A 57671-nucleotide genomic window follows, 5' to 3' on the forward strand; every position below is an offset into this window, starting at 1 on the left:
TCGTCAGGGGAACAACAGCCGCTAAAATCAGCTTGATCAGCGTAGTTAAAACTACCGCTAGCCAAAACGCTTGTTGATAACTATTTTTGCTTAATCGCTCAGAGAGAGAGAGAGAGAGAGAGAGAGAGAGAGAGAGAGGACTCTTTTTTTGACCTTCGATAACGGATTAAGGATCGAGCCAAACCGAGCGAATTGCATTGCAACAATCTCCTTTCTTGATAAAATCAAAATTAGCGAATGTTAGATCGTCTCCGCTTAAATTAGTTTTTCTTGCCCAGCAAAACGCAACGTTTGCGCCGCTTGGTAAGCCTAGAAACGCCGATTGCGGCGCCGCTTCAAAATAGGAGACGGGCGGGAGATCGCCGTTTGTTCTATTAGCGCGACTTGCGTCGGCGCCCATATCCCCTACTCTCTTAAAATAGAGGGGGCGTTGAAAAAAACAGATAAACGCCTTGGCGCGCTTGCGGCGTTCGCTTAAAATTAGGGGCATGACCGCTTCCAGAATTGCGCAGCCCCCCTTCAAGTTTGGAGATACGACCTAGCTTTTGCGCTTAGCGCGATCGCGGCGCGCCCTAATCGCTCCGACGATCTTTGTTAGAGATGTTGCGAAGGCACAAATACGCGCCGAGCCATAGCGCCAAAACCGCGATCGCGGTAACTACGTTAAGCCAAATCGGAACCGGTTGGCTAAACAACGCCGCTCTCCTTCGCCAAAGCCGCGCTTAGCGCCTCGTTGCACCGATCGCACGGCTCGTTCTCTTTAGCGGATACATATTTCCAACAGCGCGGGCATTTATGCAGATCGCTTTTAACCGCGATCGCTCCGTCGATCGAAACGATCGCCTCGCGATCTTGCGCGTCAGTTTTCGCCCACGAAATTGTCAGCCAATCGCACAGGTCCTCAAGCGGCAGATCGAGTTTCAGCGCGGGATCGATAATAACTCCAAGCTCCAGCGTGTTTTTGACTACGCCGCTCTTTTTTAGCGCGTCGATCTGCGTAAAAAACCGCTCCCGTAAAGCTAAAAGCGCCGTAAAATCAAACGTTTCCGCGCCGCATTCGATCGGCTTATGCGTAAAATCAAAGATCGTTTCGCCCTCGTTTTTAATGATCTTCGGCGCGAACTCGACGGCTTCGTCGGCGGTGTAGGTCAGCGCGGGCGCGATCAGCGTCAGCAGATTTCTAACGATATAGTAGATCGCGCTTTGCGCCGATCGGCGGCGCGGCGAATCGAGCGGATCGCAGTAGATTCTATCCTTGATCATATCCAAATAAACGCCGCTAAGCTCGACTACCACGAAGCTATGAATTAGATGCAACGCTTTGGAAAAATCATACTCCTTAAACGCGCTTAACGCCTCGTCGCTTACCTTTTTGGCTATGAAAAGTATCCAGCGATCGACTACGCCTAGCTTCTCGTAGGCGATCGGCGTTTGTAAATCCTCGATATTTGCCAGCATAAAACGCAACGTGTTGCGCAGTTTTTTATACTGATCGACGGCTTGGTTGAGGATATTTTGACTGATCTTGACCTCGGCGCGGTAGTCGCTCGTCGCCGCCCACAGCCGCAAAATCTCGCTCCCCATTTTGCCTACGACGTCGCTGGGATCAACGCCGTTGCCTTTGGATTTGCTCATCTTTTCGCCCTTTTCATCCACCGTAAAGCCGTGCGTCAAGATGGTTTTATACGGCGCCTCGCCGCGCGCGGCGCACGAGACCAATAGAGAGCTTTGAAACCAGCCGCGATGCTGATCGCTTCCCTCCAGATACATATCCGCGGGAGCCGCTCCGGCGTCGTAATCGCCGCTTCGCAAAACCGCCGATTGCGTCGAGCCGCTATCAAACCACACGTCGAGAATATCCGTTACTTTTTCGTATCGGGCGGGGTCGTAATCTTCGGTTAGGAAATCAGCGATCGGGCGCGTTACCCAGCTATCGCACCCCTCCTTTGCGAAAATCGCGGCGGTTTTGTCCAACACGCGATCGTCAAGTAGGATCGCGCCGCTTTTTGTATCGCGCAAAAAGGCGATCGGCACGCCCCAGTCGCGCTGGCGCGAGATACACCAATCGGGTCGCGTCGCTATCATCGATCGCAGGCGGTTGCGCCCGCTTTGGGGATAGAACTTCACGCCCTCGATCGCCGCGATCGCCGTTTCGCGCAGGGTTTTGCCGCCCAGATAAGGCTCGTCCATAGCAATAAACCACTGCTTGGTGGCGCGGTATATGACGGGCTTGCGCGTGCGCCAGCAGTGCGGATAGCTGTGCGTAATTTTCTCGCGCCTTAGCAGCGCCGCGTCCAGCTTTTCGACGATAATCTCGTTTGCTTTGAATACGTGCGTTCCGACAAAACTTTGCGGATCGGGCAGTAGCTTCTCCTCGACAACGCTCCGATCAAAACAGCCGCGCTCGTCAACGGGCATAACTACGGGCAGATTGTATTTTAGCCCGACGCGGTAGTCCTCCTCGCCGTGTCCGGGCGCGGTATGCACCAGCCCCGTTCCGTCCTCCATGCTAACGTGATCGCCCAAAATCAACAGGCTTGCGCGGTTATTTAGCGGATTTACCGCCTCCAGCCGCTCGAAGGTTTTGCCCTCGAACTCCCTAACGATCGCGCCTTTGATTACGTCTTGCGCGATCAGGGCGTCGTAGCGGTCCTTGGCGACGATAAACTCGTCGTCCGTAAGCGCGTATATCGCGTCGCTTTTTAGCGCGATCGCCACGTTGGCGGGCAAAGTCCAAGGGGTGGTCGTCCAGATAACCGCTTTGGCGCTCTTGATCCCAAGTTTGGCGAGGCTTGCCTTGGTTAGATCGAAACCAACAAAGATCGAATCGCTCTCCTTGTCCTGATACTCCACCTCCGCTTCGGCTAGCGCCGATTGCGCCGCCCACGACCAATAGACCGGTTTTTTGCGCTCGATCAGCAAGCCCGCCTTTGCGACGCGCGCAAGCTCTTTGTATATTTCCGATTCAAATCTGTAGTCCATCGTGATGTAGGGTTTGTCCCAATCGGCGATCGCGCCAAGCGATATAAAACTCTCTTTTTGTATTTGCGCGTATTTCGCGGCGTGTTCCCTGCAAAGGCGGCGGATCTCCGCTTTGCTCGTTTGCGCCTTGTCTTTGCCGAGCGCGGTCTCCACCTGCTGTTCGATCGGCAGTCCGTGGCAGTCCCAGCCGGGGGTGAAGCGCGTATCAAAACCCTGAAAGTAGTAAAACTTGACGGTAATATCCTTTAGGATTTTATTAAGCGCGTGTCCGATATGGATCGCGCCGTTGGCGTATGGCGGTCCGTCGTGAAAGGTCCATAGCGGCGCGCCTTTGCGGTTTGCCTTCATCTTTTCGTATATCTTGTTTTCAGACCATTTTTTATAGCGCTTAGGCTCGTTTTGCGTTAGATCCGCGCGCATAGGAAACCGCGTCTGCGGCAGAAACAGCGTGCTTTTGTAGTCCATGAATCGCTCGCCTTTAGGGTTTGTAAGGAAATTGCGGCGCCACCAGCGTGCGCGCGTAAACGTGGCTGTCGTCGGCGTTTACCCAATCGAGCAAATGACGCAGATAATTTGACGGAAAAGGCGTGTCTTTAAGGGCGGAACGCCTCGCGAAAGCCGAAGGCGCGCTTATAAGTTTCGGCTTTTTTATCGCCCTTCTGCGAAAGAGCATCTCTTCAAAGCTCATCGTTTCCGGTCCGCAAAGCGCGTAGGTTTCGTTCCAGCAGTCGTTATGTTCGATCGCGTAGCCGACGTTGGCTATCACGTCGAGAAGGTGAACGGGCGCGATGTGCGTATCCTCTTTCCAAAACTTCAGCAACACGGATCTGGAGAGCAAGGAATTGATCAAATACTCAAGCGGGCTATTTTCGCCGAAAATGACCGTCGGTTTAAAAACGATATAGCTGATCCCGCTGTTTTTTACCAGCCCTTCGGCGACAAACCTCGCCTGTTGATAGTCGTTCTCCACCGTGTTGATATGATTTACCGAAAAATGAATAAACTTGTTAATATCCCGATCCTGCGCGTATTCCAGCAGATGGCGCGTCGCGGACATGCAAGCTCGCTTATTTTTTCCGTTGTCAACGTTATCTTCGTCGCGGCACTCCACGCAATTGATAATCATATCGATCGGCTCGTCGAAATTCAAAAAATCAATCGATCGCGTTAGATCGACAAGCACGTTATTTACGGCTAACCCCGCTTGGCGAGTCAACGATATATTTATAAAATCGTGCGTCAAGCAGTAGCGCTCGATAATGCCTCTTCCGACATATCCGCTCCCGCCCGCAATTAAAATTCTCATCAGTATTTCACCTTAGGGGCGTAATTTCTCGCGACCCCGCTTTCAAGTTCGCCGATCGCTTTACGATCCTTGCCTTTATAGTCGATTTCGCCTAAAAGATGCGCTAACGCCCCCAATTCGGCTAAACGCTTATCGTCGCAATTAATCTCAAACCACGGCGCGTAAGGCGTATGCGTCCTTGATAGCGTTTCGGCTTCCGCCTTGGCGTATTCGTCGTAAAGTTTCGCCGATTTTAACTCTAGCTCGGTTAGCCTAAGCCTGCCTAACGGATCGTTTTTCTGTTTTTCTAGTCTAGCGCTCAACTCCTCCTTGCCAATTGTCAGCATATATTTATAAATTACAAAACCGTCTTCGTAGAGCGCCTGCTCGAAAAGAGGAATCTGGTGGATGTATCTTTCGTATTCGTCCGCGCTACAACGCCCGATCGCTCTTTCAAGCGTGGCTTTGCGATACCAGCCGCGATCAAACGCCGCTATTTCGCCGCTTCTTGGCAAACGCGAAACAAAATTCGCGAAATACCATTTTCCGTTTTGCGCGGTTTTTTGCCGCGCCACGCGGATTAAGCTCGCGTCTAATTTCTCGCTCAGCGCTCTGATCGCGCCGCCTTTGCCCGTTAGTTCGCCGCCTTCAAATAAAACGATCAGGCGGCTTTTGCTCTCGAATATCCATTTTTGCAACTTCAACAGCTCTATCTGCAACGTTCTTAGCCGCTCTTGGTAATAATCGGCTTTAAGTTTGCCCTTTTTGTTTAACCTTGCCGTATCTAATTCGGCTACGTTGACGGCGGTTTTATAGCTTTGGGGCATAGCTGACCTTGAAATCTCTTAGTAATGGTTTGTTTATGTTAGAGCAAAACCGCTTAGTTTGTGTGAATCTCTTGGGATTTGACCCCGCCGCCGCCGTAATTTTAACAAAATCTTGCGCCGATCGCTTCGGCGCGCGCGTAACGGCGCGGGAGCATATCGGCGGCTGGAGCGTCCTAGAGTGCGAGGCGAGCGCCGCGTCTTCGGCTTTCGCCGACGAAGTGTGCGCGCTATTTGCGCCAAAGGCGTTTATAGGCGATCCGTTCGCGCGCGCTATCGCTTTGCTCAAAAAACGCGGCGAAACAATCTCCTTCGCCGAAAGTTGCACCGGCGGACTGCTAGCGGCGCATTTCACCGCGATCGCGGGCGCTTCGGAGGTTTTTGACGGATCGTTCGTTACCTATTCCAATCGCTTAAAAACTAGCTGGCTGGGCGTTCAACAAGAGACGCTGTTAAGTTTCGGCGCGGTTAGCGCGGAGTGCGTCGAGCAGATGGCTTTAGGAGCGCTAAAGCGAAGCGGCGCTAATTACGCGCTTTCGATTAGCGGCGTGGCGGGACCCGGCGGCGGCGGCGAGAAAAAACCGGTCGGAACGGTATTTGTCGGATACGCTTGCGATCGCGACGAAACCTTCGCCGAAAAGCTATTTCTGAAAGGCTCTCGATCGCGGGTGCGAAAACAGGCGGTTTTTCACGCTTTGCGCCTGTTTCTTTCGCGATCCTGACGGCGGCGCGATACCATTGTTTCGCCCTCCCCTTATGAAGCGCCGCGAAACGCTATTGCGTCTCCTCTTTTTTTACCCAGCCGATCTTCTGATCGGGCAAAAGCACCTTAATATACTCTTTAGTCTCCTTAAGCGCCACGGCTCGCGTGGGGCGATCGGTGACATAAAAGAGCGTGCTTGCGGCGATCGGCAACAGCCTAATTTGCGCGCCGGTATTGATTGTTATCTCTTCGTCGCGCAACGCAAGCCAGAAAATTATCGCGACCGCGAGCGCGGCGGCGCCTAAAAAGGCTATTTTGCGCGTTTTGATCGAAACGCCGATAAACGCGACGCAAACAAGCGAAAGTAGCATAACGTTAAGCCACGGAAAAGAGCGTTTATTTGGGTTGATCTCCAGATTAGCGTCGGTTTTTCGTTCGATGGAGCTAAGGTCTAAAGCGAACTCGATTCGCTTAAAATCGCCGCTTGTCGGGTTAAAGTAGTTAAACGCTATCTCTTCTAACGTCGATGGAATAATCGCGTAATAGAACATCTTTGTTTCGGGCAACTTGTTGTCTATCGACTCTATGCCCTGTTCTTGAGCGATTGAGCCTAACGTAAATTTATCGAGATTGGACTTTTCGCCTTGTATCTCTATCGCCGCGATATTTTGCGTCTCGCTATAACGTTCTACTTTATAGGATACGACCCGCAAATCGTCGGCGATCACGCCGCAAAACTGCGGATTGGCGTTTAGCCTTGACGCGCCCGCTTTTATAGGCGGCGCGACCGCGACGTCTTTCTGTCCGTTAAGAAGGGTGATTTCGGTTTCAACCGGCGGAAAACTTACCCTAGGCGCGAGAATCTGATAATAGACGGTTAGACGGCGGCGATTTTCATCGACGCGCCGCCAGCTTGGATTGACGCTTATACGCTTGACTCCCGTGCCGTTGTCGTCGCCGCCTATGCGCGTTTCAATACGATCAAAGTTACGCTCGGTAATAACGGCGTTATATACGACGGGTATAACCTGTCCGACATAGAGCGAATCGGGCAAGGCTTCGGCGGAGACGTAAAGGATTTTCGGCGAAAAACTAGCTTCCGTCTCGGCAAATAGCGACGCGGCGATCGCGAGCGCGGCAAAAAACGCTCGCACGGCTAAAACTCCAGCGCGTTTTTAATCAACGCGAGTCCGTCGTTCCCCGCGCTAAACGCGCTTGCGGCGCGTTCGGGGTGCGGCATCAAAGCGAAAACGTTTTTTTCTTTGTTCAATACGCCCGCTATAGAGTCGATCGAGCCGTTTACGTTCGCTTTCGCGCCGTCGGCGTCGCAGTAGGTCAGCGCGACTTGATCGTTGTCGTAAAGCTCTTTTAACCCGTTGGAATCGATGTAATACGCGCCTTCGGCATGCGCTATCGGCATAGATAAAATTTGCGACTCTTTGAATTTGGATAAAAAAAGATTTTTCGCGCTCGCGACCTTTATATGAACGTCGCGGCTAATAAAGCGCTGATTTTCGTTTCTTAGCATCGCGCCCGGAAGCAGTCTCGCCTCAAGCAGTATCTGAAAGCCGTTGCATATTCCGAATACCTTGCCGCCGCTCTTAGCGAACGAGGCGACGGCGTTCATAATAGGCGCGAATTTAGCGATTGCGCCGCATCTTAGATAATCGCCGTAACTAAAACCGCCCGGAATAACGACGAGATCGGTTTTAGAAGGCAGATCGCGCTCGTCATGACGAACGATAACGCTTTTTGCGCCCGCCCGCTCAAACGCGCGCGCCGTGTCGCGTTCGCAGTTAGAGCCGGGGAAAAGCAGAATGGAAACGGTCATGGCTCTATATCGATCGAATAATCTTCGATCACCGCGTTGACAAGCGCCTCTTTAGCGATCTTATCAGCCTCCTCCTCCGCTTCGCCGATCGTTTCGGAAGACATTTGCAAAACAAACCGTTTGCCCGCTCTCGCGTCGCTCACGTTTGAAAACCCAAGCGCGGCGAGAGCGTGAAGCGTCGCTTTGCCTTGAGGGTCCAGAATGCCCTCTTTTAAAAATACGTTTACAATCGCTTTCATTTTAACGCCCCTTGAATACGTTTTAACACCTCTTCGTAAGCCAATTTCACGCCGCCCAAGTCTTGACGGAAACGATCCTTGTCGAGTTTTTCGCCGCTATTTACATCCCAGAAACGGCAGCTATCGGGGCTTATTTCGTCCGCGAGCAAAATGTTTCCCTCGCGATCGGCTCCGAATTCGGCTTTGAAATCCACCAGATTAAGATTTACCGATCGGAAAAACGGGCGTAGTATATCGTTGATTTTACGGACAAGCGTTTTTAGCGTTTTCAACTCGTTTTCGCTCGCCAATTTCATCAAAACGGCGTGTTCGTCGTTTAGGATCGGATCGCCTAGATCGTCGTTTTTGTAGTAAAACTCCACTAGCGTAAAGTCAAGCTCCGTCCCCTCTTTGATCCCAAGCCGTTTAGAAAGGCTTCCGGTAGCGATATTGCGCGCTACGACCTCTATGGGAATAATCCGCGTTTTTTTGATCAGATGGCGCGTATCGTCTAGTTGTTTGACTAGGTGGGTTGCAACGCCGTTTTTTTCGATCAGCCCGAAAAGTTTTGCGCTGATCGCGGCGTTCAACGCGCCTTTGCCTTTTTCTTGCGACTTTTTTTGCGCGTTAAACGCCGTGAGATCGTCTTTGAACTCCGCGATTAACAGCGCGTCGTCGTCCGTAGCGAACAGTTTTTTGCCTTTGCCTTCGTATATTTGCTCTCTCTTATTCATGCGCGTTCTCGATTTAGTTTTTAAGCACAATTAACCCGCGTAAAATATCAAGCGCCGTTTTTAGTTGATAATCGGAGCTTAACTGCGCTTTGGTAATTACGCCGGAATCCTCGTCGCGCTCGTTTGTTTTGCGCGCGTCGTTCGTAGCGCTAAGTTGCGCCTCGAGATGACCTTTTAACTGCGCCTCTTTAATCTCAAATTCGTTGTCTATCTCCTTGACGCTGACGCGCCTTACCTCCACGTCCGGAACGATGCCCGTAGCCTGAATGCTCCGTCCGCTTGGCAGATAGTATCTCGCAATCGTCAGGCGAATCGCGTCGCCCCCGTCTCCCTCGAGCGGCAAAACCACCTGCACGCTCCCCTTGCCAAAGGTTTTTTCTCCGACGATCACGGCGCGTTTGTGATCTTGCAGGCTACCGCTGACAATCTCGCTAGCGCTAGCGCTACCGCCGTTGACTAAAACCACTACGGGAATATCGGTAACGCTGCCCGTCTTGCTCGCGCGAAAAACCTGATTTTCGCTTTCAACGCGACCCTTTTGCGAAACGATAACGCCTTTATCGATAAAAATATTCGTCGTTTTAACCGCCTGATCCATTAAACCTCCAGCGTTATTGCGAAGATCCAAAATAATGCCTTTAGTCTTGTCCTTGCGAGCGTCAATCTCCTTTTTCAAAGACGCCGCCACGTTCTTGTCAAAGCTGACGACGCGAAGATATAACGTATCCTCGTTGTAGGTTTTAGCGTACACCGACTGCACTTTTATAATCGCGCGGACAATCGGTATCTCCAGCGGTCTCTCCGCGCTTTTGCGCACAATCGTAAGCCTAACGTTCGTGTTGGGTTCGCCGCGCATCAAACCAACCGCCTCGTCGATATTCATTCCGATCGTGGACCTATCGTCGATTTTGAGGATAATATCGCCGCTTTCAATGCCGGCTTTGTCCGCCGGAGTGCCGTCCATAGGAGCTTCGACCGTCAGCGCGCCGTCGCGCATACTAACCGTGATGCCGAGCCCGCCGAATTCGCCCTGCGTTTTGGCGTTCATGTCCCGATACTGCTTCGCCTCCAAATAGCCCGAATGCGCGTCAAGGTTCGAGAGCATTCCGTCCAGAGCCTTTTGGATTACCGTATCGATTTCCACTGGATCGACGTAGTATTTCTCCACCGTATTGACGACTTTTGTAAATTTCTCAAAAGCGTTAATCCGAGCCGTATCATAGTTCGCGCTTTTTGCTTCAAGCGTGTTATAAAGCCCGAGAGAGGCGCTCGCTACGACGACAAACGAGACAAACGCGATTATTCGCTGTTTCATAAAAACTCCGTTTTGGTAAAAGAAAGGCTGTATTGTAAGAAACCGCCTCTTAATATATAGCCCGATTGGTTTGTTCCCGCGTAATTTAAGCGATATAATTGGCGAAAAATTATTAGGAAGCGTTATGGCGATCAAACGGATAAGATATGATTTTTCGCTTTGGGGCGAGCAGGATTCATACTACTTCAAGAGCGGCTCGCACTATAGGCTTTTTGACAAGCTCGGCGCGCACATAACGACGATAGACGGCGAAAGCGGCGCTTATTTTGCCGTCTGGGCGCCAAACGCCAAATATGTAAGCGTAATCGGCGATTTCAACGGCTATACGATCGGCGCGCACCCGCTAAAACTACGCGGCGACGGCAGCGGCGTGTGGGAGGGCTTTATCGCGGGCGTTAAAGAGGGGGACGGCTATAAATACGACGTGGAGGCGCAAAGCGGCGCGCGAGAGCAGAAGTCCGATCCTTACGGCTTTTGGTGGGAGATACCGCCTTGTAGCGCGACAAGGGTTTATGAGTCAAAATATAAGTGGCGCGATCATAAATGGTTAAAGAATCGCGCCGCTAAAAACGCGCTTAACGCGCCTATGTGCGTTTACGAGGTTCATTTAGGCTCGTGGCGTTTTAACGCGGAGGAGAACCGCCCGCTGACCTACCGCGAATTAGCCGCTCTCCTGCCGAAATATCTAACCGATATGGGATATACGCACGTAGAGTTTTTGCCGCCCATGGAACACCCGTTCGACGGCAGTTGGGGCTACCAGTGCATAGGATACTTCGCGCCTACCTCGCGCTTTGGCTCGCCCGACGACTTCGCGTTTCTGATCGACGCGCTCCACCAAGCGGACGTCGGCGTTATCGTCGATTGGGCGCCGTCGCATTTCGCCGTGGATATGCACGGGCTTGCTAATTTCGACGGCACAAACCTTTACGAGCACAACGATCCGCGCCAAGGCTTTCACCCGCAGTGGGGCAGCGCGATCTTTAACTGCGGGCGCAACGAGGTTAAGGCGTTTTTAATCTCGTCCGCGCTCTTTTGGTTTGAAAAATACCATATCGACGGCATTCGCGTGGACGCCGTGGCAAGCATGCTCTATCTCGATTACGGCAGAAAAGAGAGCGAGTGGATTCCAAACGAATACGGCGGCAAAGAGAACATCGCCGCGGTGCGGTTCTTGCAGACGCTTAACGCGGTCGCGTATGAAAAATTTGGCGATTGCGTAATGATCGCCGAAGAAAGCACCGCGTGGTATGGCGTAACGAAACCGACCTATCTAGGCGGGCTTGGTTTCGGGCTTAAATGGAATATGGGCTGGATGCACGACACGCTGAAATATCTCTCCTACGATCCGATCTATCGCCGCTATTATCACGATCGGATTACCTTTAGCCTCTGGTATGCCTTCCACGAGAACTTTATGCTTTCGCTTAGCCACGACGAGGTGGTGCATATGAAGGGCAGCCTGATCGGCAAAATGCCGGGCGACGAATGGCAGCGTTTCGCCAACCTGCGTTTGCTGTTCGCCTATATGTTCGCGCACCCGGGCAAAAAGCTCATGTTTATGGGTATGGAGTTCGGGCAATACGCGGAGTGGAACTACAAGCTAAGCCTTGATTGGCATCTGTTGCAATACGACTATCACCGCAATCTGCAGACGTTTATCGCCGATCTCAACCGTTTCTACCGATCGCGCGACGCGCTCTACGAAGTTGATTTCGACCAAAGAGGCTTTGAGTGGATCGACGCGGGCGACTCGTCGCAAAGCGTTATTAGTTTTTTGCGCCGATCAAATTCTGGAGCGGTTTTGCTCGTCGTATGCAATTTTACGCCCGTATCGCGCTTCAACTACCGCATAGGCGTTCCGTTCGGCGGCGAGTGGCTGGAGGTTTTTAACTCCGACGCGGCGATCTACGGCGGGAGCAACGTCGGCAATTTGGGGCGCGTTTACGCGAGCGACGCGCCCGCGCACGGCAGATCGCATAGCGTGTCGATCGCGTTAGCGCCGCTCGCGGCGGCGATTTTCGAGCCAAACGGCTAGCCGCGCAGACATTTTTAGGCATAATGCCGAGCGTTTCGTAAATAATTATTAACATTCAAAAGGCTATCGTGAGGTCCGTAGTTCGTCACTCGTTGTTCGTCTTTCCGTTGATGGCTCTGCTTGGCATCGCGCTTGCGTTGATAACTATGCGTCTAGACGACAAAAATTTATCGCGCGAAAAGCTGTTAACAGCGCTTGATCGGCAAATTTCGCTGATTGGCGAAACGCCTAAAGAAGCGCTATTAAACGGCGCGTTGCTGGGGCTTGGAGACGGCGCGCTGGAGAGAGCGATTAACGCCGTAAACGACCATTACAAACGCGACCTCTCGCCTTTGGTTTCGCCGGGGGAGCTTTCCAGCGACGCGATCGACAAATTGAACGCGGCGGAAAAATTGTGGGAAGCTATGCAAATTAAGACGAGGCGAATTTCCGCCGCTAAAGCCGCGATCGCCAAAGAGAGCGAAACGTTTTTGCAACTTGCGCCAAAGCTAAGGCAATCCACTCAGGAGCTTGCGCAGATGATGGAAAATAGGCGCGTTTCGTTGCAGACTCTTCAGGACGCAAAAAAGCAGGTCGATCTTGCCGAAAGACTAAATTTTATCGCTTCCGTCTACTTAGCGGACGGCGGCAACGCGCGTTACGAGGAGCTTTTACGCGCGATCGATAACTATTCGCAAACGCTTTACGGTTTTTCAAACGCGGATAATATGCAGGCTTCCGTGCTGGCGCTCGTCGGCGACAATCAACTCTCTTGGAAAGATTATCAAGAGTCGCTGACCAAAGCGATCGGCAACAGAAAACAGATGATTGACGACATTGCGGAAATATATCGCGAAAGCGACGCGCTATACGCGGAGCTAAATTCGGTTAAAACCGAGATTATCGGCGCAAGCAAGTCGTTTATGCGCTCCGCGCAGATCGCGCTGACGTTGCTGATCGCCGCGGCGATCGGATATGCGGTTTGCCTGCTTATACCGTTTCGCAAGGAGCGTCAAAGCGCGCGCAAAAAAGAGTTCGTCGGCGAAGAAAGCCAAGAAACGATCGCTTAAAGCTAGATCTAATCAAGTTAATCATAATTGTAGTGGAGTATAATTAACGTTAAACGCAACTATAGGGTAACTAAATGATTTACTGCAAATACAGCGCGAGCGGCAACGATTTTATTATAACTACGGCGTTTAAGAGCGCAAATCGAAGCAAATTGGCAAAAAAATTATGCGATCGCCGACACGGAATAGGAGCCGACGGTATGATAGCGTTGTTGCCGCATAACGATTATGACTTTACATGGGAGTTTTATAACGCGGACGGCTCATGCGCCGCAATGTGCGGAAACGGAGCGCGAGCCGCCGCTTTATACGCGTATCATAACGCGCTGGCGGGGACAAAACAGCGGTTTCTAACCGGAGCGGGCGTGATTTCGGCGGAGATAAGCGCGAAGGGGATAGTTGAAGCGCAATTAACGGAGCATAAAGTTTTGCGCGAGGAGGTCAAAGAGTTCGGCGCGACTTGGCGGCTAATCGACGTCGGCGTGCCGCACTTGGTCACAAGCGGCAGATTATCCATTTTCGATCGCTTTCCTTTAAGCGAGCTTAGGCGTAAATACGACGCGAACATAAGCGTTTATTCGTTACGAAACCGCGCGCTTAGAGTTCGCACTTTCGAGCGCGGCGTGGAGAGCGAAACGCTGGCGTGCGGCACGGGTATGGCGGCGTGTTTTATCGCGGCGTTTGATACGAAGAAGATCGCCACGCCATATATCGCTTACCCAAAAAGCGGCGAAAAAGTAACGCTTTCTATTATCGATAACCGCGTTCGCTTAAAAGGCAAAGTCGTTAGATTATTTAACGCGATAGTCGGCGACGACCTATAATCCTCGCGCGATTTGCGAAAAGTTAGCGCTTAGGCGGGCGAAAACAGATAACTCGCGTAAAATCATAAATAGAACGCGACGCTAAAACCGCTTTATCGATCTTCGCGCGCTACGTTGTTTCCCGCCGATTACGTTTATCGTTTGGCAACCCTTCCCGCGTCATACCCGCGCGAGAACGACAATGCGCGCCATATCGCGTCCCCTCCGTCATACCCGCGCGGAGCAAGCGCGAGCGCTTCGTAATCGCGAAGGAAGGCTGGTATGCTCTCGTCATACCCGCGTGGGCAGGTATCCATCTTTTTGATGATCGTTGTTGTGGGTTCTCACATTTTGTTAAGTCTAATAGAAATAGATTCCCGCTTTCCTACGCGCCTCGCGCCCCTATCAAAGCGGGCGTTTCGCGGGAACGACAGGGGGGGGGGGCTGAAATATAAGCGGCGGTTGGCTTGCAGTTTGGCGGTTATGTCGCGTTACTTATTGGAGCGCGCATTGTCGTTCTCCGGACTTTGGCGCGCAACGCGAAAAACAGACGCTAGTCGCCCGATTGCCGTTATCCCAAGTTAACGAAGCGCTATATCGCCTTCTTTTGCCCTTTCCAATTTTCCCGCCCTCGTCTGTTTTCATTGTTTCGGCTACGCGAGCGCTAAGCGCCAAATTGGAACGAGACCATAGCCCCCGCCTTAGTCAAAGCGGGGTTAGCGCTAACGAAGGCTAGATCGCATAAAGCGGCTTACCATATTTTTGTAAAGTCCGTCGCTTTCGAAGCGTCCAAAATCCTGCCGTTCTCATTTACGCCAATAATCGGCGTTACGGTTATGTTGCCGTCCGTCTTAGTCGCGTATTGAAAAGCTTCCGCTCCGTATGGCGGCAGAAAGATAAAGAATACGTCGTTAATCGTCGAGTATTGGAACTGCATAGACATATACGGATCAACCGACAAGTACTGATAGTCGCCGTTTGGCAAGAAGACCTGAATCGTCTTAGAGTAACCGTCGTCTTCGGTTTCTGGCGGCAGTAGCGCTTGCCACGCTCCGGTTAGATTATTGTCCGCGTTGGACGGCTTCGAGAGATCCGCGGCAATGTCTTGCTTAATAATCTGCGAGCTAGCTTTGCGCTTAAACGACGTCGTATTTTCAGCCGTAAAGCCTCCAACACCGTCAAACTCGCCCTCGGTAACGCTGATGGTATTGTTGTCGATCACCGCGTAGGAATACGCGGCGATTCCCTCAAAGTCAAAGAAGGTTACTTGATAGCCGTCTTTAACGACATACGCGCCCGTAAAAACGCCCAAACCGGCGAAACTCACTTCGACGGTTCCGTTGGTTTCAAATTTGAAATCCGCCGTCGCGCTCATGCTGGGAATGTACGCGTTCCACTCGCCGAGAAACGGGTTTTCTAGCTCTGAAAGCCAGACCTCTTCGGTTTGGGAGTTACCCCCCCCCCCCCCCCCGTCAGATCGCAGCCTAACAGGGCGAAGCTCGCCGCAACTAAACCAAGCGCGGTAATCGTCGCGCCAATCGTTTTGAGGATAAAGACGCTTGCGAAAACGCTTTTCGCGCCAATCCTAAAAACGCGGCTACGCCAGATCAAGTAATGAATCGGCGCGAGCTACCGATCTCGCGCGGCGGGCGCGGCGTAAATTTAGCGGCGCGTTGGAGCGAATTGCGACCGAATAGATAGGACAAGCGGACTGCCGTTTGTCGGGGCGGCAAAGGGAAAATTGCGCGCTCGAATTCATAAGAGAAACGATTCGTAACTTAACGAGCGGGAGAAACAAACAATATTAGTTGTATAAAGGCTCGATTTAGGAATACTAGCGCGTTATTTATTCTTTCCGCGATATGGCGTTGCCTGTCGAAGCCGCATATAAAAAAGGCGGCTAAGCGACGGCTTAGAACAGCGCGCCAAAGCGTAAAAACGATAGCGCCGCGATCGCGGCGAAGGTAAGAGGTATAAGCGATAAACGCGGTTTATTTAGCGTTAATATCTCGCCGTTAAATCCGCGCAGGATCATTGTTTTTCTAAGCGCTTCGGCGCGATCGAAACATTTAATCGCTAATAGCCCGGTGAAAGAGGCGATCAGACGATAGCTTGTCATATTAGCCGTCAGTTTGTATCCGCGCAGATATAAAGCGCGTTTGAAGCGATCAAACTCCGTTTTTAATAATCGCGCGATCTTAGCTGAAAAAAACAGCGACGATACCAACTTTCTATGCGCGCGCAACCTAGAAAAACCAAGCGCCACGCTCGATTCGTCCGCGCGGGCGAACAAGATCAGCGAAACGAACAGAAGCAAGTTAGACCGCGCGAAAACCAGTAGCGCAAGATCGTTTTGCCCGCCTACTAACAGGCTCGCTACCAAAACGGCGATAAATAGATTTAACGCGATCAACCGCTTCAAGGTTATTAACAGATCGCGCCGCATAATAACGCAAAGCGCTATTGGCAACGCGATCATCGGAAGGTATATCTTGTCGCTAGGCGCGACGGCGAGCGAATAGACGATAAGAGTAATTATTCGCTCGGCGGAGGTCTCTTGCGTTTTACTAATCGTCGTCGTTTCTCTAAGCCTCTCGCGCTTGACTAGTCGCGCAAAACGCGATCGCGGCGCGCGTATCAAGCCGATCGCCCGCTTGCGGGCGCTTTTTCGCGTTTAATTAACCTTAGCGCCGCAAAAAACAGCGCGATCGCGCCAAGAGATAACGCGCCTTTAGCCAGCGAAATCCATAGCGGCGTTTCGGCTTCTTCGGCAAATTCGCCCGTAAGCTCATAATCAATCTGCGCTTGATGACCCATGCCGCCGTCAACGCGCACAATAATTTTGTTGGCGTTTATCGCGATCGCGGCTTTGCCGTTTTCGTCGGTTTTCGCGGTCGCGATCTCTTTTGCGTTTTGGTCAAAAATCCAGACGGCGCACTCTTTACACGGCGCGGATTTTGTGAAGTAACTTTGTATATAAATCGTGGCGTTTTCGTCGGTAACGAACAGATTTATCTTATGGGCAAATCCGCACGCGGCAAGCGCCAAAACGAGCAAAATCGCTCTCATTTCGCCCTTTTCGCCGTCAGTTCAGGTCTGACCCGCTCGATAAAATCCAGCGCCAATAGAGTTATGACCCCTTCGATCGCCGCTATAGGCAGATGGGCTAAAAACGCCAGTTTCGCCGCGTCGATAAAACCTTCGCCGTTGATCGCCAAAACAAACGCGAGTAAAATCGCTCCCGATAACACGGGCAGAAAGCCTATCAAAAACCAAATAATCCGCTTGCGCCAGAAGCAAGCGTCGCGTCTGCCGAGCGCGGCTTGCGGGATTAGCGAAAATAGCGCCCATCCAAGTAGCGACGGAAGCGTTAGCACGCACAGATTTACCCCATAAACGCTTACGCCGCCGTAGCCAAACAGCAGCGCCTGCATTATCAGCGCCGCGCCGATCGCCGCAAACGCTCTAAATCCGATTAACGCGCCGATAACGCCGTTAAGAATCAGATGAACGCTGGTAACGCCGATTGGTATATGGATAAACGACGCGACAAAAAAAAGCGCCGAACACGCCGCCGTTTTGGGAATCTCTTCGTTTTTTAAGGTCGCCAGCGAAGCGGCGAGCGCCGCCGCGCCCGCCGCCCAGCCGACGGCTAGTATTTCGGGGCGCAACGCGCCTTCGGCGATATGCACGAGCGCTTACGCTCTCGCGGCGTGTTTTGCCGCCGCGCCGAACAGGGGTTTAAGCCGCATTATTATTTGTAGCTCTCCGTTTTTAGCCACAAAACCGCGCCTAATTCGATCGGGTATTTTTTGCCCTCGCGGGTTATCGTCTCGTCGTCGTCGATCAGCGCGGCGAAGCCCCACCACCCCTCAAGCGGCAGAACGGCGCGGAAAACGCCGTTCGCGTCGGTTTTCGTAACTAGCGTTACAAACGAATCGTTTGGCGCCTTTAACTTCTTGCCGTCGTTATAAAACTCGATTTCAACCTCCGTATCTGGCGCGATCTTGCCTTTATACAGAACTTGCCCCTCGAATAAACCGCCCTTTAGTATGGAATACGGGCGGCTTAGCGGCACGATTTCGGCTTTCAAGCCTATGGGCGCGTCCCACTCCTCGTCCGCGCCGAAGGCATTTACAATAGTTTTCGTTTGATGGCGGATAAACTTCTCCTCCGCGGGCTCGAAATAGGGAACGGGATCGATATAGAACTGATACACGGCGGGGCTTTTAACGGCATACGACGCGCTCCACACGCTCTGCTTGTCCTTTTTCGCCTCTTTGAGCGAATTTAAGAACGAAGTTTTTTTGCCGTCCGCAAACACGCCCGCGTCTTGCGGCTTGACCAGATTCATAAGCTCCTGCTCGAACGGGTGCGTAAATTCGTAAGCGATCGTAATTTCGGCTTTGTCGCCCTGCTCGATCACGCTCTTGTTGGTTTTCACCACCTGAAAATGCGCCGACAGCGGCGCGGTCAAAACGGCGATCGTAGCGATCGCCTTTATCGGAAAATTCATCTTTGCTCCTTCACACCATTTGGTATTCCGTAATACTAAAGAAATAGAACTTAATAAAAAATTAAAACGGCTACCATTTTTCTCGATAAACCGCGCGCGCTTGAAAACTTGGCTTAAAAACCTTCGCGGTTCCGAATTGCGCAAGTCAAGGCTCGCGCCGCGCAACCCGCAAACGTTTCGGCGGCTTGCTAGACAAAGCGCGGGGGAAATCCCTGAAATTACGCGCTCGCAACGGAGCAAAGCGGCGCGGTTAATCGCGCAAGAGTTTATTTTCTCCCATATATTTCAACAAATCGCAAAAGCCGAGATCGCACGCGTTGCGAGCGTCTTTCGCGGCGTTTTTTAGATCGCCTAAATTATAGTAAGCGAGCCCGCGATTATTGTAAGCGTTCGCATAATCTGGATTGATCTTAATCGCTTGGTTGCAATCCGCGATCGCTTTGTTATGGTCGCCTAACCTATAGTAAGCGAGCCCGCGATTGTAGTAAGCGAACGCATAATCTGGATTGATCTTAATCGCTTGGGCGTAATCTACGATCGCTTTGTTGTAGTCGCCTAAATTATAGTAAGCGAGCCCGCGATTGTAGTAAGCGAGCGCATAATCTGGATTGATCTTAATCGCTTGATTGTGATCGGCGATCGCTCTGCTTATGTCGCCTAAATTAGCGTAAACGTTTCCGCGATTATTGTAAGCGTTAGCATAGTTTGGATCGATCTTGATTGCTTGCGCGTAATCGGCGATCGCTTTGCTTGTGTCGCCTAAATTTTTGTAAGCTTTTCCGCGACTGTTATAAACAATCGCATTGTTTGGATCGATCTTGATCGCTTGGGTGAAATGTCTGATCGCCCCTTGAAAATCGTCGCGAATATACGCGTTCAGACCCTGATTAAACGCCTTCTCCGCGGCGCTTGCTCCAAATAAAGGTATAGAGGCGCATAGGTAAAGCGCGATTAGCGCGGTCGGCGCTATTTTTGAAAGTTTATCTATAACGCGGGCTTTTATTTTTGGCTCCCCCGTTATAGGCGCAAAGAAACGCTTTATCCGATAACAAGCGCGAGCTAACAGGGAGATAGAACTTTTGGCTTCGCAAAGCCGTCGCCCAGCGATCATCGTTTGATCCCCTTTTGCGCGTGAAATTGACAAATTATAGACCATATCAACATAAAAATATCAAAAAAGCGGCGACGCCCGTCGATTTTCGTATCGCCGATCGCTCTCCGCGCCCCCCGCGCTCTTCGTCGCCTTTGTTGTTGTTTGCGCCCTCTTTTATAATACCCGCGCGGAGCGATATGGCGGTTTATCGCCCGTAATCGCGCAGGAAGGGGGTATCCATCTTTTTTATGATTGTTGGTATGGATTTCCGCTTGCGCGGGAATGACATTAAGTATATGGATTACCGTATTTTACCGAGACCTGCGGGAATGTGTTGCCGCCGTCCTTAGCGCTTAGATTTGTTGTCAACGGATACTAACTTTTGCGGCGCTAAAGGTTATCGCGCTCAATCGCGTATTCGCGCATTTTGCCGCATATATTTCAACAAATCGCAAAAGCCGAGATCACACGCCTCGCGAGCGTCTTTCGCGGCGTTTTTTAGATCGCTTCAATTACAGTAAGCAATCCCGCGATTGCGGTAAGCGTTCGTATAATTAGGACTTAGCTTGATAGCTTGGTTGTAATCGCCTAACGCGGCATAAACAACCCCGCGACTGTTATAAGCGTCCGTATTCATATAAAAGAGCCGACTTTGCCAATGCGAAAGCGCGGAAGTTAAGCGCCCAGCCGACCTTCGCCGACAAAAACGCGAAACAAAGCGCCCTCTTTGCTTCGCGACGGACGAAACGAGCGCGCCGCCAGATTTTGACGAGGACTCCTAAACTTCTTAGGCGAGCTATCGCGGTTTTGTTAGACGATTTCGCGCGTTATGTCGGGGTTTAATCTAACTAAGACCTCGTAGCTGATCGTCCCGCGAAGACGCGCTAGCTTTTCCGCGTCGTTTAAGACGCAAACGCGATCGCCGTCGCCCTCGATCGTCATACTGTCCATGCTGACGCGCCCTAAAACTCTTTTGCCTTCGGGCGTTTCGTAGCCCTCAAAACCGTCCAGCCGCAAAAAGCCGTCGCCGTAACCCACGTCGTAAACGCTCGCCGCGAAATCGTTTTTCGCCTCGAAAACTCCGCCGTAGCCGACGCGATCGCCCGATCGTAAATCGCGGCGCGAAATGCGATCTCCCCAAAGCGATAGCACAGGTTTCAAATCGGCGCGATCAAAAGGGCGGCTTAGATCGCAGTAGCCGTAAAGCGCTATGCCGACGCGGACGAGATCGTATGGATCGGCGTTTTTGTTACGCAGGAGCGCGGCGGAGTTATATAGATGAAACTTCGGCGGATCGATCCCGTTTTTCGCGCATATTTTTTCGACGATCGCGCGAATTTTGCCGAAGTTTTTTTCCTGCCAGAAAAGCTCGGTCGATAGCGCGTCGGCGGAGCGCAAATGCGAGAAAACGCCGCGCAAAATTAGCCCTCTACCGAGCGCCGTTTCGATTGTTCTTTCCGCCGCGTCGATAGCGACGCCGTTTCTGCGCATTCCGCAATCTATTTTAAGATGAACTCTCGTTTCGCTTGCCCATTTCAGGGCGTTTCGCTCGTCGTTTAGCGCGAAACTAGCGTTTCTCGGCGCGTCGCTCGTAGGTTCGTCCGCTAAAACTAAAATCTCGTCGAATAACGGCGCGATCGCCTTCGCCTCGTTTTGATTGCGGACTACGGCGTATTTGACGCCGTTTTCGGAGCATAACGCGGCGATCTCTTTTAGCCCGTGTCCATACGCGTTATCTTTTAACACGGCGGCGATCTCGGCTCCGCCGGCGCGGGCGCGTAGCAACGACAGGTTGCGAGTTAAAGCTGATCTAGATAGACGAATTAAAGACACTGCGCGGCTTTCAGTAATATCGGACGTTCTCTTGGACTCGACTTGCTATTGTGCTATTTTTGCTCTTAAACGCTCAAACTTTTTAGGTTTCGGTTCGCGAATATAAACGCGCCGAACTCAAATCCTAATCGCTATAATCCGCTTCAGTTTTTTCAAAGGCTTTTTATATGCGGCTATATCCTACGCGCGGCGGCGATCAGACGTTAAAGTTTAGCGAGGCGGTATTATCTCCGTCCGCGCCGTTTAGCGGGCTTTACGCGCCCGGAGAGATACCAAAGCTAGACGATTTCGAGGCTCTAAAAGCGCTAAGTTATATTGATCTAAGCAAAAGAGTTTTGAAACTTTTCGACGTCGATTTGGACGAAAAGACGATAGACGAGGCGCTTGCGACCTATAGGCGTTTCGACGATCCCGACGAACCCGCGCCGCTCGTTTGCGTCGCCGATCGGCTCTTTGTCTCGGAGTTGTGGCACGGTCCCACCAGAGCGTTTAAGGACATGGCGTTGCAGCCGTTTGGCGTAATTTTGGCAAATCTTGCGCTACGGCGAAACGAAAGATATTTGATTTTGTCCGCCACGAGCGGCGACACCGGTCCCGCGACGCTCGAAACCTTTGCTAACCGCCCCAATATCGAGGTCGTTTGCATTTTTCCCGAAGGCGGCACAAGTCAAACGCAGAAACTTCAGATGATTACGCAAACGGCGGACAATCTGAAGGTTATCGCGATCAAAGGCGACTTCGACGACGCGCAAACCGCGCTTAAAGGCTTGCTGGCGAATAAAAGTTTCAACGGCGCGATCGCGGCGAGCGGACGCAAAGTTAGCGCCGCGAATTCGGTTAATTTCGGACGGATTTTGTTTCAAATTATCTATCACGTTCGCGCCTATCTTGAGTTGTTAAAACGCGGCGCGGTTAAAGCGAACGAGCGGATCGATATTATCGTGCCTTCCGGCAATTTTGGCAACGCCTTAGGCGCCTATTACGCGCGGAAAGCGGGCTTGCCAATCGCGAAAATCGTTATAGCGAGCAACGACAACAACGTCTTAACCGACCTCGTCGCCGTCGGGAGTTACGATCTTGTCAAACGAAAGCTGATCGCCACTAGTTCCCCGGCGATGGATATATTGAAATCTTCCAACGTCGAACGGGTTTTATTCGATCTTTTCGGCGCCGAGAGGACGAGATCGCTTATGGAAGAGATTGATAAAAAAGGCGCGTTCAAACTGCTCCCTTCGGAGTTGGCGGAGTTGCAAACGATTTTTGAGGCGGCTTGGTCAAACGAACGCGAGGTTTTTAAGGCTATAAGTTCCGGCGCGAACGGCGGATATATTATCGATCCGCATACGGCTACTTGTTTTAAAGCCGCCAAATTGGGAGACTCTCGCGTAAAGGTCGTTTGCTCAAGCGCGGAGTGGACGAAATTCGCGTCGACGACGCTAAAGGCGATCGACGGCGTTTGCGCGGACGACGAGAAGGCGCTTAACATTATCTCCGAACGCTTTAATCTCGCGGTTAGCCCGTCGATCGCGAACCTGTTTGCGAAAAAATCGATCGCGCCCGAACCAATCGCGCCCAATATGATCGAAAGGGAGATCGGCGCGTGGCTTGCAAAACGGCGCTAAACGCCGCCATTGATCGCAAACAAACCCTTTTCGCGAACTTCGCGCGCGAAAAGACACTTTAAATCCGCGAGGCGCGCCGAATCAAGAATATATCGCGCTCGCTAATCGCTTAAACGGCAAAAAGCGCTAAGCCGGCGATGATTTTTAAAACCGCTTGAACGCGGCGCGGGGAGGTTCAAGGCGCCGCTTTTGGAATAAAAACTGCTTGATGGCTTGCAATACACGTCAAGGAGCCGAAGGCTATGGGCTTTCTAAAGATCAATACTAACGTCGCGGCGATGAACGCACAGGTCAATTCGACGGTTACTAGCCGCGAAATCGACAAGTCGGTTAGCAAGCTATCTTCGGGGCTACGCATCAACAAAGCGGCGGACGACAGCTCCGGCATGGCGATCGCCGATAGCTTGCGAAGCCAAGCTAACGCGTTAGGGCAGGCGATTCGCAACGCCAACGACGCGATCGGCATTATTCAGATCGCCGACAAAGCTATGGACGAGCAGATCAAGATATGCGACACTATCAAAACCAAAGCGATCCAAGCCGCGCAGGACGGGCAAAATCAAAAAAGCCGCACCGCGATACAGGGCGACATTAACCGCCTGATCGAACAGCTAAACAACATCGCCGTTCAAACGAGTTTCAACGGCATGAAGTTGCTCGCGGGCAGTTTTGTGAATAAAGAGTTCCAGATCGGCGCCTATTCCAACGAAACGGTCAAAGCCTCGATCGGTTGCACGATGGCGAGCAAAATAGGCGGCGTGCGGCTTGAGACGACGGCGACTATCACCGCGGCGAGCGAAACGGTTCTGACCTTTCAAAGTAGCACGGGCGCCGCGCCTATACGGCTTGAGAGCGTGAAAATTAGCTACGGCGCGGGAACGGGTTTGGGCGCGCTCGCCGAATCGATCAACAAATACAGCGACGCGATCGGCGCGAGGGCGACCTACAACGTGCAATCGACGGGCGCGAACGCGGTGCAAGAAGGAACGATCAGGGCGTTGGAGATCAACGGCGTGCTGATTGGCGACGTAGATAACGTGAGCGACAACGATCGCAACGGCAATCTGATCAACGCGATCAACTCTTTTACCATGCTAACGGGCGTGTATGCCAGCATAGACGAGGAGGGGCGTTTGAACCTCACCGCGCGCGACGGGCGCGGCATATACGTAACCACCAGCGCGGGAGGAACGCTAACGGGGCTTGGCGCCACGAGCGCCGCCGCGCACGAAAACTACGGGCGGCTGACGCTTGTGCATAGCAACGCGCGCGACATAAACTACGAGGCTACGGGATCGCTTGTCGGCAAGATCAATTCGGGCGGCTATCAAGCCTTTACCAATATGCAGGACGTGATCGGCAATTTCACCGCGCAACAGGGCGCGGCGGGCGGCGCTTACGCCAACGCCGTTCAATCGGCGGCGGCGGGCAAATACTTGGGCGTAGGCGTTACGACGCGGCAGGGCGCGATGATCACGATGGATATAGCCGACGCGGCGCTGGAGCTTCTCGATCAGATTCGCGCCGATCTAGGCGCCGTGCAAAATCAGATAACGGTTACGGTCGATAACGTTTCCAATACGCAGGTAAACGTCCAAAGTTCCGAATCGACGATCCGCGATCTAGATTTCGGCGCGGAAAGCGCAAACTTTAGCAAACAATCTATTTTAGCGCAATCGGGCAGTTTCGCGCTTAGTCAAGCCAATCAGATTCAACAGCACGTATTAAGACTGCTTCAATAGCTTGTTATGGTAAATAATTATCGCAAAAACCTAGCGGCGTTGCGCCAAGCGGATAGCGATTTATGGGACAAACTGCAAAAAATAGAGGGCAACGATCGGTTTGAGGTTTTTGCGGGAAGCGACCCCATAGATATTAACATTCTCGATCGCGACGCCAATATTCCGTTTTATGATTCGCCCGTCGGCGATACGGAGGAAAAATTGAAAGAGCTCGCGCCAAATATGGCGCGTCCGTTTTTGTGTTTTTTTGGGATCGGAAACGGGATACTGTTCAAAGCTCTACTAGGCAACCGCAGTTTTAATCATATCTTTGTTTTCGAGCCTGAAATCGAACTAATATATGTCGCGTTGCATATCAACGATTTTTCGCAAGATATAGGCGCGCAAAGGCTAATTATTGTCGATGCGAACAAGGTCGATTTTGTCAAGGCTATGCAACTGCTAAAACTTGACGATATGCTAGTGTATCTGAAACTTTACGATCTGATTATCACGCAACCTATATACGCCCGTTATCATTCGACGATAGAGAAAATCAATCAATTTATGATCGACGCGATCGTTCAGATCGTAAAGACGCACGGCAACGATCTAGAGGACGCGCTAATCGGCGTCGATCATTTCTTGCAAAACGCCGACGCTATGATAGAGAACGCGGCGTTTATCGATATGCGCGATCAAAAAAACTCCGATCTCGCCATAACCGTCGCCACCGGACCTTCGCTTACCAAACAACTTCCGCTTTTGAAGGAAATCCAAGATTACGCGACCATTATCTCGGTGGACGCCTCCTTGCCGATACTGGAAAAACACGGGATTATTCCCGATATTGTTACAAGTTTAGAGCGCGTTGAATTAACGGCAAAATTTTACGAAAACACAAGCGAAGAGTTTCAAAAACAGATCGGCTGTTTCGCTATTAGCGCGTTAGCGCATAAACGCTTAATAGAGTCGGTTAAAGGAACCAGATGTCTGATTATGCGCCCTTTTGGATATATGATGGTTTTCGGATTGAATCGGCACGGCTACGCGGGCATTGGTATGAGCGCGGCAAATCTAGCTTACGAGTTGGCGTTTTTGCTCGGTTATAAACAAACGGCGTTAATCGGACAAGATTTAGCCTATAGCATAGACGGCAAAACCACGCACGCGGGCGATCATATATTCGGCGATCGCGATCCGAGCGTAGTAAAACATATGGACTCCGAAGAAAAAATCTATTTCCCCGCTTGGGGCGCCAAAGGCAAAATACGATCAAACTCCACTTGGGCGTTGTTTAGAAATTTTTTCATTCAAAATATATCCGACGCTAAACATAGAATGGCTACCTACAACTGCACGGAGGGCGGCTGCCATATCGACGGCGCTATCGATCGCCCGTTCGCGGAGGTTGTAGCCGAATTTGTCGATCGAAGCAAAGTAAAAAAGAGAATTGTTTTGCCGCCGGCAGACGCCAAGACGGTAAAAAAAGAAAAGGCGCAAGTAAGAAGCGTGATCAAAACAATGATTAAAACCGGACGAAAAGCGCTCGATACAATTATTCCTTTGCAAAAAGCGACGGTTAAGCTGACGACAAAATTGGAGAAAAAAAGCAGAGACGATCAGATCAAAGAGGGCGATTTCGCCGCGATCGCGTCGATTAACGCGAGGATAGACAAAGCGAAAAAAATTTTGGAAGATTCGCTATTTATGAAATACTATTGGGACGCCCTGCGCTCTATGGTGGTAAATATGGAACTCAATATAGCCAAGATCACCACAAAAATACCGACCAACGAAACCGAACAAAAAGATAAGCATTTAGACTACCTTTTCGCTCATCGTTTTTGGCTTTTTAGCGTCAAAGGCGCGATCGAAACGCAATTAAAAATCCTTGCGAAATACGACGGTTCACAGCCTCGATCCGCTAAGCCGAAAGCGGCGTTAAAAGAGACTTCTTAAAGCCAAGCTATTTATCCGTCGCGCCTATTTGAATTAAATGAAGTTTCGTTTCGCCTAGACGGTTAGGCGCCTTTTTCGTCGCGTTCGCCCAACAATAAACGCTTGCGAGTTTGCGCAAAACTGTTTGCGGTTTTCTAAAATCGCGCCGCTTTTAATTTAGTCCAAAAGTTACTTTTTGCGCTCGCCTAATCGCGTTTTACTTTTGTCCGTTTGTCGCGCCGCGTTTTATACTCGCCTAGTCGCGTTTCGATTTTGCCGTAACTCTCGTTTTTACTCGCTTTGCCGCGTTTTGCTTTTCTCCGTTTATCGCCAGCGCTTTGATTTTGCCTGAAAGCGTTTTTGCGCTCTCGCCAAACGTCGCCTTGTTTTTGTCTCCTTACGCGCGGAGCAAAACGACGCGTAACTAGCGCAATTCGTTCTATCGCAAGTCGCGCCCTCCAACGATCGCGCTATTTATTATTTTGCGCCCCCTCTCGTCATACCCGCGAAAGCGGGAATCCACAGATTAGGCGTTGCGAAATATCGGGGCGGCGCGAAAAACTTGGCGTTTCTCGCAAGGCGTTAAAGCGATCGGGCGTTTCTCCCGCCGCGCCTTGCGTCGCCTTTTAGAACGCGGGTCGCGTTTATGCGAGCGAGCGATCGTCGCCGTCGAGATAAAGGCGGCAAAACATGAAACTACTTCTTAAAAAACCTTTTGTTTTCGGGGTTGTCTAAAAAACTTTGCATACTGCGATCCGCCGAAGCGTCGCCGCCCGTATTTGTCCGCGAAGGTTTGACTTTGCGATTTTGCGGCAACGCCGAAAGGTTAAGAAAAATCGCCGTATCCTCGACCAAAATCTGAATAATCGAGTCGATCGGAGCGCTGACGACCGAACCGAAATTCTGCTCGCCAAAGCCCGCCTCAAAACTTAACGTAAGCGTATCTTCGTCAATCTCGGCGCTTTCTAGCGTATAGTCGGACAGCACAAAAAGCGTTAGCGGCTTGAAAGATTGGTTTAGGCTTTCCGGAAGCGGCGGGTCAAAGACGATCTCGTTTAGATCGCATAATATTCCAAACGACGTTCCCGCGAGGATCAAATAGTCTAATATATCCGCGCAATGTTCTGCGATCATTTCGGCGAATTCGCCGTCTTTAATAATTTTGTTAATCATCTTAATACTCCAAAACAAATTTGCTTAATATAGCCATTCTTACCGCCACGCCGTTGTGCACCTGCCGCAAAACTAGCGATCTGGGATCGCTTAATACGCAGTCCTCCAGATCAACGTTGCGATGAACGGGTCCGGGATGCATAATAAAGATATTTCGATCGCCTAATAGCTCTTTTGTGATCTTGAAGTTTGCCGCGTAATCGCTAAGGCTGGCGTAGATCGGTCTTTCGTGTCGTTCGGTTTGGGTTCTTAACGACATAATAGCGCTCGCGCCGTCTAGCTCGTCGCGGATATTCCATGTCGTTTTTATATTGGAGCGCTTGGGCAAAAAATGGGGAGGCGCCGCCAAAACCACCCGCATTCCAAAGCGCGTTAGCAGCTTGATATTGCTGTTTGCCACGCGGGAGTTTCTAATATCGCCCGCGATCAGAATTTTTTTGCCGCGCACGTCGCCGATCGCCTGACGCAGGGTAAACAGGTCTAGCAGCGCTTGCGTGGGGTGCGCGTGCGCGCCGTCGCCCCCGTTTATAACGCTCGCTTTAACGAATTTGGAAAGAAGTTTGGGCGCGCCCGCGTTTTTATGCCTGACCACGATCGCGCTCGCGCCCATCGCGTCGAGATTGGCGGCGGTATCGTGTATCGTTTCGCCTTTGGATTCGCTGCTACTTGCCACGTCGAGGCTCACCACCTCCGCGCCAAGCCTTCTCGAGGCTACCTCGAAACTGCTACGGGTGCGCGTGGAATTTTCAAAAAAGATGTTTATTACCAGTTTGCCGCGCAACTTTTGGTTGGTTTCGCCGTTAAGATAGCCGCTGGCTTCGTCAAAAATCGCCTCTATCTCGTCGTCGGTTAAATCCGTCGTAGTTGTTAGGTGTCTTGCCATAGCGTTATTTTATCGTTAGTCGGTTATGACGAATCAGCAGGCGCGCGGTATCGGCGAAGATCGGCGCGGCGCTCTGGCTGGCGCTTTGTTTTTTCTTAGGGTCGATCACTAAAACGCCAATCGAATAGCGTCTTTCGCCGTCGTTGGCAAAGCCAAAGAAGCTGTTGTGGTAGTCGTCTTTGTAGCCGCCGCCGCTGGCTATGCGCGCCGTGCCGGTCTTGCCCGCAATAAAAACGCCGTCGATCGCGGCGGTTTTAGCCGAGCCTCTAAGAACGGTTTTGCGCAGTATCTGCAACATTTTCATAGCCGTCGCTTCGCTTACGACTCTCGCGCTTGGCTCGCTATCGAGCGGCGGCGCGCCGTCGCCAATTAGGCGATCGACAAGGCGCGGCGAAACCATCGCGCCGTTGTTGTTGAACACGTTGTAGGCTTTTAATAGCTGTATAAAAGTTACGCGCAGTCCGTAGCCGTAACCGGTAGTGGCGCGGTATATGTCGGCGCGGTAGCGGTGCAATCCCGCAAGCGAGCCTAACGATTCGTAAGGCAGATCGATTCCCGTCGGGCGCGAAAAGCCAAACGCGGTTAAGCCGTCGAATAGTTTATACTCGCTAAGACGCATAGCAAGCTGCGCGATTCCGATATTGCTGGAATAGACGATTACGTCCTCGACGCTGAACCACTCGCGCGGCGCGGTGTCCGTGATTACGTCTTTGCCAAGCGTCCATCTGCCGTTGTAACCGCGCACCAGATCGAACTGCCCCGCGATCCCCTCCTCGAATAGTAGCGCGACGATAAACGGTTTCATCACGCTTCCCGGCTCGAAAGGATATTGCACGGCGTTTATTCTCGCGTTCGGCAGAGTTTCGGGGGTGATGTTTTCCGCGTCGTAGCGGGCGCTGGTGGCAAGCGCGATAAGCCGTCCCGTGTCGCTTTCCATGACCGCGCATAAAATCTCCGTCGCGTCGTATTCCGCTTGCGCTTTGTCTAAAAGCCGCTCTAAATCGTATTGAAAAAACGCGTCGATCGTCAGTTGCAAGCCAAAACCGTTTTTTGAGGGCGTATATTGCAAATGGTTGTTATAGATCATATTGCCGCCCGCGTCGCGCGACGCGCGAAAAGCGCCCTCTCTTAAAGGTTTGAGTTTGGATTCGTAGAACCTCTCCAGCCCCATATCCCCTTCGCCGCTAGATTTTTTCACGTAGCCCACGATCGGTTGCGCCAAAGAGCCGTATTCGTAAAGACGCGCCTGCGACGGCTCCGCCGGAACGATCTCAAGTCCTCGTCTAACGGGGGTCGAATTGGGTATAACGGTTTTAAAAGCGCCTTTGCGATCTAGCTCGGCGGAGAGGCGTTGCATATTTTTCGCCTCCAGCGCGTTTAGCTCTTTGGCTAGATAGACGCGCGCGTCGCGATTAAGAAGTTCCATAATATCCGCTTCGCTCTTGCCTGTGAACAGCGCGACCATTTTGGCGATCAGCGGCTTGTTTTCCGCGTCGCGCCCGTCGAAAGCTACGTTGAAGCGCCGATCGCTCTGCGCTAAGGTGCGCCAGTCCGACGTTACGATCGCGCCGCGATAGGAAGGAATCGTTTCGGTTTTGAGGTAGTCGCGATCTAGGCTCTCTTGCTTTAGCGCGCGAACGACGCTCGCGAAAAAGACGATAAAAAAGAAGCAGATGAACAAAAAGATCGCGAGGATTTTGCCGGTTTTTTCCACGATTACATTTGCGTGCGGATAATCTCTCTATACGCGCTTATAGCTTTATTGCGGATTTCAAGCATTAGTTTCATGCCGCTTTCGGCTTTGCCTAGAGCGATTGCCGCTTGATGCAGGTCTTTGACGGTTCCGGTCGCTATGTCTGTAGCGGCTTTTTCGCCCTCTTCTTGCAATAGGTTAGTTTCCTCAAACGAGTTTTTAAGCAGATCGGCAAAACTCAGAGAGCCGCTCTCCCCGATTTTTGCGGGCGTTCTGCCTAGCTCTTTTGGGAGTATCTCGCCAATTTTATTAAGTAAATCCGCCATCGCCAAATCCTATTTTTTACGCTCTCATCATCTCAATCGCGCTATTAGCGAGCGTTTTAGCGCTTTGGAACGCCGCCGCGTTCGCTTGATACGCCCGACTCGCTTCAATCATATCGGCCATTTCCACCACCGGATTAACGTTGGGATAGGCAACGTAACCGTCTTTGTTCGCGTCCGGATGCGTAGGCTCGTAGCGCATTATCGGCGCTCTATCGTCGCGAACGACCTTATCCACAATTACGCTCATTATAGCGGGATTTAGTTTGCGCTCGTATCCTAGCTCCTCGTCGAGCGGGTCTTCGTAGCCTAGGGGACGAGTATTTTTTGCTAGTTGGGAGTTCAAGCGTTTATCAAAATCCGTCGCTTTAAAAACGACGGTTTGTCGGCGATACGGACCGCCTTCGTCGGTGCGAGTCGTATTGGCGTTGGCTATATTCGCGCTGATAAGATTTAGGCGAAATCGTTGCGCCGAAAGTCCGTAGCCGCTTATGTCAAACGAGTTTAGAAACGCCATATTTCGCCTCCCTTTGTTCGCTAATTAGCCGAACGTTAGCAATTTTCATTCCTTACGCGCCCATTTAAAAGGATAGGGCGCCGCTAAACGCGATAAACGAAAGCGGCGGCGTTACACGCCCTCAAAAACCAGCGTAGCCGCCCCGCCGCCGGCGTTTTTAGTTGAAAGTTCTAGCTTGCCCGCGTTTAGTCTCCATTGGGCGGCGTTTCGTAGTAGCGAAAAAAATTCGCGCTCTTTTAACGCCTTAGGCTCTTTAATTGGCGCCGCTCGCGTAGAGGCGACGGTCGAGATATTTATCGCGTCCGTCTCGATCGCGTACGAGGCGAAAAAACGGTTAGCCGTTCCCGCGCCGGCTAAGCGATCGTTTTCAAAAACGACGATAAACGCGTTTGCGAAACCTTCGTCGGCAAGTTTCGCGCGGTCGATTTTAACGCCGTTCTCTCCTTGTTTAATTTCGACAAGACGCCACTCTTTGCTCGCGATTTCCGCGCGGTAATCGACTTTCGGCGCGCAACCAAGCGTCGCGGCGGCTAATAAAACGATAAAAAAGTATTTCATAATTTCTCCTGTTTAATTAAACCTTAAATTATTTTCCTTCGGATCGCCGCGCGATCGAATTAACGACTATTATATGCGCTATGAGGCGCCTTTACGGCAACTAGGATCAAAAAGCGCGCAAGCCGCTCCGATATAAGCTATCAATCGAATTTGCCTACCGCGATCAAAAATTCGCGTTCGGCTTGTTAAGGAATCGGTATTCGTAAAACTTTAGATAACGCCGACGGCGGATCGTATCTTCGCCATTTTCGCTTTTGCGATCGCGCGGGCTTTACCCGCTCCGATCGCCAGCGCTTTATCCGCTTTGGAAGGCTCGCGTTTTAGCTCGTCGTATTTAGCGCGCGCGTCGGCGAAATAATCCCATATCAGATCGGTCAAATAGGCTTTGAAATGACCGTGTCCTTCGCCGCCTCTTTCATAGCGCGACCGCAACGCCGCTTTGCCTCTTTCGTCCAAAAAAAGCGCGCATAGTTGATAAACCGCGTCGCCCTCCCATTTTTTTGGCTCGTCGAGCGATACGGGAGCGGTTACGATCTGCTTGATTCGTCTCTCTAGCGTTTTGCGATCGGTAAAAATATCGATCGTGTTGCCGTAGCTCTTACTCATCTTAGCGCCGTCTATGCCCGGCACGAGGGCTACGCTCTCCTCCGCGCGAAAATCGGGCAGTCGCAACAGATCGCAACCGACCGCGTTGTTAAACTTGATCGCTATGTCGCGGGCGATCTCCACATGTTGAATCTGATCTTTGCCGACAGGCACGACGTCCGTATCGTATAGCAGAATATCCGCCGCCATCAAAACGGGATAGCTAAATAAGCCGTGCGAGGGCGAAAGACCTTTGGCGATCTTATCCTTGTAGCTGTGCGCGCGCTCCAAAAGACCGATCGGCGTATGTTGGCTTAGTATCCAATACAGCTCCAGCGTCTCCGCGACGGCGCTTTGAAGCCAAAAGGTCGATCGCGCGGGATCGATTCCAAGGCTCAAAAAAGCGATCGCCGCCTCGCGAGTTTGCTCCGCTAGACGAGCGCCATCAAAGACGCTCGTCATCGCGTGATAGTTGGCGATAAAGGCGAAAACGTCCTCGTTTTCCTGCGCCTTTACAAGCTGGGCGATCATTCCAAAATAGTTGCCTATATGAAACGCGCCCGAAGGCTGAATGCCTGAAAGAGTCCTGCCCAAAATAGTCTAATTCCGCGCTTTTATCTGTTTCTTCCCATAGCGGCGTTGGATATATCCCACATCGGTAGCATAATGCCTAGCGCGATAAACAATACAAGACCGCCGATAAATAGCAACAAGATCGGCTCTAGCAAAGCCGAGAAGTTGTCGATTAGGTGATTGAAGCGCATTCGATAGTATTCGCCGATACGTTCTAGCATCGTGTCTAGCTCGCCGCTCGATTCGCCCGATCTGACCATCTGCAACACCATCGGCTCAAACAGCGCGGTCTCCTCAAGCGCGGTGGATAGTTGTTTGCCCTGTCCGATACCTCTTCCCGCTTCGGCGAGTTTCAAACAAACGTAGCTGTTTTCAATCGTGCCGGCGGACGTAGCCATCGCCTCTGTCAACGGGATGCCCGATTTGATCAACTGACCGAAGATCATCATAAATCTGCTGTAAAAGCCAAGACTCATCATGCTACCGATCAGATATACCTTCATAATATATCGATCGAAGGTAAGCTGGTATTTGGGACGGTTTTTCATCGCCCAACCATGCGCGAAAACCAGCGCGGCAATAGCGACTATCATATGAATCCAGTATCCGGTTAGAAAACGTTCCGTCGCGATTAGAGCCAACGTAGGCATGGGCAAATCCGCGCCGAGTTTGTTGAATACGGATTGAAACTTAGGCACGACCACCATAATCAGCACCACGAAAGCCGCCGCCATCGCGATCAGCGTAATCGAAGGCATTCTGACCGCCTTTTTCACCTTCGAGCGGTTATCGCGAATCTCCTCGACCATGTCGGCGAGTTTCATTAGCGATTCGGCTAGCGTACCCGTTTTTTCGCCTAGCGTAACCAGCGCCATAGAGATCGAGCCTATTTGCGCTCTGCTTTTTTCCAGCGAAGCGGACAGGCTAAAACCCGCCTCCACGTCTTCAAGCGCCTGAAATAAGATTCGTTTAATTTTCTTATCCTGCGACGCGCTTGCCGCTTCGCCCAGCGCGTCGGAAAGCGAAATGCCGGCGTTTAGCATAACTCCCATCTGCCGTATCGACACAATCCATTCCTGCGCGTTGACCGGACCGGTAAATATCTTGCTTTCGATCTGATCCTTTAGCACCTGCAGACGAGTGACGAGCGGCATCGCCACCTCTTTAACCTGCACCACCATACCGCCGCTTTGGGCGATGCTCATCGCCTCTTTGCGATCTACCGCCAAAAAGTTATGCACCTCTTTTTTGCCCCGTGCAATAAGGGTAGCCTCAAAGTACTTCATAACTCGTAAGCATAGCGGACTTACAATTACAAACAAATTAGAAAACAAGCAAATGCGGGATTTTTTTAAACAACTATCGTTTATTTTTGGAAAAAGAAGAAAAATTTTCTCTATCTTGCTCGTTTTTCTCAGCACGGCGCTCGCGCTGGCGGAGACGATCGGGCTTGGGGCGATTATGCCGTTTGTAGCGGCGGCTACTAATCCGTCGATTGTCCAAGCCGACGCTCGCTACAAAGCGGTCGCGGACTTTTTCGGCTTTCAGAACGCGGCGGAGTTTGTTATCGCCTTTGGGTTGGCGTTGATCGCCTTCTATCTCTTTCGCGCCGCGCTTTTGTTTGTCCACGCCTACTTATCCGCCCGTTTTGCCGTCGGCGCGGGCGAAGATATCAAAAGACGGCTTTTCGTTAAAACGCTGGAGCTTAGTTACGCCGATTTCGCGCGGCAAAACGCGGGCAAACTCGTTAAAAGCGTTATGGTCAATTCTCAAGCGATCGCTAGTTTACTAAGGGCGCTTTTGGCTTTATTTGCCGAGCTATTTGTGTTTATCGCGCTTTACGCGACCGCATGGTTTGCGCATTGGAAAATTACGCTTGTTTTAAGCGCGATTTTGATCGTGAAAATCGCGATCGTGCTAAAGGCGATCTCTAGGCGCATTCATAAAATGGGCGTTAGGAGTTCCAATATAAATACCGTTATGCACGAGACGCTTCAATCGGCATTCGGCAATTTCAAATTTATCAAGATAACGGGGAACGCGCCAGAGATCGCGGACGGGTTTTCAAACCGCGGCGCGCAATTATGGAAAAATAGCGTCGCCGTTCAGACGCTAAGCGCTCTGCCGCGCATCTCGATCGAGACGCTAGGTTTTGTCGTCTTGTGTTCTTTGGTTATCTATGTGATCGCCAGATACCAAGACGCTTCGGCTATCGTGCCGATCGTTTCGATGTTCGCGCTGATTTTATACCGCCTGTTGCCCTCCGCGCAACGCATTACATCCGCTTTTAACGAGATTCAATCGTATCGGCACGCTTTGCTGCTCGTGTTTAGCGATCTGAGGGCGGACGCGCCAAAAGAGGGCGACGCGCCCGTATCTTTTGCGAAAGAGATAGCGTTGCAAGATATTGGCTTTCGTTTCGATCCGAAAAAACCGATTATAAATAAGCTGACGCTGACGATTCCAAAAGGGCGAAAAATAGGTTTTTGCGGCGCAAGCGGCGGCGGCAAAAGCACGCTTGTCGATCTAATTTGCGGCGTTTACGAGCCGCAAAGCGGCGCGATCTTAATCGACGGCGAGGCTTTAACGCGCGAAAATATCAAAAATTGGCGCAAAAAGATCGGATATATTCCGCAAGACGTTTATCTGTTTGACGGAAGCGTAGCCGAGAATGTAGCTTTTGGGAAGCCTTACGACGAGGAGGGAGTTACGCACGTTTTGCGCCAAGCCAACATCTACGATTTTCTGCTTCAACACGAGGGCGTTAAAACCCGCGTGGGCGACGGCGGCATTCTGCTTAGCGGCGGGCAAAAACAGAGAATCGCGATCGCCCGCGCGCTATACGGAAACCCCGACGTTTTAGTGTTGGACGAAGCGACAAGCGCGCTGGATAACGAAACCGAAGCGAAAATTATGGACGAGATCTACGACGCGGCGAAAAACAAAACGCTTCTTGTCGTCGCGCACCGCTTAAGCACGCTCTCTCGCTGCGACGAGGTATATACGGTCAAAAACGGCGCGCTTTACCCGCGAAATCTTATGGCGGACGAAACGGCAAAGCCGTAAACTCGCGGCGCGATTAAAATTAGTCTCGCCTACACAACCTTGCGATCGCGGTTAAATATACAAAAGCCGATAGACTTCGCTTGCAAGCCGTCGCCTTGGCGCGACGACGGTAAAAGATATTGGCGCGTTTAGCCCGATAAACGTTTTGCGCGCGCAACCTAGCCGCTAAACTTGGCTTGCAACGGGCGCGTCGTTTTTGCCAATTAATTCGCGTTTGTTCAAAACAAGCGCGCCCGCCTCTTAGACCACCTCGACATGCCACGGCTCAAAATATACGCCGTAAGGGTTTCCTCTGGGGTAGCGGATCGCTATATATCCAAGCTGCATAAGTTTTTCATACTCTTCGGTTTGCGCGAAATCCTGCGTAAAGTTCTTTTCGCCAAAACCTATTTTGCCCACGTCGAAATCGCCGATCCCATGATAGGAGTAACCCGCCGGCGCCAATGAGTGCGAGGCTTCGGAGTAGTCGCCTTTACACTGCAACGTTTTCGCTAAAAACAGGTAAAATTGTTTGGGAACGCCGCGCACGCCGCTGGTCATTATTATCGTGTCGCCAATATCCTTTTTGACGCTCTCATAAACCTTCGCCGCCTGCCCTTTATAAAGGAAGTGTCCCGTATGCGGCGCTTTGAAAATATCTTTTTGCGTGATAACGGAGGTTAAGCTGTCGGTTACTTTAGAGCCGAAAAAGCCGTATTCTTTCGCGTCGCGAAAAAAGAGCGCCTCAAGATAGTCCAGCTCTTTTTGCGTAAAAGCGCCGATCGCGTTAGAGGTTTTCGCCACGCTGATCATCGCGTCAAAACTGATAACGTTAAAATTGCCAAAACCGATATATTTCTGAACGCTACTTAAGCGCGCAAACGTCGCTTTAAGCGCCTCTAACTCTTCGCCTTCGGCTACGACGGGCTTTAGGTTTTGCGCCTCCTCGATAATCGCTAGATGATCTTTTGGCGTATCGGCGCCTATGCCGTCTTCTATAGTTTCGTCGGTCTCGTCCGAAACGAACTCTTCCTCGCTTGGCGTAACCGGCGAAAGCGCTTGAGCGATTTTGGCTCGCTCGATCAAAGCGGCGTTTCTGTTAGCCACGCAACCGATCGCCGCCGCCGCTCCAAGCGACAACGCCAAAAAATCCCTTCTACGCACAGGAGTGTCCCTTTTTGTCCGTATATATCGACGTAATTGTAGAACAGAAATATTTTATTTCACGCATTCTAGCAGCAAATTTACCCTAATTTTTGCTTCGTCTAGCCCCAAAATGTCTAATGTCGCGTCCAGACTAGCGCCTGTCGCCGACCCAAAAATCGCGATTCTAAGCGGCTTGGCGAGTTGCGGCATTTTAAGGTTTTCGATTTGCAAAAACTCCTCTATCGCCTTATGCGCGCTCTCCTTGCCCCGCGCGAAATCTAAAAACTTTAGCGCGATCGCGATCGACTCCGTCGTAACGATCGGCAAATCCTTTTCTTCGTAGCCGCTTGGGCGCGAAACGAACTTTCTTGCCTCTCGCGCTAGCGCCTCTAGCGTTTGCGCCTTTTCTTTGCAAAGTCGCAACAGCGCCGATCGGTTTTCAAAGCCGCTTAAATCCAGATCGAAATCCGCCTTTAGCGACTCGATTAACCGCTCGTCGCTTAGCGCCTTGATATGCTCGTGGTTAATCCACAATAGTTTGCTCGCGTTAAACGCCGAAGCGGACTTGTTGATCTGCGATGGATCGAAAAAGCGTAGCATCTCCTCGCGGCTAAATATCTCTTGATCGCCCCAGCTCCAGCCTAAGCGCACAAGGAAATTTAGCAACGCTTCGGGCAGATAGCCCGCCTTTTTATACTCCATAACGTCGGTCGCGCCGTCGCGTTTGCTGAGTTTTTTGCCTTCGGCGTTTAGGATCATCGGCACATGGTAAAACTTAGGCGTATCCCAACCGAAAGCGCGATAGACTACGATCTGTTTGGGCGCGTTGGAGAGGTGATCGTCGCCCCTTATCACGCAGGTTACGCCCGTTAGATAGTCGTCGATCGCCACAACAAAGTTATACGTGGGCGTTTGGTCTGATCGGGCGATGATAAAATCGTCTAGCTGGCTGGCGTCAAACTCCACCGCTCCTTTGATCCCGTCCTCAAAGGCGATCGAGCCGCTTAGCGGCGCTTTGATCCGAACAACGGGAGCGATGCCTTCGCGCGGCGGCAGATCGCCGTTTCTGTAACGACCGTCGTAACGCGGTCTTTCGCCGCGTTTTTGCTGATCTTCGCGCAGAGCGTCTAACTCCTCCTTGGTCATATAGCAGTAATACGCCTCGCCGCGATCGAGCAGTTTTTGTATATATTCGGCGTAAATGTTAAATCGCTTGGATTGATACTCGATCGCGCCGTCATACTCCATACCCGCCCACTCGAAAGCCTCTAAGATCGCCTTCGTAGCCGCCTCGCTATTGCGCGCTAGATCGGTATCCTCGATCCTAAGCAGAAACTTGCCGCCGTTTTTACGCGCCCAAAGGTAGGAAAACAGCGCCGTTCTTAAACCGCCGATATGCAAAAACCCCGTGGGCGACGGGGCGAAACGAGTTACAATCATCGGGCTAAAACTCCAAAACGGATAAACTTTTGCGCGCGATTATAGGCAAACAAGCCTCAAAACGACGCGAGACTTTAACGCCGACGATGAAAATGAGCGAAAACCGAACGATTACCAGAGCCTCTATAGACGATTTATCCTCCCTTGCGGCGCTTGAAAACCGCTGTTTTACGCTTGACGACTGGCGCTTAAACAGACGCGCTTTTCGCTATCACCTAACGCGCGAAAACTATCTAATCAAAGCGGTTATCGACGGCGCGATCGCGGGCTACGCGCTGGTTTTCACGGCAAAAACCAGAGATTGGGCTAGGCTTTACGCGCTTGGAGTCGATCCCGTTTATCATAGGCTTGGCATAGGGCGCGCGTTGCTTGAAAACGCGATCGCGCACGCAAAGTCGCTTGATAAAAAACGGCTGTTTTTGGAGGTTAGGATCGACAATAGCGCCGCGATCGCGCTCTATGAAAAGTTTGGGTTTCGTAAAATCGCGCTTATAAAAGCCTACTATCCGCGCGGCGCGGACGGCTTAAAAATGAATCTGAGGCTGAGCGATGGGCGAATGGATTGATAAGATTTGGGAGTATCTTAACTATGTTTTTTTGGATATAGGCGACGCGCATATATCCGCGCTGGGCATATTTAAGTTCGTTTTTGTTTTCTGGTTCGGCTTTTTCCTAGGGCGGCTGTTTCGGCGGCGGATCGCGTCGTTATCGCAACTAACCCGCGAAAACAGACAACTGATCTCCAGTATCGGCTACTACGCGATCGTAATCGGCGCTATCTTTATCGGTTTGTCCGCGCTTGGCGTAAATCTTTCGGCGCTCGCCGTGATCGCGGGCGCGATCTCGGTAGGCGTGGGCTTTGGTCTGCAAAATATCGTCTCTAATTTCGTCAGCGGAATAATTCTGCTCTTTGAAAAGACGATACGAGTGGGCGATCTGATAGAGCTTCCGACCAAAGAACGCGGCTGGGTCAGGCAGATCAATATGCGATCGACCGCCATTATTACGAGCGATAATATCGAGATTATCGTCCCGAATCAGACTTTTATCACGCAAAATATCGTCAATCTATCGTTTAGCGACGGCGTTCGGCGGATCATAATCCCCTTTAGCGTCGCTTACGGAAGCATTATAGACGAGGTAAAGCGCGTCGTGATCGCAAAAGTTGAATCGAGCGATCTTAAATACGAGCGATCAAAACCGCTCTCCGCGCGGCTTGTCTCGTTAGGCGATAGCGCGTTGAACTTCGTTCTGGTCGTCTATATCGGCACGGGGATTAACGATCCCGTTCCGTATGACTATGATTTTCTACCGCTGATCTACGACGCGCTAAACGAGGCGAATATCGCTATCCCATTCCCGCAACTCGATCTGCGCGTGAAAACGGAAACTTCGTAAAACGCGCCCGTTTTCTAATCGGCGATCGCTTTATTTATAATCGCCTCGTAATAGTAAAACGCAAAAGCCGCCGCTATGCATAAAGCGAATCCAAACGCGACATAATATTCGCGGCGAGTTTGGCGGAGGCGGCGACCCATATTTATTTTCGCCTTTCGCATCGGGCTTAAAACACAGATACGGTTCGCTTAGAGGCGCAACCAGCAACGCCGACGACGGAATACCTGTTGAAGGCAATGTCGCGCGGTTTGGTCAAACCAGCCTGCTATATACGCCAAATATAACGCAACGATTAACGCTCCCTCAAAATCATATTAACGTATAGACCGAAACGATACGCAAAACGGCAATTTAACCGCCCGCGTTCGCGCGTCCAAGCTGGGCGCGTAAGTTGCCGTTTGCTTTTATAATGTTCTTTAAGCCCGCGCGCTTGCAAGGAGCGCGACTCTGACTTAAGCGCCTGCGCGTATTCAATCGCCGCGTTTCAATGAGCGCGATCGCTAAGGAACGCGACAAAGTTACCAAACGGCAAGACAACGCCGCCGATGTTTCAACCCGCGTTTATACCGCGCCCTTTTGTCGGATTCGCGATAGAAACGCTCGCGCTTCGTAATCGAAGGCGGGTTTCCGTCTTCAACCCCTTCGGCGCGTCTGCATAAACCAGCCTCTGTGCGAGAACAACAGCCCGCGCGGCGGGTTAATCGCTTAAAGCGCTAACTTCGGTAAAAGTATTGCTATCGGTAGCATCGCCTAAGCCAAGCTGACCATTTTTGTTGCGTCCCGTAGCATAAACTTTGCCGTCTTTTGATAGCGCTAAAGAGTGATTGCCGCCGGCGGATATGGCGATAATGTTGGATTTAATTTCGCCTTCGCCCCCTTCGTTTTCCGAGTTTTTCTTGCCGCAACCAACCAAAGCGAATGAACTAAGCGCAATTGTTAATAGTTTAGCAAAGATAGAAGCGGTTTTTTAGGCGGCGCTAAAACCGCTAGTTTAGTTAAAAGCGATCGCTCGTTATCCATAGGCGACGGGTTTAACAATCCGCGATCGCCAATTGATTTAGATTACGTTAAACCGATTCTTTCGCAAAAAAAGACGATAACATAGCAAATTCCTTTATGGCTTCAAATAAAGCTTTTGGATAATAGCCGCCCATAACCTAAAACGCTTAACAAATCAAAATAACAATTCGCGCGATCAAACGGCGAACCAACCGCCGCCGTTTCAATGCGCGTTATACCGCGTATTTCTCGTCATACTCGCGCGAAGCAAGCGCGAGCGCTTCGCGGAAATGACGGGGGACGCTGGTTTTGGCAAAGCGTGATAAGGCGAGCGCGAGATGCGAGCGCAAAAGGCTAAAAGTAGCGTCGTTTTTGGTTTTATCGGCGTTTTAAGATTTTTGAAGCGTTTAGCGTTTGCAAAAATCACATTTTTTGGCGGCTGACGCGCCGTCTAACGGTTTTTTAGATTTATGGCTGTTTTATCGATTTTTTGGCGCGTTAAAGCTACTTTTCGCGCATTTTTATTAGTATTTTCGAAGCGGCGCATTGTTTTTAGTTTTTGAGGTCGAATGTCCTAATTCTAGCTTAATTTACAAAGAGCGCGGTAAACGGGACTTAAAAAGCCGATAAAACCATATCGCAAATAGTTGCGTATCGTTTTATTAAGTTTTATTCGCCCTTTTACATTGTATGCTTAAACGATCTACCGCGCGTTAATCTCGCCGCGATTAGCGCGCGATGTTTAGGGCGAAAACGTTTGCGCGCGGTATTTATTAACGACGACGATTTGGATTTTGCTTGGCGCGACGCCTTTGCGCGAATCTAGCGTTAAATTCGCGCTCGACGCGCTAACGACAAAAACTGGCGGCGCGGCGTTTTAATACTGTTCGCTTTGAATGCACATCGCGCGATATTTGTTTGCCTTGTGATCGACTAAATGCAAGCCCGAAGAGAAATCGTAGGCGTAGGCGCCTTCGATATCGGCTTGATCGCTCGTCCAGTAGATCTCTCTTTGGTAAGGGCTTTGACCTCTAGCCGAAAGATACGAATCCCTAAACGCCGCGTCCATCGCGTTTAGCGGCGGCACATACGCGTCAAGCGATCTGCAATACTCTACAGCGCTATCCCAATCCATTTTAACGCCCGAATCGTGCAAGCGCATACTCGCGCTAAGCAACGCGCAGGCGGACAAAGCGGCTAACAATACGAATCTGCTCATTTTTGACCCTTAAACCGACGTTCGATCGACCTTTCTCAAAGCGTCTTTCATCGCCAGATAGCTGTTAAGCGATCCGACATAGGCTTCCGCCGACGCTTTCATGGTATCCACGTCTAGCCCGTGTCCCATTACGGCGGGCTTATTATCGTCGAACACCACCTTAACCAGCACTCTCGCCAGCGCGTCCTTGCCCTCGCTCACCGCGTCAACCTTGTAATCGAGCAACTCTCCCGAAAAGCCGCATACGCGATCGATCGCTTTAAACACAGCATCGATCGTTCCGCCTCCGATCGCCGCGTCCGTAACCTCCTCGCCGTTCGCTTTCCTGATCGTAACCGTGCTAAACGGCACGCCCCCGCTACAATCGGTAAGCTGCATATTTACCAGCGTAAATTCGGCTGGGACGTTGGCGCTTTCGCTAGTAAGCAGGGAGCGAATATCCTCGTCATAGACGATCTTTTTGCGATCGGCAAGCTCCTTGAAACGATCGAAGGCGCGTTTAAACTCCTCTTCGCTCGGCTCGAAGCCAAGCTCTTTTAATTTCTGTTTGAAGGCGTGCGATCCGCTTAGTTTCCCCAAAGTCAGGCGGTTGCGATCTAGTCCTATATCCTCCGCGCTCATAATCTCGTAAGTTTCGCGGCGCTTCAACACGCCGTCTTGATGTATGCCGCTTTCGTGCGCGAAGGCGTTTTTGCCGACGATCGCTTTGTTGGGTTGCGGTTCGATCCCGCAGGTTTCAGCTAATAAGCGGCTGGAGGCGTAGATCTCTTTGGCGTTAATTCGCGTGTCCGCGCCGTCAAATAGGTCTTTTCGCACTCTAAGCGTCATCGCGATCTCTTCTAGCGAGGCGTTGCCCGCGCGCTCGCCAAGTCCGTTGATCGTGCATTCCGTCTGCCCCGCGCCCGCTAAGATCGCCGCCAGAGAGTTCGCGCTGGCAAGCCCTAGATCGTTGTGGCAATGCACGCTCACAACCGCTTTGTCGCCCACAAAATCGACAATTTCGCCGATAAAGTTCCGATACTCGAACGGGATCGCGTAACCGACCGTATCGGGAATGTTGATTGTGCTCGCGCCCGCCTCGATCGTAGCCGATATAATCTCTCTCAAAAACGGAAGTTCGCTTCGCGTCGCGTCCTCGCAGCTAAACTCTACGTCGTCAACTAGCGATCGCGCGAGTTTGACCGCCTCGATCGCGCGGCGGATCACCTCGTCGGGCTTCATCTTTAGCTTGTATTCCATGTGGATCGGGCTGGTGGCGATAAAGGTGTGAATACGCTTTCGCTTGGCGTCTTTAAGAGCCTCCGCCGCGCGTTCTATATCTTTGCTTGTCGCTCTAGCGAGCGAACACACGACGCTGTTCGTTACGATCTCGCTAATCTGCCTAATCGCGTCGAAATCGCCCGGACTTGCGATCGCGAAACCCGCTTCGATAATGTCCACGCCCAGTTTTTCAAGTTGCTTCGCGATCCTGACCTTTTCCGGCGTGGTCATAGAGGCGCCGGGCGACTGTTCGCCGTCTCTTAACGTAGTGTCGAATATTTTAATAGCTCTAGCCATTGTTGCGAGCCTTTCGTTTGCGTAATATGATTGTCCATAACGTTCGGGCGGGACCCGCGAGCGCGTAAATAAGCGCGATAAACGCTAAAAACTCAATCTGATATAGATAAAAAAGCGAACATGCCGCGATCAGCGCGATCAACGCCCGCAGAAAATAGCTCTTTTGAAAATGTATCTGCTTAAAACTGGGGTAACGTATATTGCTTACCATTAAAACCGCGATAATTGCCGAAGCGATCAGAAGCGCTAGTTTCGCGCCCCGCCCCGAATCGTAATTGACGACAAGCATTGTCGCGCTTACGACGAAGAGCGCGGCGGCGGGAATAGGCAGCCCGATAAAAACGTTCGGTTCCGTCGAGGAGCTGATCACGTTAAAGCGCGCGAGCCTCACCGCGCCAAAAACGACGAACAGCGCCGCCGCTAAAACGCCCAATCTACCAAACTCGTCTCCCGCCGCGAAATAGAAAATAAACGCGGGCGCCACGCCGAAAGCCACTACGTCGGCTAGGCTGTCGAACTCTTTGCCGAATTGGCTACTGGTTTTCGTAAGCCGCGCCACCCGCCCGTCTAGCGCGTCAAAGATCGCCGAAAGCACGACGAACCAGAACGCCTTTTCAAAGGCTCCTTGTTCGGCGGCTACGATTGCTAACACCGCCAAAAACATACTGCCCGCCGTGAAAAGATTGGGGAATAGATAGGCTATTTTAAGGTTTTTGATATTCACCATTGCGATTCCTTACTAAGCGGCTCTCGCGAAGCCGATCGCGCTTTCTCCCGCTCTAATTTTAGCGCCGATCGCGACTTTTACCTCGCTATCCGTCGGCAACGCGATCTCCGCCGTCCCGCCGTAAAAAAAGCCGAGCCTCTCTCCTAAATACGATCCGTTGTTGGAATGGTAAAGACGACTTGGTCTGCGGTTTGGAATAAGCGTAAGCGAAACTTTATCGTTGAAGGAGAAGTTTTCCGCGTGCCTAAGGTAGTTCGTCGCGCCGGCGACGCCGTGCGAGACGGAAGAGGAAACGACGACGCTTTGAACGGGCGATCTAATTAGGCGCGCGTCAAAAAAACCCGTTTTGATCGAGACCGTTACGCTATCGCTCGCGCTTTCTATCGATACGACCTCGCCGTCGATCGGCGCGATAAAAGCGAGCGAGTCGCGCTCGTCTGGAATGCGTTCGGGATTGCGAAAAAACCATAGACAATATATAAGCCCCAACGTTAGAACAAACGCCAAAAACTCCGCGCCGATCGCAACCGAGCCGATCGCTAACGCAGCCAAAATACAAACGGGTAAAAATCCTTCACGCGCCAGAATCAGCGTTTTCATTCTCTTTCGCCTCCGTAACCTCCTCGTCCTCTTTTTCGCGGACGATACCCATTTTTGCCTCAAACGCGCCGATAATCTCTTTGACTTTGGCGCCCTCGATCACCTCTTCGGCAAGCAACGCCGCGCCGATCTCGTCGATCGCCTCGCCGTATGTCGTTAAACGCTCCTTTACCGCCTCGTAGCGATCTGAAAGCGTCCGCTTAATATAAAAATCGGTCTCTTCGGCAAGTTTTTCGCTGTAATCCTTGCTCTTGCCAAACCCGTAAGGCGAACCCAAAAATCCGCTCGGGCGTTTTTCCATCACCATTAGCCCCGCGACGTCGCTCATGCCGTAGATCGTCACCATCGCCTTAATAATATCGGTGGCGCGTTCTAGATCGTTTGCCGCGCCGGTGCTGATCTCGCCGATAAAGATCTCCTCAGCCGCGCGTCCGCCAAGCAACACGTCCACTTCGGCGATCAATTCGCTTTGCTGCATCAGATACTTGTTCTCTTCGGGCGTGTTTAGCGTGTAGCCCAAAGCCGCCAGACCGCGAGGAATAATCGAGACTTTATTAACCTTTTTCGCGCCCTTTGTCGTTTCGGCGATCAGCGCGTGTCCGCTTTCGTGGAAGGCTACGATTCGTTTTTCTTTTGGGCTGATACGACGCGATTTTTTCTCTAATCCCGCGATCGATCGCTCCACCGCTTCGCGCATATCGTCGTTATCGACGACGTCTTTCTCTTTACGCCCGGCGAGCAGAGTCGCCTCGTTGACGATATTGGCTAAATCCGCGCCAGCCAGACCCGCCGTCATCTTAGCGATTATCTCCAGATCGACGCTTTCGGATAGTTTGACCGCTTTTACATGAACTTTCAAAATTTCCAGCCGCCCTTTGAAGTCGGGCTTGTCCACCAGCACCTGTCGATCGAAGCGCCCCGGGCGTAAAAGCGCGGGGTCGAGAATCTCTGGGCGGTTGGTAGCCGCCAATATAATGATCGGTTCGGTGGAGGCGAAGCCGTCCATCTCGGCGAGCAATTGATTTAGCGTCTGCTCGCGTTCGTCGTTGCCGCCAAAGCCGGAAGCCGCGCGGCTTTTGCCTAGCGCGTCAAGCTCGTCGATAAAGACGATCGCGGGCGCCTGCCTTTTTGCCTGCTCAAACAGATCGCGCACCCGCGCCGCTCCCACGCCTACAAACATCTCTATGAAACCGCTGGCGCTGACGGAGAAAAACGGCACGCTCGCTTCGCCCGCCACCGCTTTGGCAAGTAGCGTTTTGCCCGTGCCGGGAGGTCCCACCAGCAGTATGCCTTTGGGGATTTTCGCGCCGAGTTTGATATAGCGATCGGGATTTTTGAGAAAATCGACGATCTCTTTGACCTCCTCCTTCGCCTCCTCCGCGCCAGCCATATCGTCGAATTTGATCGCGGGTTTTTCGGCGCTTATCAGATTTTTGGCGCTTCCCATGCCTAGCACGCTACCGCCGATGCTCTTTTGCATACGGTTTGTAAGTAGCATCCAAATGCCAAAAAAGATAAGAATAGGCAGCACCCAGCTAAAGAGAATGTCCGCGAGCCAGTTCTCCTCGCTCATACCGCCGTAAGGCACGTTGTTCTCTTCGAGCAGGGGCAGCAACGATTCGTCGGGGGCGACTCTACGGGCGTAGTAGTTGGTCTGCGTCGATCCGCTAACGCCGATCGCCTGAATCGAGTTTTTGCCAATCATCACCTGCGATATTTCGCCGTTTTTTAGTAATCTTTTAAAATCGGAATAAGGGACGTTGCGCGAGACGGTCTGCGTTATCGGCGCGCCGGTAATCGCGCCGTCCATAGCCGCGTCCGAGTTCGCGGATATATACTTGAATAACGCTATCGCCGCTATCGCGATGATCGCGAAGATCAGAAGCGGGTTGTTGTTAAAAAAATTGTTATTGCGCCCGCCGTTTTCGGAAGACGGCTGATTTTGGTTAGCCATTATCTCGCTTTCTTAAACATTGTTATACGCGATCGTTCGCCACTCGCCGCGTTTTACGACAAATAAGGTTTTCAGATCGCCGTAGCAGGCGTCAAAACGCTTTTCAAAACGCTCCAAAACGCCGGAGACGATCAGAATCGCGCCCGCTTTTAGAGCGCGGCGTAGATCGCTTTTTATCGCGATTAAAACGTCCGCGACTATGTTTGCCGTAATCAAATCATAATTGTTTGTAACTTTATCCACCGATCCGACCCATATCTCCTTTGGTTTCACGCCGTTGATCTCGCAATTTTCTTTAGCGGTTTTAACCGCCCGCTCGTCCGTGTCGCACAGGCTGATCATAGCGCCTTTTTTCGCCGCCGCGATCGCCAAAATCCCGCTGCCGCAACCTACGTCTAAGACGCTCTTCGCGTTAAGCTCAAATCGGCTTAGCGCCTCCAAGCAGCTCGCGGTCGTCTCGTGGCGACCGGAGCCAAAAGCCGTAGCCGCGTCTATCGCCAGATCGATTAGATCGCCGCGCCGCTTTTCTCGCGAAGGGCGGACGCGAAACTCGCCGATCTCGATAGGCTCAAAACTTTTTTCATACTCCGTTATCCACGCGTCGTCTCTTTCGCGCCACGATAAAACGGCGTTAGGCGCGATCGCGACGATCGCCTCTTCGATCGCCGCCTCTTTCTCGCTAAACGCGAAAATATACGCGCCGTTTTCGTCGATATACGGCGCGTTCAAGAGCGTCCCGACCGCGTAAGCCTCCTCTGGAGTAACGTTGTCAACGCTCAATTCGACGTATCGATTCAGGCGACGGTTCCTAACACCGCTTCTAGTTTTTCTTTTAACACGTCGGGCGTAAAAGGTTTGACGATATAGTTGTTTACGCCCGCTTTAAGCGCCGTGATCACTTCGGTTTTGCCGCCTTCGGTAGTAACCATAATAATGGGCAAACCGACGTATTTCTGCTCGGCGCGAACCTTTTTGACCAGCTCTAAGCCGTTCATTTCCGGCATATTCCAATCGGTAATCAACACGCCTACGTCCGTATTTTGCCCTAAAACCTCCCAAGCCTGAGCGCCGTTTTCCGCTTCTAGGAGATCCTTAAAATTGAGTCTGAGTAGCGTGTTTTTAATAATACGTCGCATCGTGGAACTATCATCAACGACTAAAATTTTCAAAACGTCTCCTTCACGCCGCTTTCTAATCGACTAAGATTATCTAAATTTGGTTAAAAAGTTCTTTAACGCTTATCGCGCCCTCGTAGATCGCCTTGCCCACGATCGCGCCGTCAACGCCGTTTGCGTTTAGCTCCTCTAGATCGCCTTTCGCTTTAACGCCGCCGCTCGCGACGGTAAAGCCGCCGAAAGCGTTTTTGATCGATTTTGTAAAAGCCGTATTTACGCCGCTTAACGTGCCGTCGCGTCCGACGTCGGTGGTTATAACCGCTTCGGCTTTGCTGCCTTTAAAAAACGCCGCGAAGTCGATCGCGTCTATTACCGAGCTTTGCGTCCAGCCCTCTACGGCTACTTTGCCATCCAGCGCGTCGATCGCGATCGCGACGGGATATTTTTCCGCCGTTTTAATAGCCCAAACGGCGTTTCGCGCCGCCGCGCTACCCAGAATAACGCGGGATACGCCCAGATCCAGATAGGATTTAATCGTATCCTCGTCGCGGATTCCGCCGCCAAGCTGAATTTTCAGCTTCGTCTCCTTGACGATCTCTTTGATCGCGTTTAGATTTTTTGGCTTGCCCGCGATCGCGCCGTTTAGATCGACGACATGAAGCCATTTCGCGCCCGCTTCCTCGAAGCCTTTGGCGACCGCGCTAGGGTTATCGTCGTAAATTTTGGCGCTGCTCATCAGCCCTTTTGTAAGCCTAACGACTTTATCGTCTTTAAGATCAATCGCGGGGAAAACAATCATCTTTTCTCGCCCTTTGCTTTGATTAAGCTAAACGCATAATAACAAAAAAGCGGTTTTACGACCAACTTTAGCGCGTTGGCGCCGATAAAGCAAAAAACGAGCGGTTTACCGCCGTCGCGCCGTCGCGTTTTTGGCGAATGCGGCTATAATCGCGAAAGATTTACTGTTGGATAAAAACGTGGACTACAAAACAAAACTTAACCTGCGCGGGCTGAAGGCTACGCCTCAAAGAATAAGACTTATGGAGGAGTTAGCCAAACGCGGACACGCCACGATCGAGGCGATCTATAAAACGCTCAAGAGCGAACAGCCTATGCTCTCTCTCTCCACCGTGTATAACAATCTAGCGGCTCTGAGCGAACGCGGGCTTGTCAAAGAGGTGGCGATCGCGGGCGAACGGCAGGTTTTCGAGCTGACGCAAGCGGATCACGCGCATTTGATCTGCCGCGAATGCGGCGAGATTTTGGATATAAGCGTTAATTACGAGGCGATCAAAAAAGCGCTTGTCGTTCCAAGCGGCGTTAAGCTCGAAGAGGGCGATCTGATATTTAACGGGGTCTGCGCGCGTTGCGCCGCCAAAAAGAGCGCGCCTAAACAAGTCGTCGCCTGAAAAGAAGGTTATGTCGCCCGAGGAATATCGAGAGGCTGTTAGAACGCTTGAGCGCTGGGCTAGGGCATACTACGTGTTCGACGCGCCCGAAGCGCCCGATAGCGATTACGACGCGCTTTATCGCGAGGTAGCGTTATACGAGGCGGCGCATCCAAACGAGATTTCGCCCGCTTCGCCCACCCAACGAGTCGGCGGCGCGCTTCTTGAAGGGTTTGAAAAGGCTGCGCATTTAGAGAGAATGTGGTCGCTAGACGATATATTCAACTCCTCCGAGCTTGCCGTATGGTTGAAGCGGACGGCAAAACTCGCGGACGAAAGCGATCTGAAATTTGTCTGCGAACCAAAATTCGACGGCGCGAGCCTGTCGCTGGTATATGAAAACGGCGCGCTTATCCGCGCCGTAACGCGCGGCAACGGGATCGAGGGCGAAAACGTCGTGAATAACGCCAAAGCCATACGCGCCGTTCCGTTGGCGATCGAGCGCAAAGAGCCGATAGAGATTCGAGGCGAGGCGGTAATCTACAAAAACAAGTTTGAGGCGATCAATCTCGCGCGAACAAAAAACGACGAGCCGCCGTTTGCCAATCCGCGCAACGCCGCAAGCGGCAGTCTGCGGCAGTTTGATCCAAAAATCGTCGCCGAACGCAATTTGGCGTTTCTTCCGTGGGGAATCGGGCGCGGCGATCTAGGCGCTAAAAGCGGTTACGAGGAGATGCGAGCGATCGAGGCGCTTGGTTTTTTGCCAAATCCTATGCGGCGGCTGTGCGAGAGCGCCGCCGAAATAGAGTCCGCTTACGAAGAGATGCGCGCAAAACGCGACGAGATGGATATGGAGCTTGACGGGATGGTGATTAAACTGGACAATCTCGCTCTGCGCGAGCGGCTTGGTCAGACGATCAAGTCGCCGCGTTGGGCGGCGGCGTATAAGTTTCCCGCCGTCGAGAAAAAAACGCGGCTTCTTAGCGTCGATTGGCAGGTGGGGCGCACGGGGGCGCTAACGCCCGTGGGCAACGTGGAGGCGGTCGCCATCAACGGCGCGACGATCGAGCGGGTAACGCTGCACAACTACGACGAAATCACGCGGCTGGATATTCATATCGGCGACACGATTTCGCTGATTAGAAGCGGCGACGTAATTCCTAAGGTCGTCAGAGTTTTAACCTCGTTTCGAGACGGAAGCCAAACGTCGATAAAAAAGCCCGACGGCTGCCCCTCCTGCGGCGCCGAACTGCTGGAGGACGGCGCGATCTTGAAGTGTCAAAACCTCGCCTGCTCGTCGCGGATCGTCAATAACCTCGTTCATTTCGCGTCAAAACGCGCGCTCAATATCGACGGGCTTGGCAGGGAGATTATCGTTATGCTCTACAACGCGGGCAAAATCCGCGCGATCGAGGATATTTTCGCGCTCGACGAACATAGTTTTGAAAACCTCGACGGATTCAAAGAGCGCCGAATATCGCTGATACTAGAGGCGATCGAAAAGAGCAGGCGCGGCGAATTGTGGCGTTTTATCCACGCGCTTGGCATCGAGCGCGTCGGCGAGGCGGCGGCGAAAAAACTCGCGCGGCTTTTTGGCGACGAGTGGGATCAAAAAACGCGAGCCGAATACGAAGCGATCGGGGGTTTTGGCAAAGAGACGGGCGAATCTATCGCGGAGTTTTTGCGCGTCAATCGCGATCGAATCGACGCGCTAAAGAGGCTGGCGCTGCCGATCGCGCCCGCGATTAAACCGATTGGCGCCTCTCGCTTCGCGGGCAAAAGCGTCGTTATAACGGGCAGTTTTCCCGTTTCGCGCGAGATCGTCAAAGCCAAATTGGAGGAGCTTGGCGCCGTTGCGAGCGCGAGCGTGTCGAAAAAGACCGACTTTGTGTTCGCGGGCGAGAACGCGGGAAGCAAGCTGCAAAAGGCAAACGATCTCGGCGTAGCCGTTCTTGATTGGAAAGATTTTAGCGCGGAGCTAGAGCTGTGAGTCGCGCGTTTGTCATGCTGGCGCTGTTGATCGCGCCTCTATTTGGCGCGATCGACGAGAACTATTTGAACGATCGCAACATCTGGATCGCTACCTACAAAAACCATATCGATCTCGAGGAGCTAAGAGTCAAGATCGACGCGACCAGTAAAGAGATCGCCGTAAAACAGCGTCAATCCAAAAACTTTAGAGAGCTAAACGACGAATTGGCGCTATTCGAGGCGCAACTCGCCTCTTACGAGGCGCTACCCAAGAGCTTCCCCGAACTGCTCAATTTTCCCATGCCCGAAGCGGAAAAGATAAACTTAAATCTAATTAGCTTTATAGCCAAAACTCATCGGCGCGAGCTAGAACGCGCGAAGGAGCGTTTTGCGTCGCTTGTAAAAGAGTACGCGCTGGCGATCGCCTATCTGGACGAATACGAAACGCGAGCTAGGCGAGATAACGACGCGGAGTTTCTGGAGAGGGTACAATCGGACAAACGTTATTTCGAGCTTGCGCGGGGGCTAATCGATCAAAAAGGGCGCGCGCTCGAAACGATCGGCGGCTTTATAGAAACAAGCGAGAAAAACTACCGCGAGCGGGAGCTGACGCGCATTATCGTCGTCGTCGTAATTTTAATCGCGATTGTCGCGGCTCTGTGGATTACGCGCCGCGCTATTCGGCGCTACGCTTCCGACGCGGAGTCGTCGGCGTTTTGGATCAGGCTGCTTAATATCGCTACGGCGGCGATCGCCGCGCTGTTTTTAATTTTCAACTACATCGACAATCTGCTATACGCGCTTACCTTTGTCGGCTTTGTGGCGGCTGGTTTGACAATCGTGATGAAAGAGGCGGTGTTGAACTTTATCGCGTGGCTGAGGCTCGTCTTTGGCGGCGCGATCGTAGTCGGCGATCGGATACTGATCTACGATTCGCAACCCGTGATCGGCGACGTGATCGGCATATCGCCGATGAGTTTAACGCTCTACGAAAATATTACGCATAACAACGCCGCCGAAATTAAACGAGCGGGGCGAATCGTATTTATCCCGAATAACTTTATCTTTACCAAGGCGTTTTACAACTACACGCACGATACGATGAAAACGCTTTACGATCTCATTGAAATCCCGTTCGAGCTAAAAAGCGATTTCGATAGGATCGATAAAATCACGCGAGAGACGGTAACGGCGCTGACGGGGCGTTATATCGAGATGGCAAAGCTACAATACGATAGATTGCGCGATCGCTACACTATGCGCGGCAAAAGAATGCGTCCTAAGATTCAATTTATGTTTCAAGAGGACGGCAAGGCGATAAGAATGTATCTATGGTATATCGCGCCTTACCGCGATATTCTTAACGTAAGAAGCGCTATGACGTTGGAGCTTTTGCGCCGTTTTAAGAGCGAACCCGACATTATGCTCGCGGGCGAAACAAAATGAGGGCGGCGGTTTTCGATAGCGGCGTAGGCGGTTTGAGCGTCGTTAAATCTCTGCTGGCGCACAGGTTCTTCGACGAGATTGTCTATTACGGCGACACGGCGCGGACGCCTTACGGCGCAAAGGATCAAAACACGATTACGCGCTACTCGTTGGAGGCGCTGGAGTTTTTAAGCGGTTTCGAGCCTAACGCGCTGATCGTGGCGTGCAACACGGCGAGCGCCTACGCGCTAGAGGAGTTAAGGCGCAAAGCCTCTTTTCTTGTCGCGGGCGTGATCGAGCCGGGCGTTATGGCGCTAAGAAACGGCGGCGTTAAGAGCCGAGATCGCGTTTTGGTGATAGCCACCCGCGCCACGATAAACTCCGGCGCCTACCAAAAACTGCTTGCCGCGCAAGGCTACGAAAACGTAACGGCGATCGCCGCGCCGCTTCTTGTCCCGCTTGTGGAAGAGGGGATTTTCGACGGCGCGATAGTAGATGAGACTTTTAAGCGCTATTTTGGCGATCTCGGCGCGTTTGACGCGGTTATTATGGGCTGCACGCACTATCCGCTGATGCAAGCGGCGCTTGGCGCTTGGTTTGGCGGCGCGAAACTCGTCCATAGCGGAGAGGCGATCGCGGAGTATCTTACCGCCAACGGCTTGGCGTCTGGCGGCGCGAACGAAACCGATCTTAGATTTTTCGCCTCCGAAAACGTAGGGCGCTTAAAAGAGGTCGCGTCAAAATGGCTGCATTTGCCGTCGATTACAAAGGATAGATCGTGATCGTTTTGATCGATAACTACGACAGCTTCACCTACAATATCGCGCAGTATTGCTGGGAGCTTGGCGCGACGCTTAAGGTCGTCAGAAACGACGAGTTAAGCGTAGAGGAGATAGCCGCCCTAAAGCCCGAAAAGCTGATCCTGTCGCCCGGTCCAAGCGCGCCCGACGACGCGGGCGTAACGCTGGAGGCGATCGGTTTTTTTAAGGACAAAGCGCCGATTTTTGGCGTGTGCCTTGGACATCAGGCGATCGGGCAGGCTTTTGGCGGCAAAATCGTCCGCGCCCAAAAGCTAATGCACGGCAAGATCGATAAAATCGGCGTTATAAAGCCGAGTAGCGCGATCTTTAGCGGCGTTCCGAGCGAGTTTAACGCCACGCGCTACCATTCGCTGGCGATCGAGCGCTCTAGTATAAGCGACGATATTGTCGTTACGGCGGAAACAAACGACGATCGAGAAATTATGGCGATCGAGATCAAAGATCGCCCGATTTACGGCGTTCAATTTCACCCCGAAAGCGTGATGAGCGAATATGGACGCGAAATTCTGGGCAACTTTCTGCGCCTCTAAAACGGCGCTCGCGTTATTTTTGGCGCTAGACGCGGCGTTTTTGCTCGCCTACGCGCCGACGCTGGGCGCGAGCGCGGGCGAAGCGAGGCTGTTCTTTTACGACGAAGGGGCGCTTGGGCATATCCTGCGTTTTAGCGCGTCGCTGTTTGGGCAGAACAACTTCGCGATTCGCTTTCCGTTTATTCTGGCGCATATCTTTAACGCCGCCATGATCTATATCGTCGCCCGCCGCTCTCTGCGTCCTAGCGACGCTCTGATCGCGACGCTGCTGTTCGCGCTGTTGCCGGGGGTTAATAGCGCCGCTTTGGCGGCGAGCATGGCGCCTTTTGCGATGAGCGTCGCTTTGATCTACGTCTGGCTCGACGATCGCTTCAAGCCTCTGGCGATCGCCGCGCTTTTTCTATCCGCGATCGCCGATAATCTGTTTATCGTCTTGAACCTAGCCGCCGCGTGCTACGAGATCAGCCGCAAGCGCTATCGGTTGGCGGTTTTACCGATTATATTTGTCGCGGCGTCGTTCGTTATGCACGGTTTTGATTTTGGCGGCAGACCGCGCGGCTATTTTCTGGATATTTTTGGGCTTTACGGCGCGATCTTTTCGCCGCTTATCCTTTGTTTTTTCATCTACGCGCTGTATTGGCATCTGTTCAAAAAATCGGAGAAATTGCCTTTGTTGTGGTTTGTTTCCTTCGTTCCTTTCGCGCTGTCGATCCTGCTAAGTATGCGCCAAAGCCTTCCGATCGAAGATTACGCGCCGTTTGCCGTTATCTCCGCGCCGCTGATCGTTCGGGCGTTTATGAACTCGTGGCGAATCCGCTTGCCGCAATTTCGCAAAGCCCACGCCGCGATCGCCGCCGTTACGATAATCTCGCTTCTGGCGCTCGCGGGGCTGACTTTTTTCAATAAGCCGCTCTACGCCGTTACAGACAAACATTTCGCGCGCGGTCATCATTTTGCGCAAGAGCTTTCAGACCTGCTTAAAGCAAGAGGCATATACGCGCTTGAGTGTCGGTCAAAAAGTCTAGCCGTAAGGCTTCGTTTCTACGGGATTGAGAGCGGCGGCGACTATACGCTTAGCGCGACAAAACCCTCCGACGATCAGGCGGCGGAAGAGATCGAGTTTTTTGTGTTTAACGCGCGCGCGGCGGTTTTTTATCTAAGCGTCAAGCCGCCGCTAAACCCCTCCGAAAACGAGGATATAACTTCAAACCCCGACGACGAGCCGACGTAAGATTGTCCGCGTCAAAGAAGCGAGTAGCCGTATAGTTTGGCGGACGCGATCTCGCGAATAAACCCGTCGGCGGCGCAGCCTCTTGGCGCGAACAAAAAGCCGACGCGATTTCTCTTTGCCGATCAATCGCGCTTCATATATTCCAACAAATCGCAATCGCCTAATTCGCGCGCTTTGCGAGCGTCTTTCGCGGCGTTTGCATAGTCGCCTAAATCAGCGTAAGCGTTTGCGCGGTTGTCGTAAGCGTCAGCGCATAATGCGCGATAGCCTCTTGCGGACGCCCGCGTTCATACGCGCTAAACGCCTCGTTAGCGGCGTTTGCGCCAAATAACGGCGTAACTACGCATAGGGCGATTAGCGCGATCGACGCTCTAGCTACAAAAACGTTTTTATCACGGTTTGATCTTAAGCATGAGATTACATAATTTTAGTTCGCGCCAATCTAAAATTGCTCGCGTCGCTAGAGCAAAATCTAGTATGCGGCGATCGATAACCGCAAAAAGGCGGCGGCGCTAAATCAAGCGTCGATCGCGCATAATTTGAAAACCAATTTAACGCGAAAAGAGACTATATGGGCATTATTACGGCGATTATCGTATTGTCGGCGCTTATTTTTTTTCACGAATTAGGGCATTTTATCGCCGCGAGGGCGCTGGGCGTAACGGTGGAAACCTTTTCGATCGGTTTTGGCAAAAAGCTATGGGCGAAAAAAATCGGCGCGACGGAATACGCGATCAGCGCGATCTGGCTTGGCGGCTACGTTAAGATGAAAGGGCAGGACGATAGCGATCCAACGCAAAGAAGCGGCGAACCCGACGCGTATGACTCAAAAAAGCCGTGGCAGAGAATTATTATACTTTTCGCCGGACCTTTCGCCAATTTCGTTATCGCCTTCGCGCTTTTTTGGGCGACGGCGCTTATGGGTTTCGACGCGCTCGCGCCTTCCATCGGCAAAGTCTTGGAAGATTCGCCAGCGCAACGAGCGGGGTTATTAGCGGGCGATCGCGTAGTAAAGATCGACGGCAAACCCGTAACGTCGTGGAATCAGTTGAACGCGCTTATTCGAGAGAGCCAAAACGCGATTGTTCTAACGGTCGATCGCGGCGGCGAGACGCGCGATATTATCTTAAATCCGGAGCTGACCGAAGGCGAAAACATTTTTGGCGAGAAAGAAAAGCGCAATATGATCGGCGTAGCCGCGAGCGGAGAGATTGTAACGCTTCGTTACGGTATCGCGGAAAGCCTCCGCGTCGCGCTGGATAAGACGATCGAAGCCGGCTCGCTTATTTTTCAAAGCGTAATAAAGTTAATAACCGGCGTAGTGGGGCTTGAAAACGTGGGCGGCATAGTATCCATCGTGGATTTTACCGCAAAAGCCAGCGCGATCGGTTTTAGCGCTCTGCTAACCTTTACCGCGCTGATCTCCGTTAATCTTGGCGTATTAAACCTGCTGCCCATTCCCGCGTTAGACGGCGGGCATATTATCTTTAATCTCTACGAGCAGATCGCCCGTAAAGCCCCTAGCGAAAAGGTTTTATACAGCCTTACGTTAGGCGGTTGGGGAGCGCTATGCGCGTTGATGATCTTGGGGCTATACAACGATATTGTAAGACTAAGTCAATGACATGTTTAGAGGCGGCGATCGAGCGGATCGAAAAGGCGCGGCTCGCGTATGATAGCCGCCATATCGTTCGGCTCGTCGCCGTTAGCAAATACGCCTCGCGCGAGCAGATCGCTACGTTATACGGCGAGGGGCAGCGCGCTTTTGGCGAAAACAGGGCGCAAGCTCTGCAGTCCAAAGCCGCGGCGCTCTCCGCGCTTGCGATCGAATGGCATTTTGTAGGCGACTTGCAAACCAACAAGATCAACAAACTTATCGCCCTGCGCCCCGCGTTAATTCACTCGATCGACTCTTTGGATCTCGCGAAGGCTTACGACGATCGCCTTAAAAAAGCGGGCTTAACCCAGCGCGCGCTGCTACAGATAAACGCCGCGCGCGAGCCGACCAAAAGCGGCGTTTTGCCCGAAGCGGCGGCGGATATTTACGCCGAGATCGCCGCGAAACGCGCCGCTTTGAAACTAGAGGGCGTGATGACGATCGGCGCGCATACGGACGATAGAAAAACGATTCAAAAGAGTTTTGAAACGGCGCGGCGCGTTTATGATCGGATTAAGGGCGCGGTTACGCTGTCGATGGGCATGAGCGGCGACTTCGAGCTTGCGATCGCCTGCGGCGCGAATCTGTTGCGGCTTGGATCGATCCTCTTTAAGCGATGAAAAACGCCATAGTTC

At 51.9% G+C, this 57671-nt stretch carries 55 protein-coding genes (1 of these 55 running past the window's edge); 19 read left to right on the top strand and 36 right to left on the bottom strand.

The genetic code is table 11. From position 1 onward, the window contains the following. Positions 1-687: 687 nt before the first annotated feature. From ileS to LBF86_02480, 3 genes are read right to left on the bottom strand one after another with little or no spacing between them, the layout of a single operon-like run. The gene (gene ileS, locus LBF86_02470; GenBank protein MDR0664371.1) at positions 688-3447 is read right to left on the bottom strand and encodes an isoleucine--tRNA ligase; all 2760 of its coding nucleotides are present in this window, start codon (positions 3445-3447) and stop codon (positions 688-690) included. 13 nt (positions 3448-3460) lie between these two features. Further along, positions 3461-4288 (bottom strand): NAD-dependent epimerase/dehydratase family protein, encoded by an 828-nt coding sequence (locus LBF86_02475; GenBank protein MDR0664372.1) that lies wholly within the window; start codon positions 4286-4288, stop codon positions 3461-3463. Continuing rightward, positions 4288-5094, bottom strand: a complete 807-nt coding sequence (locus LBF86_02480; GenBank protein MDR0664373.1) for a polyphosphate kinase 2 — start codon at positions 5092-5094, stop codon at positions 4288-4290. Before LBF86_02480 ends, LBF86_02475 begins: the two co-directional genes overlap by 1 nt. Before the next feature lie 35 nt (positions 5095-5129). On the opposite strand from LBF86_02480, the gene LBF86_02485 reads away from it, so the two are divergent. Next, entirely contained in the window at positions 5130-5813 is a 684-nt protein-coding gene (locus LBF86_02485) for a CinA family protein (protein ID MDR0664374.1), read from the top strand. 52 nt (positions 5814-5865) lie between these two features. Here LBF86_02485 and LBF86_02490 read toward each other — a convergent pair whose 3' ends face one another. From LBF86_02490 to LBF86_02510, 5 genes are read right to left on the bottom strand one after another with little or no spacing between them, the layout of a single operon-like run. Next, entirely contained in the window at positions 5866-6948 is a 1083-nt protein-coding gene (locus tag LBF86_02490) for a hypothetical protein (GenBank protein MDR0664375.1), read from the bottom strand. A 2-nt stretch (positions 6949-6950) separates the two neighbouring features. Further along, on the bottom strand, positions 6951-7625 hold the full coding sequence (purQ, locus tag LBF86_02495) for a phosphoribosylformylglycinamidine synthase subunit PurQ (protein MDR0664376.1): 675 nt from the start codon (positions 7623-7625) through the stop codon (positions 6951-6953). Further along, positions 7622-7864 carry a phosphoribosylformylglycinamidine synthase subunit PurS gene (gene purS, locus LBF86_02500; GenBank protein ID MDR0664377.1) on the bottom strand — a complete coding sequence of 81 codons (243 nt, stop codon included), beginning with the start codon at positions 7862-7864 and terminating at the stop codon, positions 7622-7624. Before purS ends, purQ begins: the two co-directional genes overlap by 4 nt. Further along, positions 7861-8577, bottom strand: a complete 717-nt coding sequence (locus LBF86_02505; GenBank protein MDR0664378.1) for a phosphoribosylaminoimidazolesuccinocarboxamide synthase — start codon at positions 8575-8577, stop codon at positions 7861-7863. The genes purS and LBF86_02505 overlap by 4 nt, the downstream gene beginning before the upstream one ends. 13 nt (positions 8578-8590) lie before the next feature. Continuing rightward, the gene (locus tag LBF86_02510; GenBank protein ID MDR0664379.1) at positions 8591-9892 is read right to left on the bottom strand and encodes a S41 family peptidase; all 1302 of its coding nucleotides are present in this window, start codon (positions 9890-9892) and stop codon (positions 8591-8593) included. Between the two features lie 124 nt (positions 9893-10016). Here LBF86_02510 and glgB point away from each other — a divergent pair, with 124 nt between their 5' ends. The 3 genes from glgB (at position 10017) to dapF (ending at position 13803) form a co-directional block, all read left to right on the top strand. Next, positions 10017-11930, top strand: coding sequence for a 1,4-alpha-glucan branching protein GlgB (gene glgB / locus LBF86_02515; GenBank protein MDR0664380.1), 1914 nt, complete (start codon positions 10017-10019; stop codon positions 11928-11930). A gap of 68 nt (positions 11931-11998) precedes the next feature. Beyond that, on the top strand, positions 11999-12979 hold the full coding sequence (locus LBF86_02520) for a hypothetical protein (GenBank protein ID MDR0664381.1): 981 nt from the start codon (positions 11999-12001) through the stop codon (positions 12977-12979). Positions 12980-13053: 74 nt separating this feature from the next. After that, entirely contained in the window at positions 13054-13803 is a 750-nt protein-coding gene (gene dapF, locus LBF86_02525) for a diaminopimelate epimerase (protein MDR0664382.1), read from the top strand. A 730-nt stretch (positions 13804-14533) separates the two neighbouring features. Here the strand turns inward: dapF and LBF86_02530 are convergent. From LBF86_02530 to LBF86_02570, 9 genes are all read right to left on the bottom strand, one after another. Next, complete coding sequence (locus LBF86_02530; GenBank protein MDR0664383.1) at positions 14534-15157, bottom strand: hypothetical protein; 624 nt, start codon at positions 15155-15157, stop codon at positions 14534-14536. A 41-nt stretch (positions 15158-15198) separates the two neighbouring features. Further along, entirely contained in the window at positions 15199-15393 is a 195-nt protein-coding gene (locus LBF86_02535) for a hypothetical protein (protein MDR0664384.1), read from the bottom strand. Positions 15394-15694: 301 nt separating this feature from the next. After that, complete coding sequence (locus tag LBF86_02540) at positions 15695-16423, bottom strand: energy-coupling factor transporter transmembrane protein EcfT (GenBank protein ID MDR0664385.1); 729 nt, start codon at positions 16421-16423, stop codon at positions 15695-15697. Beyond that, complete coding sequence (locus tag LBF86_02545) at positions 16420-16851, bottom strand: hypothetical protein (GenBank protein MDR0664386.1); 432 nt, start codon at positions 16849-16851, stop codon at positions 16420-16422. The genes LBF86_02540 and LBF86_02545 overlap by 4 nt, the downstream gene beginning before the upstream one ends. Then, positions 16848-17474, bottom strand: coding sequence for a cobalt transporter CbiM (cbiM, locus tag LBF86_02550; protein ID MDR0664387.1), 627 nt, complete (start codon positions 17472-17474; stop codon positions 16848-16850). Before cbiM ends, LBF86_02545 begins: the two co-directional genes overlap by 4 nt. A 62-nt stretch (positions 17475-17536) precedes the next feature. Further along, positions 17537-18298, bottom strand: a complete 762-nt coding sequence (locus LBF86_02555) for a DUF4198 domain-containing protein (protein ID MDR0664388.1) — start codon at positions 18296-18298, stop codon at positions 17537-17539. Positions 18299-18548: 250 nt separating this feature from the next. Further along, the gene (locus LBF86_02560) at positions 18549-19409 is read right to left on the bottom strand and encodes a tetratricopeptide repeat protein (GenBank protein MDR0664389.1); all 861 of its coding nucleotides are present in this window, start codon (positions 19407-19409) and stop codon (positions 18549-18551) included. A 490-nt stretch (positions 19410-19899) separates the two neighbouring features. Then, on the bottom strand, positions 19900-20028 hold the full coding sequence (locus LBF86_02565; GenBank protein MDR0664390.1) for a tetratricopeptide repeat protein: 129 nt from the start codon (positions 20026-20028) through the stop codon (positions 19900-19902). Positions 20029-20201: 173 nt separating this feature from the next. Further along, the gene (locus tag LBF86_02570; protein ID MDR0664391.1) at positions 20202-21224 is read right to left on the bottom strand and encodes an alanine racemase; all 1023 of its coding nucleotides are present in this window, start codon (positions 21222-21224) and stop codon (positions 20202-20204) included. Between the two features lie 167 nt (positions 21225-21391). Between LBF86_02570 and thrC the strand changes: the two genes are divergently transcribed. The 3 genes from thrC to LBF86_02585 all read left to right on the top strand — a co-directional run bounded on the left by thrC (position 21392) and on the right by LBF86_02585 (position 26529). Next, on the top strand, positions 21392-22846 hold the full coding sequence (thrC, locus tag LBF86_02575) for a threonine synthase (GenBank protein ID MDR0664392.1): 1455 nt from the start codon (positions 21392-21394) through the stop codon (positions 22844-22846). Between the two features lie 242 nt (positions 22847-23088). Further along, entirely contained in the window at positions 23089-24588 is a 1500-nt protein-coding gene (locus tag LBF86_02580) for a flagellin B (protein MDR0664393.1), read from the top strand. Between the two features lie 6 nt (positions 24589-24594). Then, positions 24595-26529 (top strand): DUF115 domain-containing protein, encoded by a 1935-nt coding sequence (locus LBF86_02585; GenBank protein MDR0664394.1) that lies wholly within the window; start codon positions 24595-24597, stop codon positions 26527-26529. A 675-nt stretch (positions 26530-27204) separates the two neighbouring features. Here the strand turns inward: LBF86_02585 and LBF86_02590 are convergent. The 8 genes from LBF86_02590 to LBF86_02625 all read right to left on the bottom strand — a co-directional run bounded on the left by LBF86_02590 (position 27205) and on the right by LBF86_02625 (position 34099). Then, complete coding sequence (locus LBF86_02590; protein ID MDR0664395.1) at positions 27205-27681, bottom strand: hypothetical protein; 477 nt, start codon at positions 27679-27681, stop codon at positions 27205-27207. Between the two features lies 1 nt (position 27682). Beyond that, positions 27683-28564 (bottom strand): aspartate carbamoyltransferase catalytic subunit, encoded by an 882-nt coding sequence (locus LBF86_02595; GenBank protein MDR0664396.1) that lies wholly within the window; start codon positions 28562-28564, stop codon positions 27683-27685. Between the two features lie 4 nt (positions 28565-28568). After that, entirely contained in the window at positions 28569-30278 is a 1710-nt protein-coding gene (locus tag LBF86_02600) for a penicillin-binding protein 2 (protein ID MDR0664397.1), read from the bottom strand. Positions 30279-30280: 2 nt separating this feature from the next. Then, positions 30281-30553, bottom strand: a complete 273-nt coding sequence (fliE, locus tag LBF86_02605) for a flagellar hook-basal body complex protein FliE (GenBank protein ID MDR0664398.1) — start codon at positions 30551-30553, stop codon at positions 30281-30283. Positions 30554-30599: 46 nt separating this feature from the next. Next, positions 30600-31097, bottom strand: a complete 498-nt coding sequence (gene flgC, locus LBF86_02610; protein MDR0664399.1) for a flagellar basal body rod protein FlgC — start codon at positions 31095-31097, stop codon at positions 30600-30602. 111 nt (positions 31098-31208) lie between these two features. Next, positions 31209-31655 (bottom strand): META domain-containing protein, encoded by a 447-nt coding sequence (locus LBF86_02615; protein MDR0664400.1) that lies wholly within the window; start codon positions 31653-31655, stop codon positions 31209-31211. A gap of 210 nt (positions 31656-31865) precedes the next feature. Beyond that, positions 31866-32834, bottom strand: a complete 969-nt coding sequence (gene trpS / locus LBF86_02620; protein MDR0664401.1) for a tryptophan--tRNA ligase — start codon at positions 32832-32834, stop codon at positions 31866-31868. A 20-nt stretch (positions 32835-32854) separates the two neighbouring features. After that, positions 32855-34099: a type II secretion system F family protein gene (locus tag LBF86_02625; GenBank protein ID MDR0664402.1), complete on the bottom strand. Its 1245-nt coding sequence runs from the start codon at positions 34097-34099 to the stop codon at positions 32855-32857. A 52-nt stretch (positions 34100-34151) separates the two neighbouring features. On the opposite strand from LBF86_02625, the gene LBF86_02630 reads away from it, so the two are divergent. Beyond that, entirely contained in the window at positions 34152-35879 is a 1728-nt protein-coding gene (locus LBF86_02630) for an ABC transporter ATP-binding protein/permease (GenBank protein ID MDR0664403.1), read from the top strand. Positions 35880-36119: 240 nt separating this feature from the next. Here LBF86_02630 and LBF86_02635 read toward each other — a convergent pair whose 3' ends face one another. Further along, a complete protein-coding gene (locus LBF86_02635; GenBank protein ID MDR0664404.1) occupies positions 36120-37022 on the bottom strand; it encodes a M15 family metallopeptidase in 903 nt (300 codons plus the stop codon). 54 nt (positions 37023-37076) lie between these two features. Then, complete coding sequence (gltX, locus tag LBF86_02640) at positions 37077-38444, bottom strand: glutamate--tRNA ligase (protein ID MDR0664405.1); 1368 nt, start codon at positions 38442-38444, stop codon at positions 37077-37079. A gap of 29 nt (positions 38445-38473) precedes the next feature. Here gltX and rimI point away from each other — a divergent pair, with 29 nt between their 5' ends. After that, positions 38474-39010 (top strand): ribosomal protein S18-alanine N-acetyltransferase, encoded by a 537-nt coding sequence (gene rimI / locus LBF86_02645; GenBank protein ID MDR0664406.1) that lies wholly within the window; start codon positions 38474-38476, stop codon positions 39008-39010. Then, a complete protein-coding gene (locus LBF86_02650; protein MDR0664407.1) occupies positions 38994-39842 on the top strand; it encodes a mechanosensitive ion channel in 849 nt (282 codons plus the stop codon). Before rimI ends, LBF86_02650 begins: the two co-directional genes overlap by 17 nt. Positions 39843-40539: 697 nt before the next feature. Here LBF86_02650 and LBF86_02655 read toward each other — a convergent pair. The 9 genes from LBF86_02655 to hisA form a co-directional block, all read right to left on the bottom strand. After that, on the bottom strand, positions 40540-40755 hold the full coding sequence (locus LBF86_02655) for a hypothetical protein (GenBank protein ID MDR0664408.1): 216 nt from the start codon (positions 40753-40755) through the stop codon (positions 40540-40542). Positions 40756-41718: 963 nt separating this feature from the next. Further along, on the bottom strand, positions 41719-42060 hold the full coding sequence (locus LBF86_02660; protein MDR0664409.1) for a hypothetical protein: 342 nt from the start codon (positions 42058-42060) through the stop codon (positions 41719-41721). Between the two features lie 9 nt (positions 42061-42069). Continuing rightward, positions 42070-43617, bottom strand: coding sequence for a 2-isopropylmalate synthase (locus LBF86_02665; GenBank protein MDR0664410.1), 1548 nt, complete (start codon positions 43615-43617; stop codon positions 42070-42072). Further along, positions 43610-44344 (bottom strand): CDP-diacylglycerol--serine O-phosphatidyltransferase, encoded by a 735-nt coding sequence (pssA, locus tag LBF86_02670; protein ID MDR0664411.1) that lies wholly within the window; start codon positions 44342-44344, stop codon positions 43610-43612. The genes LBF86_02665 and pssA overlap by 8 nt, the downstream gene beginning before the upstream one ends. Positions 44345-44356: 12 nt before the next feature. Further along, positions 44357-44944, bottom strand: coding sequence for a hypothetical protein (locus LBF86_02675; protein ID MDR0664412.1), 588 nt, complete (start codon positions 44942-44944; stop codon positions 44357-44359). Beyond that, positions 44919-46898, bottom strand: a complete 1980-nt coding sequence (gene ftsH / locus LBF86_02680) for an ATP-dependent zinc metalloprotease FtsH (protein MDR0664413.1) — start codon at positions 46896-46898, stop codon at positions 44919-44921. The genes LBF86_02675 and ftsH overlap by 26 nt, the downstream gene beginning before the upstream one ends. Before the next feature lie 12 nt (positions 46899-46910). Beyond that, positions 46911-47678 (bottom strand): 50S ribosomal protein L11 methyltransferase, encoded by a 768-nt coding sequence (locus tag LBF86_02685; protein MDR0664414.1) that lies wholly within the window; start codon positions 47676-47678, stop codon positions 46911-46913. A 14-nt stretch (positions 47679-47692) separates the two neighbouring features. Then, complete coding sequence (locus LBF86_02690) at positions 47693-48067, bottom strand: response regulator (GenBank protein MDR0664415.1); 375 nt, start codon at positions 48065-48067, stop codon at positions 47693-47695. Positions 48068-48107: 40 nt separating this feature from the next. Further along, positions 48108-48812, bottom strand: a complete 705-nt coding sequence (gene hisA, locus LBF86_02695) for a 1-(5-phosphoribosyl)-5-[(5-phosphoribosylamino)methylideneamino]imidazole-4-carboxamide isomerase (protein MDR0664416.1) — start codon at positions 48810-48812, stop codon at positions 48108-48110. Positions 48813-48978: 166 nt separating this feature from the next. Between hisA and LBF86_02700 the strand changes: the two genes are divergently transcribed. The 9 genes from LBF86_02700 to coaE form a co-directional block, all read left to right on the top strand. After that, on the top strand, positions 48979-49422 hold the full coding sequence (locus LBF86_02700; protein ID MDR0664417.1) for a transcriptional repressor: 444 nt from the start codon (positions 48979-48981) through the stop codon (positions 49420-49422). A 10-nt stretch (positions 49423-49432) separates the two neighbouring features. Continuing rightward, positions 49433-51391 carry an NAD-dependent DNA ligase LigA gene (gene ligA, locus LBF86_02705; GenBank protein MDR0664418.1) on the top strand — a complete coding sequence of 653 codons (1959 nt, stop codon included), beginning with the start codon at positions 49433-49435 and terminating at the stop codon, positions 51389-51391. After that, positions 51388-52818 carry a mechanosensitive ion channel family protein gene (locus tag LBF86_02710; protein MDR0664419.1) on the top strand — a complete coding sequence of 477 codons (1431 nt, stop codon included), beginning with the start codon at positions 51388-51390 and terminating at the stop codon, positions 52816-52818. Before ligA ends, LBF86_02710 begins: the two co-directional genes overlap by 4 nt. Beyond that, positions 52815-53579, top strand: a complete 765-nt coding sequence (murI, locus tag LBF86_02715) for a glutamate racemase (protein MDR0664420.1) — start codon at positions 52815-52817, stop codon at positions 53577-53579. Before LBF86_02710 ends, murI begins: the two co-directional genes overlap by 4 nt. Further along, a complete protein-coding gene (locus tag LBF86_02720) occupies positions 53576-54148 on the top strand; it encodes an aminodeoxychorismate/anthranilate synthase component II (GenBank protein ID MDR0664421.1) in 573 nt (190 codons plus the stop codon). The genes murI and LBF86_02720 overlap by 4 nt, the downstream gene beginning before the upstream one ends. Beyond that, complete coding sequence (locus LBF86_02725) at positions 54111-55379, top strand: glycosyltransferase family 39 protein (GenBank protein ID MDR0664422.1); 1269 nt, start codon at positions 54111-54113, stop codon at positions 55377-55379. Before LBF86_02720 ends, LBF86_02725 begins: the two co-directional genes overlap by 38 nt. A 571-nt stretch (positions 55380-55950) precedes the next feature. Beyond that, a complete protein-coding gene (gene rseP / locus LBF86_02730) occupies positions 55951-57003 on the top strand; it encodes an RIP metalloprotease RseP (protein MDR0664423.1) in 1053 nt (350 codons plus the stop codon). Continuing rightward, positions 57000-57656 carry a YggS family pyridoxal phosphate-dependent enzyme gene (locus tag LBF86_02735; protein MDR0664424.1) on the top strand — a complete coding sequence of 219 codons (657 nt, stop codon included), beginning with the start codon at positions 57000-57002 and terminating at the stop codon, positions 57654-57656. The genes rseP and LBF86_02735 overlap by 4 nt, the downstream gene beginning before the upstream one ends. After that, on the top strand, positions 57653-57671 hold the start of the coding sequence (gene coaE, locus LBF86_02740; GenBank protein ID MDR0664425.1) for a dephospho-CoA kinase. Its footprint extends 548 nt past the window's final position; only the first 19 of its 567 coding nucleotides appear in the window; the start codon lies at positions 57653-57655; its stop codon lies beyond the right edge, outside the window. Before LBF86_02735 ends, coaE begins: the two co-directional genes overlap by 4 nt.

It is taken from the genome of Helicobacteraceae bacterium, assembly GCA_031258155.1.
Lineage (GTDB): Bacteria > Campylobacterota > Campylobacteria > Campylobacterales > SZUA-545 > JAIRNH01.

Coding starts and splice junctions, on each gene's coding strand:
- LBF86_02725 (MDR0664422.1), top strand. CDS start 54,111: ATGGACGCGAAATTCTGGGCAACTTTCTGCGCCTCTAAAACGGCGCTC.
- flgC (MDR0664399.1), bottom strand. CDS start 31,097: ATGGCGTTTCTAAACTCGTTTGACATAAGCGGCTACGGACTTTCGGCG.
- LBF86_02485 (MDR0664374.1), top strand. CDS start 5,130: ATGTTAGAGCAAAACCGCTTAGTTTGTGTGAATCTCTTGGGATTTGAC.
- LBF86_02475 (MDR0664372.1), bottom strand. CDS start 4,288: ATGAGAATTTTAATTGCGGGCGGGAGCGGATATGTCGGAAGAGGCATT.
- LBF86_02580 (MDR0664393.1), top strand. CDS start 23,089: ATGGGCTTTCTAAAGATCAATACTAACGTCGCGGCGATGAACGCACAG.
- LBF86_02735 (MDR0664424.1), top strand. CDS start 57,000: ATGACATGTTTAGAGGCGGCGATCGAGCGGATCGAAAAGGCGCGGCTC.
- LBF86_02650 (MDR0664407.1), top strand. CDS start 38,994: ATGGGCGAATGGATTGATAAGATTTGGGAGTATCTTAACTATGTTTTT.
- LBF86_02510 (MDR0664379.1), bottom strand. CDS start 9,892: ATGAAACAGCGAATAATCGCGTTTGTCTCGTTTGTCGTCGTAGCGAGC.
- LBF86_02615 (MDR0664400.1), bottom strand. CDS start 31,655: ATGAAATACTTTTTTATCGTTTTATTAGCCGCCGCGACGCTTGGTTGC.
- purS (MDR0664377.1), bottom strand. CDS start 7,864: ATGAAAGCGATTGTAAACGTATTTTTAAAAGAGGGCATTCTGGACCCT.
- LBF86_02630 (MDR0664403.1), top strand. CDS start 34,152: ATGCGGGATTTTTTTAAACAACTATCGTTTATTTTTGGAAAAAGAAGA.
- LBF86_02545 (MDR0664386.1), bottom strand. CDS start 16,851: ATGAGAGCGATTTTGCTCGTTTTGGCGCTTGCCGCGTGCGGATTTGCC.
- LBF86_02555 (MDR0664388.1), bottom strand. CDS start 18,298: ATGAATTTTCCGATAAAGGCGATCGCTACGATCGCCGTTTTGACCGCG.
- LBF86_02590 (MDR0664395.1), bottom strand. CDS start 27,681: ATGATTAACAAAATTATTAAAGACGGCGAATTCGCCGAAATGATCGCA.
- gltX (MDR0664405.1), bottom strand. CDS start 38,444: ATGATTGTAACTCGTTTCGCCCCGTCGCCCACGGGGTTTTTGCATATC.
- LBF86_02660 (MDR0664409.1), bottom strand. CDS start 42,060: ATGAGCAGATTCGTATTGTTAGCCGCTTTGTCCGCCTGCGCGTTGCTT.
- ftsH (MDR0664413.1), bottom strand. CDS start 46,898: ATGGCTAACCAAAATCAGCCGTCTTCCGAAAACGGCGGGCGCAATAAC.
- rseP (MDR0664423.1), top strand. CDS start 55,951: ATGGGCATTATTACGGCGATTATCGTATTGTCGGCGCTTATTTTTTTT.
- thrC (MDR0664392.1), top strand. CDS start 21,392: ATGCGGCTATATCCTACGCGCGGCGGCGATCAGACGTTAAAGTTTAGC.
- LBF86_02625 (MDR0664402.1), bottom strand. CDS start 34,099: ATGAAGTACTTTGAGGCTACCCTTATTGCACGGGGCAAAAAAGAGGTG.
- ileS (MDR0664371.1), bottom strand. CDS start 3,447: ATGGACTACAAAAGCACGCTGTTTCTGCCGCAGACGCGGTTTCCTATG.
- LBF86_02585 (MDR0664394.1), top strand. CDS start 24,595: ATGGTAAATAATTATCGCAAAAACCTAGCGGCGTTGCGCCAAGCGGAT.
- LBF86_02595 (MDR0664396.1), bottom strand. CDS start 28,564: ATGGCAAGACACCTAACAACTACGACGGATTTAACCGACGACGAGATA.
- LBF86_02565 (MDR0664390.1), bottom strand. CDS start 20,028: ATGAATACGGACGCTTATAACAGTCGCGGGGTTGTTTATGCCGCGTTA.
- LBF86_02480 (MDR0664373.1), bottom strand. CDS start 5,094: ATGCCCCAAAGCTATAAAACCGCCGTCAACGTAGCCGAATTAGATACG.
- glgB (MDR0664380.1), top strand. CDS start 10,017: ATGGCGATCAAACGGATAAGATATGATTTTTCGCTTTGGGGCGAGCAG.
- LBF86_02560 (MDR0664389.1), bottom strand. CDS start 19,409: ATGATCGCTGGGCGACGGCTTTGCGAAGCCAAAAGTTCTATCTCCCTG.
- ligA (MDR0664418.1), top strand. CDS start 49,433: ATGTCGCCCGAGGAATATCGAGAGGCTGTTAGAACGCTTGAGCGCTGG.
- LBF86_02530 (MDR0664383.1), bottom strand. CDS start 15,157: ATGAGCGCGACGGCGGATTTCAAATTTGAAACCAACGGAACCGTCGAA.
- LBF86_02675 (MDR0664412.1), bottom strand. CDS start 44,944: ATGAAAACGCTGATTCTGGCGCGTGAAGGATTTTTACCCGTTTGTATT.
- LBF86_02505 (MDR0664378.1), bottom strand. CDS start 8,577: ATGAATAAGAGAGAGCAAATATACGAAGGCAAAGGCAAAAAACTGTTC.
- purQ (MDR0664376.1), bottom strand. CDS start 7,625: ATGACCGTTTCCATTCTGCTTTTCCCCGGCTCTAACTGCGAACGCGAC.
- hisA (MDR0664416.1), bottom strand. CDS start 48,812: ATGATTGTTTTCCCCGCGATTGATCTTAAAGACGATAAAGTCGTTAGG.
- dapF (MDR0664382.1), top strand. CDS start 13,054: ATGATTTACTGCAAATACAGCGCGAGCGGCAACGATTTTATTATAACT.
- LBF86_02665 (MDR0664410.1), bottom strand. CDS start 43,617: ATGGCTAGAGCTATTAAAATATTCGACACTACGTTAAGAGACGGCGAA.
- pssA (MDR0664411.1), bottom strand. CDS start 44,344: ATGGTGAATATCAAAAACCTTAAAATAGCCTATCTATTCCCCAATCTT.
- murI (MDR0664420.1), top strand. CDS start 52,815: ATGAGGGCGGCGGTTTTCGATAGCGGCGTAGGCGGTTTGAGCGTCGTT.